The 57,671-nt window shown below is 55.0% G+C and carries 51 protein-coding genes and 1 pseudogene (2 of these 52 cut by a window edge); 13 read left to right on the forward strand and 39 right to left on the reverse strand.

Annotated features, from left to right (window positions below):
- A protein-coding gene (guaA, locus tag NH461_RS12925) for a glutamine-hydrolyzing GMP synthase (RefSeq protein WP_261600747.1) crosses the window boundary here: on the reverse strand, positions 1 to 459 show its 5' portion. 1,125 nt of this gene lie to the left of the window's left edge; 459 of the gene's 1,584 nt are visible here — the first part of the coding sequence; it begins with the start codon at positions 457 to 459; its stop codon lies beyond the left edge, outside the window.
- A 148-nt stretch (positions 460 to 607) separates the two neighbouring features.
- Entirely contained in the window at positions 608 to 2,074 is a 1,467-nt protein-coding gene (gene guaB / locus NH461_RS12930) for an IMP dehydrogenase (RefSeq protein WP_261600748.1), read from the reverse strand.
- A gap of 256 nt (positions 2,075 to 2,330) precedes the next feature.
- Between guaB and xseA the strand changes: the two genes are divergently transcribed.
- On the forward strand, positions 2,331 to 3,683 hold the full coding sequence (gene xseA, locus NH461_RS12935; RefSeq protein WP_410000080.1) for an exodeoxyribonuclease VII large subunit: 1,353 nt from the start codon (positions 2,331 to 2,333) through the stop codon (positions 3,681 to 3,683).
- A gap of 109 nt (positions 3,684 to 3,792) precedes the next feature.
- Here xseA and NH461_RS12940 read toward each other — a convergent pair whose 3' ends face one another.
- Both NH461_RS12940 and NH461_RS12945 read right to left on the reverse strand, forming a co-directional pair.
- Complete coding sequence (locus NH461_RS12940; RefSeq protein ID WP_261602908.1) at positions 3,793 to 5,406, reverse strand: ABC transporter ATP-binding protein; 1,614 nt, start codon at positions 5,404 to 5,406, stop codon at positions 3,793 to 3,795.
- A 116-nt stretch (positions 5,407 to 5,522) separates the two neighbouring features.
- A complete protein-coding gene (locus tag NH461_RS12945) occupies positions 5,523 to 5,747 on the reverse strand; it encodes a zinc ribbon domain-containing protein (RefSeq protein ID WP_261600749.1) in 225 nt (74 codons plus the stop codon).
- 230 nt (positions 5,748 to 5,977) lie between these two features.
- On the opposite strand from NH461_RS12945, the gene NH461_RS12950 reads away from it, so the two are divergent.
- On the forward strand, positions 5,978 to 6,982 hold the full coding sequence (locus tag NH461_RS12950) for a LacI family DNA-binding transcriptional regulator (RefSeq protein ID WP_261600750.1): 1,005 nt from the start codon (positions 5,978 to 5,980) through the stop codon (positions 6,980 to 6,982).
- A gap of 241 nt (positions 6,983 to 7,223) precedes the next feature.
- On the opposite strand, the gene NH461_RS12955 is transcribed toward NH461_RS12950, so the two are convergent.
- The 21 genes from NH461_RS12955 to trmJ all read right to left on the reverse strand — a co-directional run bounded on the left by NH461_RS12955 (position 7,224) and on the right by trmJ (position 27,552).
- Positions 7,224 to 8,111, reverse strand: coding sequence for an alanyl-tRNA editing protein (locus NH461_RS12955; protein WP_261600751.1), 888 nt, complete (start codon positions 8,109 to 8,111; stop codon positions 7,224 to 7,226).
- Positions 8,112 to 8,187: 76 nt separating this feature from the next.
- Positions 8,188 to 9,681 (reverse strand): ribosome biogenesis GTPase Der, encoded by a 1,494-nt coding sequence (gene der / locus NH461_RS12960; RefSeq protein WP_261600752.1) that lies wholly within the window; start codon positions 9,679 to 9,681, stop codon positions 8,188 to 8,190.
- A gap of 179 nt (positions 9,682 to 9,860) precedes the next feature.
- A complete protein-coding gene (bamB, locus tag NH461_RS12965; RefSeq protein ID WP_261600753.1) occupies positions 9,861 to 11,018 on the reverse strand; it encodes an outer membrane protein assembly factor BamB in 1,158 nt (385 codons plus the stop codon).
- 12 nt (positions 11,019 to 11,030) lie between these two features.
- On the reverse strand, positions 11,031 to 11,642 hold the full coding sequence (locus tag NH461_RS12970; protein ID WP_261600754.1) for a YfgM family protein: 612 nt from the start codon (positions 11,640 to 11,642) through the stop codon (positions 11,031 to 11,033).
- Positions 11,643 to 11,655: 13 nt separating this feature from the next.
- Positions 11,656 to 12,924, reverse strand: coding sequence for a histidine--tRNA ligase (hisS, locus tag NH461_RS12975; RefSeq protein WP_261600755.1), 1,269 nt, complete (start codon positions 12,922 to 12,924; stop codon positions 11,656 to 11,658).
- Between the two features lie 101 nt (positions 12,925 to 13,025).
- The gene (ispG, locus tag NH461_RS12980; protein ID WP_261600756.1) at positions 13,026 to 14,141 is read right to left on the reverse strand and encodes a flavodoxin-dependent (E)-4-hydroxy-3-methylbut-2-enyl-diphosphate synthase; all 1,116 of its coding nucleotides are present in this window, start codon (positions 14,139 to 14,141) and stop codon (positions 13,026 to 13,028) included.
- A 14-nt stretch (positions 14,142 to 14,155) separates the two neighbouring features.
- Complete coding sequence (gene rodZ / locus NH461_RS12985) at positions 14,156 to 15,130, reverse strand: cytoskeleton protein RodZ (RefSeq protein WP_261600757.1); 975 nt, start codon at positions 15,128 to 15,130, stop codon at positions 14,156 to 14,158.
- Entirely contained in the window at positions 15,120 to 15,875 is a 756-nt protein-coding gene (gene pilW, locus NH461_RS12990; RefSeq protein WP_261600758.1) for a type IV pilus biogenesis/stability protein PilW, read from the reverse strand. Before pilW ends, rodZ begins: the two co-directional genes overlap by 11 nt.
- A 105-nt stretch (positions 15,876 to 15,980) precedes the next feature.
- Positions 15,981 to 17,102, reverse strand: coding sequence for a bifunctional tRNA (adenosine(37)-C2)-methyltransferase TrmG/ribosomal RNA large subunit methyltransferase RlmN (locus NH461_RS12995; protein ID WP_261600759.1), 1,122 nt, complete (start codon positions 17,100 to 17,102; stop codon positions 15,981 to 15,983).
- A 394-nt stretch (positions 17,103 to 17,496) separates the two neighbouring features.
- A complete protein-coding gene (ndk, locus tag NH461_RS13000) occupies positions 17,497 to 17,925 on the reverse strand; it encodes a nucleoside-diphosphate kinase (protein WP_261600760.1) in 429 nt (142 codons plus the stop codon).
- A 71-nt stretch (positions 17,926 to 17,996) separates the two neighbouring features.
- Complete coding sequence (gene pepB, locus NH461_RS13005; protein ID WP_261600761.1) at positions 17,997 to 19,274, reverse strand: aminopeptidase PepB; 1,278 nt, start codon at positions 19,272 to 19,274, stop codon at positions 17,997 to 17,999.
- Between the two features lie 78 nt (positions 19,275 to 19,352).
- On the reverse strand, positions 19,353 to 20,636 hold the full coding sequence (gene pepB / locus NH461_RS13010) for an aminopeptidase PepB (protein ID WP_261600762.1): 1,284 nt from the start codon (positions 20,634 to 20,636) through the stop codon (positions 19,353 to 19,355).
- Between the two features lie 450 nt (positions 20,637 to 21,086).
- Positions 21,087 to 21,287 carry a Fe-S cluster assembly protein IscX gene (gene iscX / locus NH461_RS13015; RefSeq protein ID WP_261600763.1) on the reverse strand — a complete coding sequence of 67 codons (201 nt, stop codon included), beginning with the start codon at positions 21,285 to 21,287 and terminating at the stop codon, positions 21,087 to 21,089.
- A gap of 84 nt (positions 21,288 to 21,371) precedes the next feature.
- Positions 21,372 to 21,710, reverse strand: a complete 339-nt coding sequence (gene fdx / locus NH461_RS13020; RefSeq protein WP_261600764.1) for an ISC system 2Fe-2S type ferredoxin — start codon at positions 21,708 to 21,710, stop codon at positions 21,372 to 21,374.
- Between the two features lie 2 nt (positions 21,711 to 21,712).
- On the reverse strand, positions 21,713 to 23,566 hold the full coding sequence (hscA, locus tag NH461_RS13025; RefSeq protein ID WP_261600765.1) for a Fe-S protein assembly chaperone HscA: 1,854 nt from the start codon (positions 23,564 to 23,566) through the stop codon (positions 21,713 to 21,715).
- 35 nt (positions 23,567 to 23,601) lie between these two features.
- The gene (hscB, locus tag NH461_RS13030) at positions 23,602 to 24,117 is read right to left on the reverse strand and encodes a co-chaperone HscB (RefSeq protein WP_261600766.1); all 516 of its coding nucleotides are present in this window, start codon (positions 24,115 to 24,117) and stop codon (positions 23,602 to 23,604) included.
- Between the two features lie 77 nt (positions 24,118 to 24,194).
- Positions 24,195 to 24,518, reverse strand: a complete 324-nt coding sequence (gene iscA, locus NH461_RS13035; protein ID WP_261600767.1) for an iron-sulfur cluster assembly protein IscA — start codon at positions 24,516 to 24,518, stop codon at positions 24,195 to 24,197.
- 15 nt (positions 24,519 to 24,533) lie between these two features.
- Positions 24,534 to 24,920, reverse strand: a complete 387-nt coding sequence (gene iscU / locus NH461_RS13040; protein ID WP_261600768.1) for a Fe-S cluster assembly scaffold IscU — start codon at positions 24,918 to 24,920, stop codon at positions 24,534 to 24,536.
- A gap of 34 nt (positions 24,921 to 24,954) precedes the next feature.
- Positions 24,955 to 26,169, reverse strand: a complete 1,215-nt coding sequence (locus NH461_RS13045; RefSeq protein WP_261600769.1) for an IscS subfamily cysteine desulfurase — start codon at positions 26,167 to 26,169, stop codon at positions 24,955 to 24,957.
- Positions 26,170 to 26,200: 31 nt separating this feature from the next.
- Positions 26,201 to 26,707: a Fe-S cluster assembly transcriptional regulator IscR gene (gene iscR, locus NH461_RS13050; protein WP_261600770.1), complete on the reverse strand. Its 507-nt coding sequence runs from the start codon at positions 26,705 to 26,707 to the stop codon at positions 26,201 to 26,203.
- A gap of 113 nt (positions 26,708 to 26,820) precedes the next feature.
- Positions 26,821 to 27,552: a tRNA (cytosine(32)/uridine(32)-2'-O)-methyltransferase TrmJ gene (gene trmJ / locus NH461_RS13055; protein WP_261600771.1), complete on the reverse strand. Its 732-nt coding sequence runs from the start codon at positions 27,550 to 27,552 to the stop codon at positions 26,821 to 26,823.
- Between the two features lie 202 nt (positions 27,553 to 27,754).
- Here trmJ and suhB point away from each other — a divergent pair, with 202 nt between their 5' ends.
- Positions 27,755 to 28,555 carry an inositol-1-monophosphatase gene (gene suhB / locus NH461_RS13060; protein ID WP_261600772.1) on the forward strand — a complete coding sequence of 267 codons (801 nt, stop codon included), beginning with the start codon at positions 27,755 to 27,757 and terminating at the stop codon, positions 28,553 to 28,555.
- Between the two features lie 184 nt (positions 28,556 to 28,739).
- Positions 28,740 to 31,187: a DUF3772 domain-containing protein gene (locus tag NH461_RS13065; protein WP_261600773.1), complete on the forward strand. Its 2,448-nt coding sequence runs from the start codon at positions 28,740 to 28,742 to the stop codon at positions 31,185 to 31,187.
- A gap of 61 nt (positions 31,188 to 31,248) precedes the next feature.
- Here the strand turns inward: NH461_RS13065 and secF are convergent, their stop codons facing one another.
- The 6 genes from secF to NH461_RS13095 all read right to left on the reverse strand — a co-directional run bounded on the left by secF (position 31,249) and on the right by NH461_RS13095 (position 38,089).
- Entirely contained in the window at positions 31,249 to 32,196 is a 948-nt protein-coding gene (secF, locus tag NH461_RS13070) for a protein translocase subunit SecF (protein WP_261600774.1), read from the reverse strand.
- Positions 32,197 to 32,208: 12 nt separating this feature from the next.
- Complete coding sequence (gene secD, locus NH461_RS13075; protein WP_261600775.1) at positions 32,209 to 34,062, reverse strand: protein translocase subunit SecD; 1,854 nt, start codon at positions 34,060 to 34,062, stop codon at positions 32,209 to 32,211.
- 24 nt (positions 34,063 to 34,086) lie between these two features.
- Entirely contained in the window at positions 34,087 to 34,422 is a 336-nt protein-coding gene (yajC, locus tag NH461_RS13080) for a preprotein translocase subunit YajC (RefSeq protein ID WP_255388380.1), read from the reverse strand.
- 22 nt (positions 34,423 to 34,444) lie between these two features.
- Positions 34,445 to 35,572: a tRNA guanosine(34) transglycosylase Tgt gene (gene tgt, locus NH461_RS13085; protein ID WP_261600776.1), complete on the reverse strand. Its 1,128-nt coding sequence runs from the start codon at positions 35,570 to 35,572 to the stop codon at positions 34,445 to 34,447.
- Positions 35,573 to 35,770: 198 nt separating this feature from the next.
- Complete coding sequence (queA, locus tag NH461_RS13090; protein WP_261600777.1) at positions 35,771 to 36,823, reverse strand: tRNA preQ1(34) S-adenosylmethionine ribosyltransferase-isomerase QueA; 1,053 nt, start codon at positions 36,821 to 36,823, stop codon at positions 35,771 to 35,773.
- 177 nt (positions 36,824 to 37,000) lie between these two features.
- Complete coding sequence (locus NH461_RS13095; protein WP_261600778.1) at positions 37,001 to 38,089, reverse strand: S1 family peptidase; 1,089 nt, start codon at positions 38,087 to 38,089, stop codon at positions 37,001 to 37,003.
- A 214-nt stretch (positions 38,090 to 38,303) separates the two neighbouring features.
- Between NH461_RS13095 and NH461_RS13100 the strand changes: the two genes are divergently transcribed.
- Entirely contained in the window at positions 38,304 to 38,774 is a 471-nt protein-coding gene (locus NH461_RS13100; RefSeq protein ID WP_261600779.1) for a CBS domain-containing protein, read from the forward strand.
- 26 nt (positions 38,775 to 38,800) lie between these two features.
- Complete coding sequence (locus NH461_RS13105; protein WP_261600780.1) at positions 38,801 to 39,400, forward strand: ACP phosphodiesterase; 600 nt, start codon at positions 38,801 to 38,803, stop codon at positions 39,398 to 39,400.
- Positions 39,401 to 39,575: 175 nt separating this feature from the next.
- Here the strand turns inward: NH461_RS13105 and aceA are convergent, their stop codons facing one another.
- The 3 genes from aceA to NH461_RS13120 form a co-directional block, all read right to left on the reverse strand.
- Entirely contained in the window at positions 39,576 to 40,880 is a 1,305-nt protein-coding gene (gene aceA, locus NH461_RS13110; protein ID WP_261600781.1) for an isocitrate lyase, read from the reverse strand.
- Between the two features lie 132 nt (positions 40,881 to 41,012).
- Positions 41,013 to 42,626: a malate synthase A gene (gene aceB / locus NH461_RS13115; protein ID WP_261600782.1), complete on the reverse strand. Its 1,614-nt coding sequence runs from the start codon at positions 42,624 to 42,626 to the stop codon at positions 41,013 to 41,015.
- 603 nt (positions 42,627 to 43,229) lie between these two features.
- Positions 43,230 to 44,126 carry a hydrogen peroxide-inducible genes activator gene (locus NH461_RS13120; protein ID WP_261600783.1) on the reverse strand — a complete coding sequence of 299 codons (897 nt, stop codon included), beginning with the start codon at positions 44,124 to 44,126 and terminating at the stop codon, positions 43,230 to 43,232.
- Between the two features lie 132 nt (positions 44,127 to 44,258).
- On the opposite strand from NH461_RS13120, the gene NH461_RS13125 reads away from it, so the two are divergent.
- From NH461_RS13125 to NH461_RS13135, 3 genes and pseudogenes are all read left to right on the forward strand, one after another.
- A complete protein-coding gene (locus tag NH461_RS13125; RefSeq protein ID WP_261600784.1) occupies positions 44,259 to 44,867 on the forward strand; it encodes a peroxiredoxin in 609 nt (202 codons plus the stop codon).
- A gap of 251 nt (positions 44,868 to 45,118) precedes the next feature.
- Positions 45,119 to 45,220, forward strand: a pseudogene (locus NH461_RS13130) (copper homeostasis protein CutC); the annotation flags it as partial.
- A 20-nt stretch (positions 45,221 to 45,240) separates the two neighbouring features.
- On the forward strand, positions 45,241 to 45,363 hold the full coding sequence (locus tag NH461_RS13135) for a hypothetical protein (RefSeq protein WP_261602938.1): 123 nt from the start codon (positions 45,241 to 45,243) through the stop codon (positions 45,361 to 45,363).
- A 66-nt stretch (positions 45,364 to 45,429) separates the two neighbouring features.
- Here NH461_RS13135 and NH461_RS13140 read toward each other — a convergent pair whose 3' ends face one another.
- Positions 45,430 to 46,983, reverse strand: coding sequence for an alpha/beta hydrolase (locus tag NH461_RS13140; protein WP_261600785.1), 1,554 nt, complete (start codon positions 46,981 to 46,983; stop codon positions 45,430 to 45,432).
- 282 nt (positions 46,984 to 47,265) lie between these two features.
- Here NH461_RS13140 and ppk2 point away from each other — a divergent pair, with 282 nt between their 5' ends.
- Complete coding sequence (gene ppk2, locus NH461_RS13145; RefSeq protein WP_261600786.1) at positions 47,266 to 48,072, forward strand: polyphosphate kinase 2; 807 nt, start codon at positions 47,266 to 47,268, stop codon at positions 48,070 to 48,072.
- 105 nt (positions 48,073 to 48,177) lie between these two features.
- Here ppk2 and phoU read toward each other — a convergent pair whose 3' ends face one another.
- The 4 genes from phoU to NH461_RS13165 are packed head-to-tail and all read right to left on the reverse strand — an operon-like array spanning position 48,178 to position 53,669.
- Complete coding sequence (gene phoU / locus NH461_RS13150; protein WP_261600787.1) at positions 48,178 to 48,897, reverse strand: phosphate signaling complex protein PhoU; 720 nt, start codon at positions 48,895 to 48,897, stop codon at positions 48,178 to 48,180.
- A gap of 9 nt (positions 48,898 to 48,906) precedes the next feature.
- On the reverse strand, positions 48,907 to 49,725 hold the full coding sequence (gene pstB / locus NH461_RS13155) for a phosphate ABC transporter ATP-binding protein PstB (RefSeq protein WP_261600788.1): 819 nt from the start codon (positions 49,723 to 49,725) through the stop codon (positions 48,907 to 48,909).
- An 18-nt stretch (positions 49,726 to 49,743) separates the two neighbouring features.
- Entirely contained in the window at positions 49,744 to 51,357 is a 1,614-nt protein-coding gene (gene pstA, locus NH461_RS13160) for a phosphate ABC transporter permease PstA (protein ID WP_261600789.1), read from the reverse strand.
- Between the two features lie 41 nt (positions 51,358 to 51,398).
- Positions 51,399 to 53,669 carry an ABC transporter permease subunit gene (locus tag NH461_RS13165; RefSeq protein WP_261600790.1) on the reverse strand — a complete coding sequence of 757 codons (2,271 nt, stop codon included), beginning with the start codon at positions 53,667 to 53,669 and terminating at the stop codon, positions 51,399 to 51,401.
- Between the two features lie 261 nt (positions 53,670 to 53,930).
- Here NH461_RS13165 and NH461_RS13170 point away from each other — a divergent pair, with 261 nt between their 5' ends.
- The 3 genes in view from NH461_RS13170 to ppx are tightly spaced (at most 41 nt apart) and all read left to right on the forward strand, a layout consistent with a single transcriptional unit that may run on beyond the window.
- Positions 53,931 to 54,434 carry a glycine cleavage system protein R gene (locus NH461_RS13170; protein WP_261600791.1) on the forward strand — a complete coding sequence of 168 codons (504 nt, stop codon included), beginning with the start codon at positions 53,931 to 53,933 and terminating at the stop codon, positions 54,432 to 54,434.
- 41 nt (positions 54,435 to 54,475) lie between these two features.
- Positions 54,476 to 56,635 carry a polyphosphate kinase 1 gene (gene ppk1, locus NH461_RS13175; protein WP_261600792.1) on the forward strand — a complete coding sequence of 720 codons (2,160 nt, stop codon included), beginning with the start codon at positions 54,476 to 54,478 and terminating at the stop codon, positions 56,633 to 56,635.
- Positions 56,628 to 57,671, forward strand: the 5' portion of a protein-coding gene (gene ppx / locus NH461_RS13180; RefSeq protein ID WP_261600793.1) for an exopolyphosphatase. Its footprint extends 456 nt past the window's final position; only the first 1,044 of its 1,500 coding nucleotides appear in the window; the start codon lies at positions 56,628 to 56,630; the stop codon falls past the right edge of the window. The genes ppk1 and ppx overlap by 8 nt, the downstream gene beginning before the upstream one ends.

Here is a 57,671-nt window from a genome sequence, read left to right on the forward strand (position 1 = left end):
CGGGATCTCAACCACTTTGTCACCGTGGCTCATCCAGACATCCAGCAGACCTTTGCCGTCTTCAGACATCGCATCTTCGATGTTGTGGAAGAAGTCAGTCGGCTCAACCACTTTCACCTGTGCGTAGCCAAACTCACGCTCGGTTGAACCGGCCACCTTGCCACCCAGCTGCTCGGCCATGGTCTGCATGCCGTAACATACACCCAGCACCGGTACACCGGCTTCAAAAACATATTGCGGCGCGCGTGGGGAGCCCGCTTCCGTGACGCTCTCCGGACCACCAGAAAGAATAATGCCGTTCGGATTAAAATCGCGGATATCCGACTCAGCAACATCCCAGCTCCACAGCTCACAGTAAACACCGATTTCACGAATGCGACGGGCAATAAGTTGCGTGTACTGAGAACCGAAATCCAGGATCAGGATACGTTGGTCATGAATATTTGTGGTTGTGGTCATTATCGAGCTGTCTCAAATCAGTTTGAAAGGTGGGGGCGAAATAACGCCCCCGATCTTATACAAGTTTTGTCTTTAGGCAAACGTTTTCGCCGGGCGGTACGCCGGGTGGCGAAAATTACCCCAAACGCGGGTTAGCCGGACTGGGTGGTTAGCCACCCAGACGGTAATTCGGCGCTTCTTTGGTGATGGTCACATCATGAACATGGGACTCTTTCATCCCGGCACCGGAGATGCGGACAAATTCCGCTTTGGTGCGCAGAGCTTCGATGGTCGCAGATCCGGTCAGACCCATGCTCGAGCGCAGGCCGCCCAGTTGCTGGTGAACAATCTCTTTCAGATGGCCTTTGTAAGCGACGCGGCCTTCAATCCCTTCCGGCACCAGCTTGTCTGCTGCATTGTCGGTCTGGAAGTAACGGTCGGACGAGCCTTTCGACATCGCGCCCAGTGAGCCCATGCCGCGGTATGATTTATATGCACGGCCCTGGTACAGTTCAACTTCGCCCGGCGCTTCTTCGGTCCCGGCGAACATGGAGCCAACCATCACACATGAGGCACCGGCCGCAATGGCTTTACACATATCGCCCGAGAAGCGAATACCGCCGTCAGCAATAACCGGGATCCCGAATTCATTGGCAACCGCAGCCGCATCGGCAATGGCTGTGATTTGAGGAACACCCACACCGGTGACGATACGGGTGGTACAGATAGAGCCCGGGCCAATCCCGACTTTCACTGCGCTGACACCAGCTTCAATCAGGGCACGGGCCCCTTCAGCCGTGGCCACGTTACCGCCGACGATTGGCAGCTCAGGATAGGCTTCGCGGGTTTCACGGATACGCTGCAGTACCCCTTCAGAGTGGCCGTGTGAGGAATCAATCAGCAGCACGTCTACACCTGCTTCAACCAGGGCTTTCACACGCTCTTCGTTACCGGCACCAGCACCAACGGCAGCACCAACACGCAGGCGACCGCGGTCATCTTTACAGGCATTCGGCTTACGCTCGGCTTTCTGGAAATCTTTAGCAGTGATCATGCCACGCAGCTGGAAGTTGTCATTCACCAGCAGCACTTTTTCAACGCGGTGCTGTTGCATGATTTGCTCAACTTCTTCACGAGAGGCGCCTTCTTTGGCCGCAGCCAGCTTGCCTTTCGGCGTCATCACGTCTTCTACTTTCAAGGAAAGGTCAGTCACGAAACGGACGTCACGGCCGGTAATAATCCCCACCAGCTCGTTGCTGTCCGTGACCACCGGGTAACCGGCAAAACCGTTCTCTTCAGTCAGACGCTTCACATCTTCAATGGTGTTGTCCGGCTTGACCGTGACCGGCTCAGAGACCACACCGGCTTCGAATTTTTTCACCATGCGAACTTCGCGAGCCTGCTGCTCAATCGACATGTTCTTGTGAATGAAGCCAATCCCCCCTTCCTGAGCCAGGGCAATCGCCAGGCGGCCTTCAGTCACGGTATCCATTGACGCCGACACCATCGGGATGTTCAGCGTAATGTCTTTCGTCAGACGGGTGCGCAGATCGGCAGTGTTCGGCAGGACGGTTGAATGAGCTGGGACCAGCAGGACATCATCGAAAGTCAAAGCTTCTTGTTTGATTCGTAACATTGCAATATCTCACACCAAGTAGAAATGGAAAGAAGGATAAAATATTGCGAACGAATTATACGTAGGGTGCAATCGTTTGGCTAGAAATTTTTCATATTTTTTTCTTGCTTATTTTTCCTTGATCTGTAATATATTTCGGTTAAGTTTCCGGTGCTACGGTCTCTCAATAACGGTCAAGATCTGTCCAGTGATCTGCCTGTTGATTTTTCGACCTTTTTCCCGCGCCGTCATCCTCCGATTACAGGTGTCTTGCTTCGTGACGATGTTCGCCCCACAGACCCAATCCAATGATCGCATTTATACCGTTTCCAGCCTCAATGCCCAGGTTCGTCTGATCCTGGAAAATGAAATGGGCGTCGTCTGGCTGATCGGTGAATTATCCAACCTGTCGATGCCGGTTTCAGGCCATTGGTACTTTACCCTGAAAGATTCCCGTGCCCAGGTGAAATGCGCCATGTTCCGCGGCAACAACCGCCGCGTGACGTTTAAACCGGCAAACGGAACCCAGGTGCTGGTCAAAGCCCGCCTGTCGCTGTACGAGCCGCGTGGGGATTACCAGCTGATCATCGAGAGCATGCAGCCCGAAGGGGACGGCCGACTGCAACAGCAGTTTGAGCAACTGAAACTCTCGCTGGCCGCCGAAGGACTGCTTGCCCAGTCACTCAAACAGCCCCTGCCCGAGCAACCGCGCCGGGTCGGGATCGTGACCTCGAAAACCGGGGCGGCCCTGCATGATATTCTCAACGTGCTGAAACGACGCGATCCCAGCCTGCCGGTGGTGATCTACCCGACCCTGGTCCAGGGCGACGGGGCGGCCATTTCGATCGCCCAGGCGATCGGCCGGGCCAATGCCCGCCAGGAATGTGATGTGCTGATTGTCGGGCGTGGCGGCGGCTCGCTGGAGGATTTGTGGGCCTTTAACGAAGAAATCGTTGCCCGCACCATCGTCGCCAGCCAGATCCCGATTGTCAGTGCCGTTGGCCACGAAGTGGATGTCACCATCGCCGACTTTGTCGCCGATGTCCGTGCGCCGACCCCATCAGCCGCCGCTGAGCTGATCAGCCGCGATATGGCCCATCAGACGCAGCAGATCAGCCAACGGAAGCAACAGCTCCGTCACGCCCTGCGCCATTATCTGACCGCACATCAGGCCCGGCTGATTAATTTGCAGCACCGGCTCGATCGCCAGCACCCGCAGGTCCAGCTCAACCAGCAGCAACAGCTCCTTGACGAGCTGGCCAGCCGGATGGAGCGGGCAATGCGCCAGATGCTCAGCAACCACCAGCAGCACCTGCATCGCAACGAATACAAGTTGGCACTGCACTCTCCGGCACAAACCCTGGCCCAACAAGCCAGCCGTCTGGAACAAACCCAACGCCGGTTACATGATGCCATGGACCGTCGTTTGCTCAATGCCGGCCACCGCCTGAGCATGCTGGCAGAAAAACTGGAGACCGTCAGTCCGCTGGCGACCCTCGGACGCGGTTACTCGATCACTCGTAACGAGCAGGGGCAGGTGATCCGTTCAGCCAGCCAGGTTCAGGCCGGCGAGCGCCTCCACACCCGGGTCGCCGACGGCGAGATCCGCTCGGTGGTCAGTGAGTCTTAACCGCAGCGTTCCCGAACAAAAGGCTCCCGAGCAAAAAGTTCCCGATCAAAAAACGCCGCAATTGCGGCGTTTTTGTCTTTTCCTGAATGTTACAGACAAATCGCCTGATTCAGGCGGCTTCATCAATCAGCATACAGGCATCAATCAGGCGCTGAGTATACGGCTGTTGCGGTGCATCGAACACTTGCTGCGCCGTGCCCCGCTCAACCACCTCGCCGCGCTGCATCACAATCACTTCATCGGAGATCGCCCGGATCACCGACAAATCATGGCTGATAAATAAATACCCGATGTTATGACGCTGCTGGATATCTTTCAGCAGCTCGAGCACCGTGAGCTGTACTGAGCGATCCAGCGCTGAGGTCGGCTCGTCGAGCAGAATAAACTTCGGCTCCATAATCAGCGCCCGGGCAATCGCAATCCGCTGGCGCTGGCCGCCGGAAAATTCATGCGGATAACGGTTGATGCAGTGGGGATCCAACCGCACTTCTTCCAGCGCCTGACGGGCACGCTGCATCCGCTCCGACCTGGTTAGGCTGGTAAAGACCGTCAGCGGCTCGGTGATAATTTCTCCGATGGTCATCCGCGGCGACAGCGAGCCGTACGGATCCTGAAAGACCATCTGCATGTTCTGCTTCAGGGCATAGCGCTCCTGCTTGCTCATCGCCTGAATGTTTTTGCCTTCAAACGCAATCCGGCCGCTCGAGGGCAACAGCTGCATCAGCGCCCTTCCCAGCGTCGACTTGCCGGAGCCGGATTCGCCAACGATGCCGACTGTCTGGCCGGGGCGTACCGTCAGGCTGATCCCTTTCACCGCATCAAGGTACTCTGTTTCCTGCCCGAGCCAGTTGGTTTTCAGCACATAACGCACCCGGACATCTTCGGCCGTCAGCACAGCTTCGGCCGGGGCTGCATTGGCCGGACCATGGGCTTTCGGCTCGGCATCAAGCAGCATCTTGGTATAGCTGTGGCGGGGCTGTTCAAAAATCTGCTGGACGCTGCCGGTTTCAACCACTTCGCCTTTGCACATCACGACGACATCGTCAGCAAAGTGCTTCACCACGCCCAGATCATGGGTGATAAACAAAATCGCCATCCCCATTTCTGCCTGAATGTCTTTCAGCAGCTTGAGCACTTCAGCCTGGACGGTCACATCCAGCGCCGTGGTCGGTTCATCGGCAATCAGAATGTCCGGCTTGTTGGCGAGCGCCATGGCAATCATGATCCGCTGCAACTGGCCGCCGGAGAACTCATGTGGGTAATGACCGAGTCGCTTAGCCGGATCCGGAAGCTGCACTTTCTCAAACAGCGCAATTGTTTCAGCCATTGCGCGCTTCCGGTTGACTTTACGGTGGCACATAATAGCTTCCGCAACCTGCTCGCCGACGGACATGTACGGATTGAGCGAAGTCATCGGCTCCTGGAAAATCATCGCGATCCGATCACCCCGTACCCGTCGCAACTGCTTTTCGCTCAGCGTGAGCAATTCTTGTTGCTGAAAACGAACCGAACTCCCGGGTGCAATCGTCGCATTGGCCGGCAACAGGCCCATGATGCTGCTGGAAGAAACGGACTTACCGGAGCCGGACTCCCCGACCAAAGCCAACGTCTGGCCCTTCTCAAGCTGAAATGAAATATCTTTCACCGCAGCAACGGTTTCATCTTCCATGGTAAATGACACAGACAAATGACTGACCTGCAATAGCGGCGCCGCTGAAACCATAACCATCATCCTTTCCTTGATAATTTAATGATAATCATTATCAACAAAAATCAAGAACATTCAACCCACCAACAGTCGGGAAATACACAGAACAGCTCAATTCAGAGCACTTCAATTCAGGTCAGCTCAAAACAAATCCGTACCCGGGATTTCGATTTGAGTTCATGACACTGTGGACAGAAATAGCTGGCCGCCCCGCAGGCATTCAACTTCTCCAGCTCCTGCTCACAGTCCGGGCAAAATGCCCGCTTCCGCACCGGGTGGCGACAGTGATCACAGTAATATCCGTTCTCTTTCCAGCTTAGCGGGAGCTGGCAGCTTGGGCAGGTATTCTCATGCATAAACTTCTCTCCTTTCATCATGCAGCGCGTCTCAGGCCAGCCATGCAGTTCGCATCACAAGCACAGGCCTTGGCCCCTGACGACAATTTTGCGGTCGCTAACGTTGAAGCGCAATGACTGATTCTCAGGCGGATCCGGGTTGATCTGCCCAATGATCTTCGCGGACAATAGGCACACAGGTTCTTCCGTCAGCCTTTACCTCCGTCTTTTCAGCAGGAAACGATCCATTCATGGCAACTATTAACGACGTCTGTAAACTGGCCGGTGTCTCCAAAGCCACCGTCTCCCGGGTGATCAATCATACCGGGCAGGTCAAACCCGCGACGGCGGAAGCGGTCTATCAGGCGATGCAGACACTGAGCTACAAGCCCAATAGCCTAGCCCGGGCCTTGGCCAGCAAGCGGACCCATACGCTGGGACTGGTGGTGTCTGCCTTCGAAGGGGCCTATTTCAGCAGCCTGCTGCAACAGGCCTCCGCGACCGCGAACCAGGCCGGCAAGCAACTGATGATTATGGATGGCGGTCACAGCCAGGCATCTGAGCTGCAGGCCATTACCAGCCTGGTAGAGCGTCAGGTCGATGCGGTCATTCTCTACACCCGGCAAATGCCGATGGATCAATTAAAGCAGCTCATCACCACCCTGTCGGTGCCTTTGGTGGTGATGAACCAAATGGTCGAAGGCTTTGAGGCCCAATGCGTCTGTTTCGGGCAATACGAGGCCGCCAGTGAAGCAGCCGAGTTGTTGATTGCTCAGGGGCACCGGCACATCGCCTGCATCAGCGGGCCGCCGGATTCCTCGAACTCCCGGCTGCGGCTGCAGGGATTTCAGGACACCCTCGCCCGCCACCAGCTCAGTCCAGTAGCCGTCGAACACGGCAATTACTTCACTGCCAGTGGTTATCAGGCCTGCCAGCGTTTACTGGCCAGCGGCTGTGAATTCAGCGCGCTGTTTGCCGCCAATGACAACATGGCCATGGGGGCGATCCGCGCACTGCATGAAGCCGGTTTCCGAGTACCTGAGCAGATTTCCGTGCTGGGGTTTGATAACGATCCGGCCGGTGCCTATCTCATCCCTAGCCTGACGACCATCATGCTGCCGATCGAAGCCATGGCGCAGGCTGCCGTCGAGCAGGCATTGCGCTTGGTTCAGGGCGAACCGATCAGCCCTGTCCGCTTATTTTCGGGTAAGCTGATCCTTCGCGAATCGGTTGATCAACTTCAAAAGCCATTGTGATCAGCGATCTGCATCCAAAAGAACATTTATCAATACACACCCCGAAAGCATAAGTTACATATTCTGTTTTTGGATTTCAGACAGAATAATAACCTTGCACTTCCGGTCAAATGCTCAAGATCAAGCAGGACCTAAAATCAGATCAACCCTAAAAACCAGTGGTTCTGAACCGGAAAACCCCAACATTTCCGGACTGCTCGCCTCGATAAAATTCGGGTTTCTCTCGGTCCGCAGAAGGGAGTCAGGCTTCATCAGCGGCTGCCGTTCTGGTGATCATCACCAACTCCTGCTCTTCCTTGAGCTCAAAACTGACCGTGATACGGGCATAATCCGCCAACGAACGCACATGCGTGCCGCCGCAAGGGATAGTGATCAGGCTCCCCGGGATCAGCTCACATTGCCAGTAGCGCGAATCCGTCAGAGCCGGACCTTCGCAACGCATCGTGACCGCCGCGCCGCCTTGCCGCCAGGTTTCCAGCAACACATTGACCCGCTCAGCGACGGCATCCAGTTGCTGGATCAGATCGGCGCTATTGAGACCGCGCTTACGCAGGGTCTTGCCGAGGCGGTAGGTATCGGTACTGCAATCTTCAGTGACCCGGCTTTGCGTCTGCGCATAGCCGTGAAAGTCATAATGGCCGAGCTCGTCTTTGCGCGAGGCATCTTTACGCCAGAAGTCTTGGTGGAGCACCTGATTCAGGGCCAGAGATGACAAATGGCCGGCGCTGTGACCCCGGCTCAGGGCCTGCTGGTAGGTCACATCCACCTGCAGCAACGCCGACTCACCCGGCTGGGCTGTTACGGTTTCAGCGATCTGGTGCACCACCACAAACACCCAACCCGGCTCATTGCGCTTGACCGGGATCGCCTGATCGACAAACAGCTGACCGGAGGCCAGCTCAACGGCGCCGGTATAACAGCCGATCACCGGATAAGCCACCCCGGCGATGTCACACGTGCCCCGATCTGCCGGATGATCCGGCCAGATATGGCTTACCGGATGAAACGGGGTCTGATCAGTGACCAGCCAGGTACCGCCAGAAGTGGCGGCAACACAAACTTGCAGGATCGCCGGAGCCTGTGTTTGATGATCGGCAAACAGGACGTGGGTTGCGGTCACGGGAAACATGCATTCTCCTCTAAATAGTCTCGAATTTTGGGTATAAAAAACCCAGCCGAAGCTGGGTTTTCATACCGGGATACAATTATTTGTCTCGGTTCTTCAGGGCCGTGGTCAAACGCTTGCGTTGACGTTCCTGAGAAATGGTCAGTTTTTGCTTCTTGCCTTCGAACGGGTTCTCGCTGCTCTGGAACTGAATCCGGATTGGTGTCCCCATCATTTCCAGCGACTTACGGTAATAGTTCATCAGATACCGCTTGTACGAGCCCGGCAGCTCATGCACCAGGTTACCGTGGACCACGATGATCGGCGGGTTATAGCCCCCGGCGTGAGCGTACTTCAGTTTCACCCGGCGACCACGCACCATCGGCGGCTGGTGATCGTCCTGCGCCATCTGCATGATACGCGTCAGCATGGATGTGCTGATCCGCTTGGTTGCAGACTGGTAAGCTTCCTTCACCGACTCATACAGGTGGCCGACACCAGTGCCGTGCAGCGCCGAAATAAAGTGGATCCGGGCAAAATCAACAAAGCCCAGACGGCGGTCAAGTTCTGATTTCACCCGCTCTTTGACTTCGTTATCCAGACCGTCCCACTTGTTGACCGCAATCACCAGTGAACGACCGGCATTCAGCGCAAAGCCCAGCAGGCTCAGGTCCTGATCCGAGATATTCTCCCGTGCATCAATCACCATCAGCACCACGTTGGCATCTTCAATCGCTTTCAGGGTCTGGATCACCGAGAACTTCTCAACCGCCTGGTGCATATTCTTACGGCGGCGGATCCCGGCGGTATCGATCAGGACATACTCCTGCCCTTCACGCTCCATCGGAATGTAAATCGAGTCACGGGTGGTTCCCGGCATATCGTATACGACCACGCGCTCTTCACCCAGGATGCGGTTGGTCAGGGTCGATTTACCGACATTCGGACGGCCGATAATCGCCATCTTGATCGGTTGCTCCTGCAGACGCTTGTAAGCCGCTTCCGCATCCGCTTCCGACAGGTTGGCTTTCTCGATATCTTCAACCGAAGTCAGATCTTCGATTGCAATTTCATCCCCGTCACCGGCCTGTGCCTTCAGCGTTTCGGCAAACGGCGCCAGTGCGCGCTCCATTAGCGCCGTCACGCCACGGTTCTGGGCTGCGGCGATCTGGTACATGGCATCCATCCCCAGTTGCCAGAACTCGGCACTGGCACTGTCGGCATCAATCCCGTCGATCTTGTTCACCACCAGGAACGTCGGCTTGTCACGGCTGCGCAGGTGCTTGGCAATCGCTTCATCCGCGGCCGTCAGACCGGCGCGACCATCGACCAGAAACAGCACCACGTCTGCTTCTTCAATCGCAGCCAGCGATTGCTCTGCCATTTTAGTTTCCACACCATCTTCGGTGCCGTCGATACCGCCGGTATCGATCACAATAAATTCGTGCTCTTCGAGCTCAGCTTTACCGTACTTACGATCCCTTGTTAGGCCAGGAAAATCTGCAACCAGCGCATCCCTAGTCCGGGTAAGACGGTTAAATAGCGTCGATTTACCCACATTCGGGCGCCCGACAAGGGCAACAACAGGAATCATAACTACCTCTTACTTTTCATAGTCTTAATGACATATTCTTCCATTCATTCTTGCCTCCAGCGGCCTTTTGGCCCCCTTCATCCGACAATAATATAGGGAATGGATATAACGATAACGGCTCCTGACTGTAGACCACAGCAGGAGCCGGCATTTATTCTGGCGCGTATTATAGCGGCAATTTAAGGCATTTGCATTTTGTTCATTCGGCCGTCACGGGTGATCACCAGATAGCCATCTTCCAGAACAACCGGCGGGACGGCAATACCACTGCCATCGGTCTGCTGCTGGGCAACAAACTCACCGCTCATCGGATCCAGCCAGTGCAGATAGCCTTCACTGTCGCCCAACACCACATAGCCGTTGATCAACGCCGGCGCACTGAGCAGTCGGTATTCCAGATCCGGATTCTGCCACAGTTCCGTGCCGCTGCGGATATCCACCGCCACCACATGATCCTGCTCGGTCACCAGATACAGCTGGCTGCCGTCAATCACAAAATCTTTGGCCGAAGAATAGCTGCGTTTCCAGGCGGCCTGCCCGGTCCGCAGTTCAATCGACACCAGGTTGCCGTTATAGCCCACGGCGTACAGACGATCGCCGGCAATCACCGGCGAAGCATCAACATCCACCAGGCGATCGATCTCGGTTCCGCCTTTCGGCGAGCCGATCGGCTGTTGCCACAGCATCTGACCGGTGTTCATCAGCGCACCTGCCAGACGGCCATTGGCCTGCCCCCAGAAAATCCCGCCGGAGATCGAGACCGGGGCGCTATCACCACGCAGGGTCAGGTTCGGGACTTCGCTACTCAGTTGCCAGGCCGGTTTGCCGGTATCCGCATCCAGGGCCTGCAACACGCCGCGCCCCGTATTGACGACCACCAACCCTTCATCGACCAGCGGTTTCGCCAGCACTTCACCTTCAACTGGTGTGCGCCAGGCGATCTCGCCCGTCTCTTCATCCAGGGCAATGACTTCCCCGTTTTCAGAGCCGATAAACAGCTTGCCGTAAGAGAGGGAAATCCCGCCAGCCAGTTTGGCGGTCACATCCGCTTCCAGATCCTGCTCCCAGAGCACACTGCCGTCTGCCGGGTCCAGCGCTTTCACGACACCGTCGCGGTCTGCAGCGAACACCTTGCCGTAACCCACGGCAGGTTTCAGGACGGAGAAATAGTGTCCCACCCCTTCTCCGACAGACTGTGACCAGAGTGACTGCGGTGTGAAAGCACTCTCAACCTTCGGCAACGGGGCCATCTGAATAGTATCTTCCTCACCGGCACAACCCGCCAGTAATGCGGTCGCCAGGACAACTGAGACGGCTTGCTTCCATACCTTCTGCATACGTCTCAACCTTTACTGTGCCAGATCGTCAAGTTTGATCTGCAGTGCCGGTGATGCGCCCAGCTGCTGTGACTGAACGTAAGCTTCGCGAGCAGCGGTAGTATCCCCTTTCTCCAGCAGGATATCGCCACGTAGCTCAGCCACTTTCGCCAGCCAGCCTTGCGCCGTCACTTTATCCAGCTCGGCCAGCGCCGCATCATGTTGCCCCATTTGGGCGTGCACGCGGGCCAGACGCGTCTGGGCAATCGGCAGAATGGCTTCATCCTGAGTATGGGCAATCACCCAGCTCAGTTGCTCGGCCGCTGCATCCAGTTTCTCCAGGTCAACCAGAGATTTGGCCAGCTGAAGGGCCGCCAGCACGGAATATTGGCTGCCTTCATGTTCAGTGATAAACGCCTGAACCAGGGCAACGCTGGTTTCAGGGTTGCTTTCCAGGCTGGTGATTGCCTGCGTGTAGGCTTCCGAAGCCTGCTCTTTCGCGGCCTGAATTTCACCTTGATAGTAGCGCCAGCCCCACAGGCCACCCAGACCAATAACGGCACCGAGGATCACGGCTTTACCGTTCTCTTTCCACCATGCTTTGATCTGTTCGACCTGCTGTTCTTCTGTGATGTTGACGTCCACTTCCTGTCCTCTCTTAAATCAATTCTGCCAGCTTCGCTGCCACTTCGTCCTGTGACATGGTGATTTGCTCGCCACCCCGCAGATCTTTCACCACCACGCTGTGAGCGGCAATTTCATTCTCGCCCAGTACCAGCGCCACTGCCGCACCGACATTGTCTGCACGCTTGAACTGCTTCTTGAAGTTCCCGCCGCCAAAGTGCGTCATCACGCGCAGGCCCGGAACCAGTTCACGCAGCGTCTCAGCCAGTTTCATACCGGCCATCATGGTGCCTTCACCCGCGGTGACCATGTACACATCCACCGGACGACGTACATCGGTCAGCTCCAGGGTCTCCATCATCAGTACCAGACGCTCCAGGCCCATGGCAAACCCGACGGCCGGAGTCGCTTTACCGCCCAGTTGCTCGACCAGACCATCGTAGCGGCCACCACCACAAACCGTGCCCTGGGAACCCAGGCTCTCGGTGATCCACTCAAATACGGTGCGGTTATAATAATCCAAACCACGCACAAGACGTTCATTTACTTGGTATTCGATACCCGCAGCGTCTAATAGTTCACACAATCCGGCAAAATGTTGCTTAGATTCTTCGTCCAGGTAATCAGACAGCTTCGGTGCATCGCGCAGAATTTCCTGAATCGCCATGTTCTTGGTATCCAGCACGCGCAGCGGGTTGGTGTGCATACGACGTTTACAGTCGTCATCCAGCACCTCGACATATTGCTCAAGGAAGGTCACCAGGGCCTGACGGTAGTTGGCACGCGCTTCCAGTGAACCAATCGAGTTCAGCTCCAGGCGAACATGTTTATCGATCCCCAGCTCACGCCACATGCGCGCCGTCATCATGATCAGCTCCGCATCGACATCCGGACCGTTCAGACCGAACACTTCCACCCCAAACTGGTGGAACTGGCGGTAGCGGCCTTTCTGCGGACGCTCATGGCGGAACATCGGGCCGGTGTACCACAGACGCTGCTCCTGGTTGTACAGCAGACCGTTCTGGATCCCTGAACGAACACAACCGGCTGTGCCTTCCGGACGCAGGGTCAGACTGTCACCATTGCGGTCGTCAAAGGTGTACATTTCCTTTTCAACTACATCCGTCACTTCACCGATGGCCCGACTAAACAAATGGGTCGACTCAACGATCGGCATCCGGACTTCGCTGTAGCCGTATGCGCTCACAACTTGTTTGATGGTAGTTTCCACTTTTTGCCAAAGCGGAGATTGCGATGGGAGGCAGTCGTTCATGCCTCGAATAGCTTGAATTTGTTTCGCCACGTTGATTCTCGTTAACCGATGGGGAATGGAGTTGAATATATAGGTTCTTGCGGAAATAAGAAACCACACCCCGGGTTCAGGGTGTGATTTCGGGTATTTCTCTATTTTTCCGTAATCTGGATGCGATTGTTCAGATCGAGCATCGCAGCCTTAGCACGGATTTTTGTTTCGAGCTGATCAATCACATTGTCGTTGTCGAACCGCTCTTTCTGACGAACGCCATCTTCATAGAAGGCACTCTTGCGGTTACCGCCGGCGATGCCCATATGCGACACTTCCGCTTCGCCCGGGCCGTTGACGACACAACCAATCACCGATACATCCATCGGGACCGTGATATCTTCCAGCCGTTCTTCCAGCTCGTTGACCGTCCCGATCACATCAAACTCCTGACGGGAGCAAGTCGGGCAGGCAATGAAATTGATCCCGCGCGAGCGAATGCGCAGCGATTTCAGAATATCAAACCCGACTTTGATCTCTTCGACCGGATCAGCGGCCAGGGATACACGCAACGTATCACCAATGCCTTCTGCCAGCAGCATGCCCAGGCCGACCGCAGACTTCACCGCTCCGGCGCGGGCACCACCGGCCTCGGTGATCCCGAGGTGCAGCGGTTGCTGAATCTGCTGTGCCAGCTTGCGGTAGGATTCCACCGCCAGGAACACATCCGACGCTTTCACACTCACCTTGAACTGGTCAAAGTTGAGACGGTCTAAAATTTCGACATGACGCAGCGCCGATTCAACCAGTGCATCCGGCGTCGGCTCACCGTATTTCTGCTGGAGATCTTTTTCCAGCGAGCCGCCGTTGACCCCAATCCGGATTGGGATGTTGGTGTCACGCGCGCAGTCAACCACGGCACGGATCCGATCTTCACGGCCGATGTTGCCCGGGTTGATCCGTAGGCAATCGACGCCGTATTCCGCCACTTTCAGCGCAATTCGGTAGTCAAAATGAATATCCGCCACCAGCGGGACATTGACCTGTTGCTTGATCAGCTTGAACGCTTCGGCCGCGTCCATGGTCGGCACGGAGACACGAACAATATCGGCCCCCACCGTTTCCAGCGCTTTGATCTGCGCAACCGTCGCGTCGACATCCGTTGTACGCGTATTGGTCATCGACTGAACAGCAATAGGGGCACCATCGCCAATCGGAACATTCCCGACATAGATCCGGGTAGACTGGCGACGTTTAATTGGAGACTCGTTATGCATTACATTCACTCTGTTTACTGCGGCAGCTTGAATCGCGCGACTTTTCCGGCCGGGTACTGACTCAGATCAACCGGCTCACCTTTATAGCTAATTTTAACAACACTTGGCGCACCTAGCACCAGCTTATAGGGTTCTGCGCCTTCTAAATTCAGCACATCGCCGGATTTCTTAATCCCGGTTTCCAGTCGCTTGCCATTGGCATCCCGGATATCGATCCAGCAATCACCACTGAAGGTGAGCTGCAGATCGGCAGTGATCGCTTCAATCACCCGTGCCGGCTCGGCTTCTTGCGCGGCGGTTACCGCCTGAGCATCAGCCAGGTCCCCGGCATCGCCGTCGGCGATCACCGGCATCGACGGCGCATCAAAACTGGTGACCGGCGCCGGCTCTTCAACCTGAGTGACGGCTTCAGAAGCCATCAGATCCGAGGCGCTTCCCGTCTCCGTCAACACCGGCTCTTCGTAGTCGATCCCGGCCATTTCAGCATCAAGGCTGCCCTCGCCATTGGCACCGGCCAGGCTCTCATCCAGCGGCTGGGTCTGCTGCTCAGCATATTCCAGGGCATCCGGTTCCATTTGCAGGCTCTGCCACCACCAAACCCCCGTCATGCCGATAAACACAATCGCCAGGGCCCAGGTCAGGCGCATAATGCGATTGTCATGGGCTTCGCGCTTTGTCCGGCGGGAAAAGCTCTGCATTTCATGGTTTTCAGGCTGGGCATGCCCTTCCTGATCCAGACGCGCTAAGACTTCTCGCTCATCCAGGCCAACAAATTTGGCATAAGAACGCACATAGCCACGTGTAAACGTGGCCAGTTGCGATTGTTCAAACTTATTGTCTTCAATGTCATTGATCACCGAGAGGCGCAGCCTCAACCGGCTGGCAATATCCTTCTGTGAATAACCAAGCTGCTCACGCGCCTGACGTAGCATATCCCCCGGGCGAATGACTTCCTCTGTTGAGATCTCTTCGTTCTGTTCAGTATTCATTGGCTAGATATTTTTGATATTGCTGTGAGTTTGGATACTTCTGCCCAAGCAGTTCAACATACTGCGCCGCCGTGTCCGGGCGACCCGCTTGAAGTTCAAGCTGGTACAGCAGCCACAAACTGTCTGCCTGGTAACCGTATCGCTGATTAAACTTTAACAGTCTGGCACGCGCTTCTTTCACATTCTGCGCATCCATCTCCAGCCGTGCCAGCTGCAAAATAGACTTCGGACGATATGGATCGTACGCCAGAGCTTTGTGAAAGTAATCCCTGGCCTGTTGCCCGGCGCCGTTTTTCAGGCTGCAAAACGCGGCATTTTCATAACTGGCCGAAGTCTGGTGATAATCGGGTTGTTTCAGCGCTTTTTCAAATGCCGCAATCGCCTCATCATAGCGTTGCTGGCTGCACAAAAACACACCGTAGTTATTCTGCATGTCACCGTTTTTCGGCGACTGACGCAATGCCCGCCGATACATCGCCTCTGCGGCCTCCGGCTCATCAACCTGCTGATAATAATAGGCCATGGCGCCCAAAGCCCGATCATAGTTCGGTGCAAAGTCGAGGGCTTTTTCAAGATTATCACGGGCACGCTGCCATTGCCCAGCTTTTAAATAATTCAGGCCAAGGGTGACCCTGGCCTCAGAAGCTTCAATGTTATCAACACGTTGCAGGCTTCCAGTTTCATCAATCGTGACGCAGCTCGCCAGCACACCGCACAATAACGGGTACACAATCCATCGTACCATAACATCCCCATCTGATATCCACGCGCTTCACTGCCCGGTCCAAGCGACCGGGTCTCTAGGACTTGGTCTCAACTACCGGATCTCTACCTGCGAAGCGCACGGCTATTAGACTGCTTTAACAGGGATTTGTTCACCTTTGGCCTGTTTGGCCAGCGTCCGTTTCGTGCGGTCAATCACATCTCCCACCAATTGTCCGCATGCCGCATCGATATCATCACCACGGGTCTTGCGCACGGTCACGGTGAAGTCGTACTCCATCAGAGTTTTCATGAAGCGGTCAATCCGCGAGTTGCTCGGCTTCTTGTACGGCGAGCCCGGATACGGGTTGAACGGGATCAGGTTAATCTTGGCCGGGGTATCACGCAGTGTGTGCGCCAGCTGACGGGCGTGTTCCATGTCGTCGTTGACATGATCCAGCAGAATATACTCCACCGTCACCCGGCCGCGGTTGGCATTGGAAGAAGCAATGTAGTTGCGCACCGATGCCAGGAAGTCATCAATATTCCAGCGATCATTGATCGGCATGATTTCGGAGCGAAGCTCATCCGTCGGTGCGTGCAAAGAGATCGCCAGCGCCACGTCAATTTTGCCGGTCATCTGATCCAGACCGGAAACAACCCCGGAGGTCGAGACCGTCACGCGACGCTTCGACAGGCCAAAGCCCAGATCGTCGAGCATCAGTTCCAGCGCCGGGATCAGGTTTTTCATATTCAGCAGCGGCTCACCCATGCCCATCATCACCACGTTGGTGATCGGACGGCGACCGGTTTCTTTCTCAACCCCGATCTCTTTGGCAGCACGCCATACCTGGCCGATGATTTCCGACACCCGCAGGTTACGGTTAAAGCCCTGCTGCGCGGTTGAACAGAATTTACAGTCCAGCGCACAGCCAACCTGGGAAGAGATACACAGGGTGGCGCGATCATCTTCCGGGATATACACGGTTTCAACATCCTGATCACCGACACGCATCGCCCACTTGATGGTGCCATCTTGTGAGTGCTGCGCTTCCGAGACATACGGCGCACGAATTTCGGCCACCCGCTTGAGTTTCTCACGCAGCTTCTTGTTGATGTTGGTCATCTGGTCGAAGTCGTCACAACCGAAATGATAAATCCACTTCATTACCTGATCAGCACGGAACGCTTTTTCGCCCAGTTCGTCGGCGAAATACTGACGCAAACCCTTGCGATCGAAATCCAGCAGATTTGTTTTGACTGTTGTCATCGGTTGTTGCCTCACTAAAAAATGACTGTTGATGCGCCTTGGCAACCAAGTGTAGGGGGTTGCATGGAACAGGACGATTCAAGGCGCGAAATTGTACAGCCTTTGCATCCCGGTTTCCACTTGTTAACCTGAATACCAACCTGAATCAATATCTGATCATTTTTCATGGCTAACATAACCCACAGCTGCGTTGGGAATTTTGTAATTAGGGCCACTAGTTACGGCAATTCCCGTCTTGCATTTGGCCATTTTCTCTCATGAAAAAACAGCCCATCTAGTGAATCAGGTTGGTATAGGATTATTGTAGCGAAGCGGCGGTTTTCGGCAGGAAAATAAAACGGGAAGCCAAGGCTTCCCGTTAATCACTTGTTGCGACTAAATTTCAGCCACCCGCTTAGCCGCGCGGGCAAATTTCATCATCGGCAAAGAAATACGCAATTTCGCGTGCCGCTGACGTCGGGCTGTCAGAGCCATGAACGGAGTTGAAGCGCATGCTCTCGGCATAATCGGCGCGGATAGTCCCGCACGCGGCTTCTTCTGGATTGGTTTTCCCCATCAGTTCACGGTAACGGGCAATCGCATTATCCCCTTCCAGGACCTGCACCATCACCGGCCCTGAGGTCATGAACTCAACCAGTCCGTCGTAGAACGGCTTGCCTTCATGCTCGGCATAGAATCCCTGGGCTTTGGCCGCATCCAGATGCAGCATTTTCGCTGCCACAATCTTCAGACCAGCCGTTTCAATGCGCTGGTAAATCGCACCAATCAAATCACGTTGTACAGCGTCAGGCTTAATAATCGAGAGTGTTCTTTCAGTTGTCATTATTGTTGTTCCTTTGAATCAGTTCATCACTGTCAGGTGAGTCAGCAGGCCGTCAGGACCTGCTTTCCCCATTACAACAGCATTGCCGCAATGTTGGCAATACCCAGACCGGTCGCCCCGGCCGCCCAGCGGCTGTCCGGTGCATCCCGGAAACAAGAGGCCAGGTCGAAGTGGATCCAGCGGCTTTGCTCTGTATCGACAAAACGGGACAGGAACGCGGCTGCGTTCGACGCACCGCCCATGCCGCCGCCTTTCTGCGCCCGGCTGTTCGCGGTATCCGCGTAGTATGACGGACAGTTGCCTTGGTGCCATTTCTCCAGCGGCAGCGGCCAGGCCGGCTCATTGACCAGCTCAGACAACTGTTGCGCCTTAAACAGCAGCTCACGATCCATCGAGAACAGCGCATTATAGTCGGTGCCGACGGCCATCATAGCCGCCCCGGTCAGGGTCGCTGCGTCGATGATCAACGGCGCGTGAGTTTCACTGGCCGCAATCAGGCCGTCTGCCAGCACCAGGCGTCCTTCCGCATCCGTGTTGACGACTTCGACGGTCAACCCGTTCTTGTACGTTAACACATCTCCCAGCTTGTAAGCGTTACCGGCGACCATGTTTTCGGCACAACATAAGATCAACTTCACACGTTGACGCAAACCTTGCTCAATCGCATAGCCCAGCGCCGCCGTAACCGTTGCTGCGCCGCCCATGTCACACTTCATGGTGACCATACCGGCACTGGGTTTGAGGCTGTAGCCGCCCGAGTCAAAGGTAATTCCCTTACCGACCAGGCAAGCCGAGACCGGGGCATCGGCGTCGCCGGTCGGGTTGAAGTCCAGGGTCAGCATCACCGGCGGACGGCTACTGGCGCGGCCCACACTGTGGGTCCCGATCCAACCGTGTGCCAGCAATTGCTCGCCGATCAGCAGCTCGTGACTGACCTTGTCACCGGCAATCGAAGCCAGATATTCAATCGCTTCCGCGGCCAGTTTTTCCGGATACATCTCTTCCGGGGTGGCGTTCACCACTTTACGGACCCAGTCGTTGCTGCGGCGACGGGCATTGAGCAATTCCAGTTCATCTTCGTCAATTGATGCCCACTTCAGTGTCACCGGCACTGAAGTGGCGGCAAAACCACAGTAAAAGCTCCACTGGCGCTCGTAGCTCCACCCCTCGCCTTCCAGGCTCGCCTGGGTCGCGCCCTGAGCCTGTAGCTGACGCGCTGCCTGCTGGATACGACGCAGCGGGAAATCACCGCTGAAATGAATGGTCGCGCGCTCGCCCTGATAAGAAATCAGCGCATTGCTGCCCCATACGCCATTGCTCGGCTCCGCCGAAAGTTGCACTGTTAACATTGGTTACCCTTGTTTGTTTCGATGCAGGGCACCGCCTGCGAACGGTGCCCTGCGATTGATTCCATGTCGATTCGACGCTTACTGGCAAATGATATTGGCCAGGGTCCGTACCCCCATCCCGGTTGCTCCGGTGCCCCACATGTCGTTGCCGCTCTTGCGGTAGGTGCCGCTGGCATCAATGTGCATCCAGCCTTGCTGGTAATGGTCGACAAAGTACGACAAGAATGCAGCGGCGGTACTGGCTCCCGGCATGAAGTCACCCATGGAGACATTCGACAGATCGGCAAAGCTCGATGGCATCATCTCGCGGTGGTTTTCTGCCAGCGGCAGCGGCCACAGGCCTTCATTTTCGGCCGCCGCAGCCTTCAGGGCTTTTTGCGACAGCGCCTGATCAAAGCTCAGCAGCGCATGATAGTCGTTGCCCAGGGCATTTTTCGCCGCGCCGGTCAGGGTGGCGCAGTCAATGATCAGCTTCGGTTTCTGCGCGCTGGCGTAGATCAGGCCGTCTGCCAGCACCAGGCGTCCTTCGGCGTCGGTATTGAGAATTTCAACCGTCGTCCCGTTTTTATAGGTAATGATATCGCCCAGTTTGAACGCGTTGCCCGAAACCATGTTCTCGGCACAGCACAGGATCAGCTTAATGCGCTTGTTGGTCCCACGGGCAATGGCCAGTGCCAGGCCACCGGTTGCCAGCGCTGAGCCGCCCATGTCCGCTTTCATCGCCGACATCCCGGCCGACGGCTTCATGCTGTAACCGCCCGAGTCAAAGGTGATCCCTTTACCGACCAGGCACGTGTGGACCGGTGCGTTAGCATCACCGGTCGGGTTATAGTCCAGGCGCAGCATCGCCGGCGAACGCTCAGAGCCACGGCCGACCGTATGGGTGCCGTTCCAGCCTTCGTCGAGCAGATCATTACCTTTGATAATTTTGTACGTGACATGGTCCGGCGCCAGCGACTTGATGAATTCACCGGCACGAGCGGCCAGTTGTGACGGACGGACAATTTCAGCCGGCTGGTTGATGATCTCACGGACCCACTCGGTTGCGGTCAGACGCGCTTGCAGCTCTGCTTCATCGGCTTCGCTCAATCCGCTCCAGCTCACTTCGTTGCCTGGCTTGGCATTGCGATGACCCTGGATGAATGCCCAAATCGCTCCCAAATCCCAGCCTTCACCTGCCAATGTCACCTGCTTAATCCCCTGGCCGTCCAGCTTGCGGCCGGCGCGTTGGATAGCGATCAGCGGTTGGTTTCCGTTCAGGTGCACGACCGCGCCTTCGGTGTTAAACGTCAGCAGGGCATTGTTGCCCCACTTCTCTTCGGCAGCTTCCCGGGAAAGAAAAACAAACATATTGGCAGACATGAATTACTCCTTGAGTTCTGTGCTTCACCACCCGTCCATTGCGGTGTGGCAAAACCCTATTGTCGGACGCACCAGCAGATACGCTGACTTCACCCGCGCCAAGCAGACGCAGTAACAAAACGATGACATCACTGTTACCGTATATAGCTGAGATTATGGGGGCGTTGTCAGGTATTACAAGGGAATGGCGAGCCCAATCACAACAAAGCAGACCAATCGATCTGCCTCTTTTGCCCAAACAACTTCAAAATGCGATGTTCTGCGAAGTTTGCCTGGAACCTGGTTAATCATTTCAAAAAAAAACAAAAATTCAGAATGATGGGTACTCTGCCTAGGTATTGTCAAAGAAACAAGCTGTTTACATCAGGACTAAGAGCAAGATCGTATTGTCTGGAGGGGTTGGGGCAGGATGGGTAAAAGATGGGGCAAGATCGAAGCAAGACGTCACGACTAGTCCGCCTCTTCAATCCAGCATTGCTGCACGGCTTCCAGCACCCGCTCGCCGCAGTGATGCGGGTCGTCGTCGAATTGCTCGAGGGCGAGGATCCACTCCCGCAGATCGGTAAAACGAAGGGTTCGGGGGTCGATGTCCGGATACTGCTCGGCCAGCTCGATGGCCAGCGCGTGTGAGTCACTCCATTTCAGTCCCATGTTGATACCTGTTTGTCGTCACCGTTCTTCTATTGTAGCTCGCCTGTCTGCCCTAAGCAGGGCAGACAGGCAATCATAGACGTTTTAGTGATTTTCAGATGCCAGGTTGATGGTGTAACGCGGGATCTCCACCACCAAGTCTTCATCAGCAACTTTCGCCTGACAACCCAGACGTGATTCAGGCTCCAGCCCCCAGGCTTTGTCCAGCATATCATCTTCCAGCTCGTCACTTTCTTCCAGCGAATCAAACCCTTCACGGATGATGACGTGACACGTGGTACAAGCGCATGACTTTTCACACGCATGCTCAATACCAATGCCGTTTTTCAGCGCAACATCCAGGACGGTTTCACCACGATTGGCTTCAAGTACCGCGCCTTCCGGGCAAAGTTCTTCGTGGGGTAGTACAACAATTTTAGGCATGCCTAAACCTCATCAATCGAATGGCCGGCCAGGGCCTGACGAATAGACTGATCCATTCGGCGGGACGCAAATTCCTGACTTGCCTTATCTGTTTTCTTTATACCTTCTTCAATCGCGCGCGGATCATCACCCTGACGCAACTGAACCAATTCCATCATGACCGCTTCCAGCGCGTCACGCTCTTCCTTCGAGAGCAGTGTCTCGCCATCTGCGGCCAGGGCAGAAATTAACCCTTCCAGCACCCGATCCGCTTCAACCCGCTGCTCAGCCAGCGCACGCGCATCTTTGTCTTCCTGCGCATGGGTCATGGAATCGCGGATCATGGTGGTGATTTCATCATCGGTCAAGCCGTAAGACGGTTTCACCTGAATCGATTGCTGAACTTCGCTGCTCTTTTCCATCGCCGTGACGGACAACAGACCGTCGGCATCAACCTGGTAGGTCACGCGGATATGCGCCGCGCCAGCGGCCATTGCCGGAATGCCACGCAGGGTAAAGCGTGCCAGTGAACGACAATCATCCACCATTTCCCGCTCGCCTTGCACCACATGAACCGACATCGCAGTCTGACCATCTTTGAAGGTGGTAAATTCCTGCGCACGGGCCACCGGAATCGTGGTATTGCGCGGAATGATTTTCTCCACCATGCCACCCATGGTTTCAATCCCCAGGGACAGCGGGATCACATCCAGCAGCAGCATTTCGGTATCCGGCTTGTTACCAGCCAGAATATCGGCCTGGATTGCCGCCCCGATCGCGACGACTTTGTCCGGATCGATCGAAGTCAGCGGCGTTTTACCGAAATAGTTGCCCACCAGCTCGCGGACCAGCGGCACGCGGGTAGAACCACCGACCATCACGGTTTCGATCACTTCATCCAGCGCGACATCGGCATCTTTAATCGCCCGGCGACAGGCCATCAGCGTCTTCTTCACCAGCGGCTGGATCAGGTCATTGAACTGCGCGCGGGTCAGATCCCCTTGCCAGCCCAGCACATCCAACGTCGTGGTACCGCTATCGGTCAGGGCAATTTTGGCTTCGGTCGCGGCATTGTGCAGCGCGCGGGAGTCCTGCGCCGACAGTTTGCCGGACCAGCCTGCCTGCTCGGTAATCCAGTCGGCCAGCAGATGGTCGAAGTCGTCCCCGCCGAGGGCCGAATCACCGCCGGTCGCCAGCACTTCAAATACCCCTTTGGACAGGCGCAGGATCGAAATATCAAAGGTCCCGCCCCCTAGATCATAGACGGCAATCACCCCTTCCTGACCCGAATCCAGGCCATAGGCAATCGCCGCAGCCGTCGGCTCATTGAGCAGACGCAGGACATTCAGGTTCGCCAGCTTGGCCGCATCTTTGGTTCCGGCGCGCTGGGCGTCGTCAAAGTATGCCGGGACGGTGATCACCACCCCTTCCAGATCGCCACCCAAGGTTTCCTTGGCACGCTCACTCAGTGATTTCAGGATCTCGGCTGACACCTGAACCGGATTCACCAGCCCCTGACGGGTCACCAGTTGCGGCAGGCCGTTGTCGGTCGCTTCGAATTGATACGGCAGCTGCGGATAACGCTGCTGGATATCCGCCAGCGAGCGACCCATCATGCGCTTCACCGAGTAAATGGTGTTTTCCGGATCCTGTTGGGCCAGCTCCCGGGCAGGTTGCCCGACCCGAAGCGCCGCTTCGCCGTAGTGAACCACTGACGGCAAAATGGACTCACCGTGTTCGTCGTTCAGCGTTTCCGCCACGCCGCTGCGTACCGCAGCCACGAGGGAGTTTGTAGTCCCCAGATCGATGCCGACCGCCAGCTTGTGCTGGTGCGGCGCTGCACTTTGACCTGGTTCAGCAATCTGTAACAGTGCCATTATCGTTCCTGTGAAATTGGTGCTGGGAGCGGGATTCAGTCAAACAAGCTGTCTTCAAGCAGCTCGACTTCGTGGCGCAGCTTATCAATAAACTTCAGCTTACGCACGGCATCCGCAGCCGACTCCCATTGTTCATCATTCAGTAGCTGCTCAAGTTCCGCCAGTTGGGCTAGGTATAGCCCGGTCGCCTGCTGTTCAAAATCAGCCAGGGCGCTTTCCGGATCCGCAGCGTCCGGGATCTCTTCCAAAGCTTCACGCAGCTCCATCTGCTGCATCAGGAACACCGGATCCTGCAAGGTTTGCTGCTCACCGCGAATATCAACCCCACGCTCAGACAACATGTATTCTGCACGTGTCGTCGGTGTTTTCAGCGTTTGGAAGGCATCGTTGATCTGCGCCGCTTTCTGAACCGCCATCAGGCGATCCCGCTCAGAGGCCGTCGCAAAATTGTCAGGATGGAAACGACGTTGCAGTTCCCGGAACCGAGTTGAAAGAAGGCTACCGTCCAACTGAAATTGGAAAGGTAGCCCAAATAATTCGAAATGATTCATATCGCGTCAGGTATCTATAAAGACCGAACCTGACAACCACGCGTATCGGCAGCTGCCAGGCTCAATTGAAACAGCGATTAGACGTTGAAGCTCTCACCGCAACCACATTCGCTCGAAACGTTCGGGTTGTTAAACTTAAAGCCTTCATTCAGCCCTTCTTTGGCGAAATCCAGCTCGGTGCCGTCGAGGTAAACCAGGCTCTTCGGGTCAATGATGATTTTGACGCCGCTTTGTTCAAACACCTGATCTTCTTCGTTCAGTTCATCAACGAATTCAAGGACATAAGCCATTCCCGAGCAGCCTGAAGTCCGCACACCCAAGCGCAGGCCGATGCCTTTACCTCGGTTTTCCAGGAAAGTAGCTACGCGACTTGCCGCCGCTTCAGTGATCGTAATGGCCATACAGCAACCTCGAAATTAGTTTTGTTCGTGTTTCTTCTTGTAATCGTTCACAGCAGCTTTGATCGCATCTTCTGCCAAAATCGAGCAGTGAACCTTCACAGGAGGCAGTTCCAGCTCTTCAGCAATCGCAGAGTTTTTGATTGCCGCAGCTTCGTCCAGGCTCTTGCCTTTCACCCACTCGGTGATCAGGGAGCTGGATGCGATTGCGGAACCACAACCGTAGGTTTTGAACTTCGCATCTTCGATGATGCCTTCGTCAGATACTTTGATCTGCAGCTTCATCACGTCGCCACAGGCTGGTGCGCCGACCATACCGCTACCGACGTTCTTGTCGTTTTTGTCAAATGAGCCCACGTTACGCGGATTCTCATAATGATCAATGACCTTTTCACTATATGCCATGATGATTTCCTCAAATATGTGATGACCGCGAGACTTAGTGGTGCGCCCACTCAACCGTGTTCAGGTCAATGCCTTCTTTATACATATCCCACAGTGGAGACATTTCACGCAGTTTCTCTACTGCCCCGCGGATTTGCGAGACGGCGTAATCAACTTCTTCTTCCGTCGTGAAACGACCGAAAGAGAAACGAATCGAGCTGTGCGCCAGTTCGTCATCCAGACCCAGGGCACGCAACACGTACGATGGCTCCAGGCTTGCAGACGTACAGGCAGAACCGGAAGAGACCGCCAGATCTTTCAGGGCCATCAGCAGCGACTCACCTTCAACGAAGGCGAAGCTGATGTTCAGGTTGTTTGGCAGACGTTGTTCCAGATCACCGTTCACGGTCATCGCTTCAATATCTTTCACGCCTTCCAGCAGACGATTTCGCAGTGCCAGCGCGTGCTGGTAGTCTTGATCCATTTCTTCTTTGGCAATGCGGCATGCTTCGCCCATACCAACGATCTGGTGCGTCGCCAGCGTACCCGAGCGGAATCCACGCTCGTGACCACCACCGTGCATTTGCGCTTCCAGACGGATACGCGGCTTACGGCGGACATACAGGGCACCGATCCCTTTCGGGCCGTACATCTTGTGACCAGACAGGGAAATCAGATCCACTTTCATGGCTTGCACGTCGATTGGCAGCTTACCGGCAGATTGGGCAGCATCAACGTGGAAAATGACTTTTTTCTCGCGGCACAGCTCGCCAATGGCAGCAATGTCCTGGATGACACCGATTTCGTTGTTCACGTGCATGATTGAAACCAGCACGGTATCTTCACGCATTGCATCACGCAATTTGGCCAGATCGATTAAGCCGTTGGATTCCGGCTCCAGGTACGTGACTTCGTAGCCTTCGCGCTCCAGCTGACGGCATGGGTCCAGTACCGCCTTATGTTCTGTTTTACAGGTGATGACGTGCTTGCCTTGCTTGCCGTAGAAATGGGCAGCACCTTTGATCGCCAGGTTGTCCGACTCTGTCGCCCCTGAAGTGAATACGATCTCACGCGGATCCGCATTCAGCAGGTCGGCCACTTGCTCACGTGCCGTATCAACTGCTTCCTCTGCCTGCCAGCCGAAGCGGTGAGAACGAGAAGCCGGGTTACCGAAGTTACCGTCCATTGTCAGGCATTGCATCATCTTCTCGGCAACACGGGTGTCGACTGGGCAAGTAGCGGAATAATCAAAATATATTGGCAGTTTCATCTTCATCTCCGAAAATACGGACGTCTAGTCTCTAGGAGCGGACATCGACACCGATTGTGACGCTGTCGTGTGTATTGTTCTTAGCAAATGATGTTTTGTGCAGGATTTGATCCTGACGATCAGAGATCTCCTGAACATCATTGTCTTTCATCAGCTCACCAAGCGTGATGTTATTTAAAAAGCCGCTGATACGGGCGCTCAGATCGTGCCACAGCGTATGGGTCAGGCAGCGAACACCGCCTTGACAGTCCCCTTTCCCCTGACACTTCGTGGCATCGACCGATTCATCCACGGCCGCAATGACCATGCCGACGGCGATGTCATTGGCGTCTTCGCCCAGGCGGTAACCGCCACCGGGACCACGAACACTGGCCACCAGGCCAGCTTTACGCAAGCGAGAAAAAAGCTGTTCCAGATAAGACAGCGAAATTCCCTGACGCTCTGAAATGTCAGCCAGAGGAACCGGGCCATCTTGAGAATGCAGGGCAACGTCCAGCATGGCCGTTACCGCATATCTTCCTTTTGATGTCAATCTCATAACACACCGCTACCCACTTTCTATGTATGGGTGAAGTGTCGCATACCTGACTAAAACGGTCAAGTATTTACCCGAGCGTTTCAGTCAAGCTTTTAACCATATGGTTTATATGTCTATTTACCTTGATTCTCGAGCGATTTTTCTACCGAGGATAAGATCCCCCGCAGAATATTCAACTCCTGCTGCTCGGGCCGAGCGCGGGTAAACAGGCGGCGCAGCTTGGCCATCACCATCCCCGGGTGGTTTTTATTGATGAACCGGGTCTGGCGGGTCACTTTTTCCAGATGCTGGTAGAACATCTCCAGTTCATCGACTCGTGGGTAGTCTTCCACGACCGTGGTGTGACCTCGCTTTTGCTGCTCCAGAAAAGCCATCCGGACTTCATAGCTGACCGTTTGGACCGCCATGGCCAGATTCAGCGAGCTGTATTCCGGGTTGGCCGGGATATAGACGTGACAGTGGCAGCGTTGCAATTCTTCATTGGTCAGGCCGGTTCGCTCGCGACCGAACAGGATCGCGACCTGATGGTTGGCGGCCTCTGCAATCGACTTGACCCCGCACTCACGCGGATCCAACTGCGGCCATTCCAGCGTCCGCGAGCGGGCACTTGAGCCGACCACCAAGCCACAATCGGCAATGGCTTCATCCAGTGTTGAGACAATTCGGGCATTGTCGACGACATCCGAAGCCCCTGCCGCCAGGGCATAGGTCTTACTGTCGATTTCACACGCCGGATCCACCAGGACCAGGTTGGTTAATCCCATGACTTTCATCGCCCGGGCAGCCGAACCGATATTTCCCGGATGCGAGGTCCCGACTAAAACAACACTGATTTTCTCTAACATGGTGTCGCACATACCCACTAATTCTTAAAGCGGACGGATTTTACCACAGCCATCCAAAAAATGGAGAAAACATGCAAAAACATTATATCAATTGAAAGCCACCCACCCCGGAGCGGGCAAAAAATAAGCACTTCCTTTTTGTTCCAGCTCTGCTATACTCGCCGCCGCTTTTTAGTTCTTTAACATCCGTTGGGAAGATCCTATGCATCCGATGCTAAACATCGCCATTCGCGCCGTGCGAAAGGCTGGTGACCATGTCATTAAATCTCTAGAAAAACCTCAGTCGATCGAAGTCGCGAACAAGGGAAGTGATATCGTTACCAACATCGATAAAGAAGCTGAAGCTTTTATTATCGACACTATCCTGAAGTCATACCCTGATCACTGCATCATTGGTGCAGAAAGCGGGACTCGGGAAGGCAGAGATAAAGAATGCCAGTGGATCATTGACCCAGTGGATGGCACCAAAAACTTCGTGCGCGGTTACCCGCACTATGCCATTTCAGTTGCACTGCGTATGCGCGGCCGTACTGAGATTGCTGCCGTGTACGATCCTTCACGCAACGAACTCTTCACTGCGACCCGTGGCTCCGGCGCTCAGCTGAACAGCCAGCGTATCCGTGCTTCTCAGCCACGTGATCTGACCGGTACCACGCTGGCAACCGGCCTGCCGTATGCTGCCAAGCAACACACCGAAAGCTTCATGAAGATCCAAAACGCCCTGTTCATCGAGTGTGATGACATGCGTCAGAGCGGTTCAACTGCACTGGATCTGTGTTACCTGGCTGCCGGTCGTGTCGACGGCGTCTTCAAGCTGGGTCAGAAGCCTTGGGAACTGGCCGCAGGTGAACTCATTGCACGTGAAGCTGGTGCTATCTGTACTGACTTTACCGGCAACACCAACTACCTGACGTCGGGCAACATCGTCGCCGGTAATGCCCGTGTTGTGAAGCCAATGCTGGCGAAAATCCGCGAGCACGGCAGCGAAGCGCTGACAAAATAAGTTTCAGGTTTCTGAGTCCACCAAACGCCCCGGTCACGACCGGGGCGTTTTTTTTGCGTGCTTTTTGTCCCTGTCATCGCCTGCAACATCGCCAAGCCTGGCATATCCTTTCTACATTGTGTTTTCTCTCTGTCCGGGCACATCAAAACCGCGTAAGCAGCCCGAATTCCGCAGGAGTGCCGCTATGCACCACAATGTGATCCCATCAGGCTTTCCTGCCAAACGGTCTGCGACATCCCACGTCTTGCCGCTGACGATCATGTTCCTTTTGATGTGTTGTCAGGTTGCATGGGCGCAGCCCGTGCCACGCCAGAGCTGGGAAAACACAGCCAAGCAGGCCGAGCAGTTGATCAGTCAGCACAGCCATGACACCAGCCGACTGGAAGAAGTCCGCAGTCAGCTGGCCGAGCAACGGGATCAGGCCTACAAGCTGGCCACTTACAAAGATGTTGAAGTCCGGGCGCTGGAAGCCCAGCTGAAAGCGCTGGGCGCTCCCCCGGCCGACGGAGAGAGTGAGCCGGAAGTGATTGCCACTCGCCGGGCCAGTCTTGATCAGGCGCTGGCCGTGGCCAGTGGTCCCATCTATTATGCTGAAGGTGCCTATGAGCGGGCTAACTTACTGATCGGCGAAATTGACACCCTGCTTCGGGAGAGCATTGTCAAGCAACTGATTTCGCAAAGCCCGACGCCGCTGTTGCCCAGCCGCTGGCTGCTCGCAGCACGTGAATTCCTCGATTACAACCGTCAGACCGCCACACAATTTGCGAGCTTTCTCAGCGATCGCGACACCAGACGGCCCTGGCTGGCATCCCTGCCGCTGTTCTCCGCCCTGATCCTGGCGACGGCAGCCTTTCTGGCCAAGCTCCAGCCCCTGGTCTATCAACGGATGGAAAAAATGGTCGAAAAGGCCCAGTCCAAAATCCAGGCGCTGCTCCTCAGCCTCATGAGCTCCCTCCTGAAAATTCTCTTTCCGGCTTTGGGGACGTTCGGTTTCATCACGGGGTTTCAGGCCATCTCCCCGGAGCTGGCGTCTATCCAAGCCTTCAACACCGCTCTGCCGGCCATTCTGTTGTATATCGTCATCAGCGACTGGTTGGGGCTGTTGCTGTTTCGCCCGCTCACCCGGGCTCAGCGGATCATTGCCGTGCCGGATGCCATTGCCAGAAAAGGCAAGCGGACTTGCCTGATGCTCGGGGGCTTTCTTTGCCTGATCTCGCTGGTCGGGGCGCTGAAGAAAGACTATCCGTTCAGTACTGAATCCATTGCTGTGTTTACCCTGCTGGCCATCACCTGCGGTAGCCTGGTGCTCTGGCGCCTGGCCACGCTCCTGAGCCAGACCGCTCCCGAGGAAATCGATCGCGAAGCCACCAGTACCGCCAGCCAGGGCGTCGTCACCACCTTGATCCTGTTGATGAAAATCTCCAGTATTCTGAGCGTCCTCTTTGTTGCCGTCGGCTATGACAGCCTGGCCCGCCTGGCTATTATTCCGATGGTGATGTCGATGGGGCTTCTAGCTTTCGCCATCCTGGTCTATTACGGCCTGATTAACCTGCTGTCCCATATTTTCGCCGACCGGGAAGAAGCCAAACAGGGGCTGCTCTCGGTGTTCCTGGTGATCATCATCGTACTGGCGCTCGCGCCCCTGCTCGCCCTGACCTGGGGTGCCCGCCCCACGGATATCGCTGAAGTCTGGCGCCTGCTCTCGGACGGCATTGCGATTGGGGATACCCGGTTGTCACTCAATGTAGTGATCACCCTGTTCACCGTCCTGTTTGTCGGGATCCTGCTGACCCGCTGGCTGCAATATGTGCTGCGCCATTCGGTGTTGCCCAAAACCAAAACCGATATCGGCGCCCAGACCGCACTGGTCACCGGGTTTGGCTACGTCGGCTATACCCTCTCGGCGATTATTGCCGTCTCCGCCGCCGGGCTGAACCTCGCCAGCCTGGCCGTGGTGGCCGGGGCACTGTCGGTCGGGATCGGTTTTGGTCTGCAAACCATCGTGTCGAATTTTGTCTCCGGGATCATTTTGCTGATTGAGCGCCCCATCAAGGAAGGGGACTGGATTGAGGTCTCGGGCTACTCGGGCTTTGTCAAAAAGATTGCCGTCCGCTCGACGCGGATTGAGACGTTCGATCTACACGATGTCGTGATTCCGAACTCGGATTTGATTGCCGGGACGGTGAAAAACATGACACTGCGCAGCTTCCACGGCCGCTTAATTGTCAGTATCGGCGTCGCCTACGGCAGCGATCTGAACCTGGTCAAAACGATTATGCAACAGGCAGCAGAAGAACATCCGATGGTCCTCTCCTACCCGGAGCCCAACGTCTTGTTTGTCGAGATGGGTGACAGTGCCCTGCTGTTTGAGCTGCGTTGCTATATCCGCGATGTCCGTCAGATGTTTGTGGTCCGCTCCGATCTGCTCTTTACCCTGTACGGCACCCTGACCGACCGGGGCGTGTCGATTCCGTTTCCGCAGCGCGATGTTCATATCATCTCCCACCCAGCTTCTCCGCCCCAGACATCGCCGCATGAGCCACTTCAGCAGGACCCACCGAAACAGGATCCACCTCCGCGACAACCACCTGAGCAGGATCAGCCGCCAAGCGACCAAGCCGACCCGGAGTGAGCATAAAAAAATCCGGGCTGATGCCCGGATTTCCTCAATATTGCCAGCACGCGCCTGCGGCTTAAGGCATGGCGTCGAATTCTTCGCCTTCCTTCTCAACCTGCGGTGGCATCAGGTGCTCCCGGGTGATCCCCAGTTTCAGCGCCAGCGCCGAAGCCACATAGATTGACGAGTAAGTCCCGACGGTAATACCAATCAGCAGCGCTGCGGCAAAACCGTGGATCATGCTGCCGCCTTTCAGGAACAGCGCAATCACCACGAACAGGGTCGTCGCCGAGGTGATCAGGGTCCGGCTCAGGGTCTGGGTCACCGAGCTGTTCATGACTTCTGCCGGCCCACCCTTGCGCATTTTGCGGAAGTTTTCCCGGATCCGGTCGAACACCACGATGGTATCGTTGAGCGAGTAACCGACCACGGTCAGCAGCGCCGCCACAATCGTCAAATCGATCTCAATCTGCGTGAACGAGAAGATCCCGACGGTGATGATGACATCGTGCGCCAGCGCCAATACCGCGCCCGCGGCCAGACGCCATTCAAAGCGCATTGAGACGTACAGCAGGATACAGATCAGCGACACCAGGATCGCCAGACCACCCGCTTCCGCCAGCTCATCGCCCACATTCGGGCCGACAAACTCAATCCGGCGCATCTCGACATTCAGCCCGGTCCCGGCACGCAGCGCATCAATGATCTGGTTCCCCAGTTTTTCGCCCTGCGCATCTTCACGCGGTTGCAGGCGAACCATGACATCCCGCGCTGTGCCGAAGTTCTGCACAATGGCATCCCCAAAGCCGGCATTTTCCAGCGACTCCCGGATCAGGCCCAGATCAGCCGGTTGCTCAAAACCGACTTCAATCAGAGTCCCGCCGGTAAAGTCCAGGCCCCAGTTCAGCTTCTGCGTCGTCACGGTCCCGATGGCCGCCACGATCATGAAGATCGACAGCAGGAACGCCCCTTTCGACCAGCGCATAAAGTCGATCACTTTATCCGCTTTCATTATTTGAAACATGTCAGCGTCTCCTTAGATCGACAGCTTTTCGATGCGCTTACCACCGTACACCAGGTTCACCAGAACACGGGTACCGATGATGGCCGTAAACATCGACGTCAAAATACCAATCGACAGGGTCACGGCAAAGCCTTTGACCGCGCCGGTACCGACCGCAAACAGAATGATCGCGGTGATCAGCGTGGTAATATTGGCATCGGCAATGGTGCTGAACGCATTGGCATAACCTTGGTGGATTGCCTGCTGCGGGCTGCGGCCGTCACGAAGCTCTTCCCGGATCCGCTCGAAAATCAGGACGTTGGCATCCACCGCCATCCCGACGGTCAGAACGATCCCGGCAATCCCCGGCAACGTCATGGTCGCGCCCGGGATCATCGACATCACCCCGATAATCATCACCAGGTTCATCAGCAGTGCCAGGTTGGCAAACAGGCCGAAGCGACGGTAGTAAACCAGCGTAAACAGCATGACCGCAATCATGCCCCAGATCATCGCCTGGATACCCATGTCGATGTTCTGCTGACCCATTGACGGGCCAATGGTGCGCTCTTCTACAATCGAGATTGGCGCAATCAATGCACCGGCACGCAACAGCAGCGCCAGGTTATGGGCTTCAGACTGGGTATCAATCCCGGTAATGCGGAAGTTACGGCCCAGTGCGGTCTGAATCGTGGCCTGGTTGATCACTTCTTCGTGTTTTTCCAGGATCACTTTGCCGTTTGGATCACGCTCACCGCTGTCTTTGTACTCGGTAAAGACGGTGGCCATCAACTTGCCGACATTGTTGCGCGAGAATGCGGTCATCTTGCTGCCGCCTTCGCTGTCAAGCGAGATATTCACCTGCGGACGGCCGTATTCATCGGCACTGGAGCTGGCGTCCGTAATATGGGAGCCTTCCAGGATCACACGTTTTTTCAGCACCACCGGACGTTGGTCACGGGTAAGCTTCACTTCACTGCCCGGCGGCACCCGGCCAGACGCAGCCGCAGCCAGATCGGCCGTGCTGTCCACTTCGCGAAACTCCAGTGTTGCCGTCGCGCCCAGGATCTCTTTGGCCCGCGCGGTGTCCTGTACGCCCGGCAGCTCAACCACGATGCGGTTGGCACCCTGACGCTGAACCAGCGGCTCAGCCACACCCAGCTCATTGACCCGGTTACGCAGGATCGTAATGTTCTGCTCAACCGCATAGTTGCGGATTTCTTTCAGGCGCGCTTCGGTAAACTGCGCCGACAGCACAAAGCGACCATTGCGGTCACTGTCGGTAAACAGCATGTCCTGATGCAGCTTCACCAGCGCTGCTTTCGCATCCGCCAGTTGCGCGGCGTCACGCAGCCGGACTTCAACCGCATCGGCGGTCTTGCTGATGGCGCGATAACGAATTTTGGCTTCACGCAGCTCGGTACGGAAGGTTTCTTCCTGCTGACCCAGTAGTTTTTCCATCGCTGCGTCCATATCCACTTCCATCAGGAAGTGCACACCGCCGCGCAGGTCAAGGCCCAGTTTCATTGGGGTTGCGCCGATGGATTCAAGCCAGTCCGGCGTAGAAGGGGCAAGGTTGAGCGCAACAACAAAGTTATCGCCGAGCTGTTGATTCAGGATGTCGCGCGCACTAATTTGGGTATCAGTATCATTAAAGCGGACCAGTACAGTACCGTTTTCGAAGGCGACAGATTTATAGGAGATTTGATGTTGTTTTAAATCTTCGGTGACAGCATCCAGCGTGGCCATATCTGCCGAGGCGCCACGCGCCCCGGAGATTTGAATCGCTGGATCTTCACCGTAAACATTGGGAAGTGCATAAAGCAAACCGATGATCAGTGTAAACACCACCATCAGGTTCTTCCACAAGGGATAACGGTTTAACACTGCTAAGATCCTTCAAAGCGAATTTTACAGAGATTTCATTGTACCCTTAGGCAGTACAGCAGAAACGAAATCTTTCTTGATGGTAACTTCAGTGGTGTCGTTCAGGGCAATCACGATGTAGTCATTCTCTTCAGAAACTTTCGTGATTTTACCGACCAGACCGCCGTTGGTCAGCACTTCATCCCCTTTGCCCATGGAGGACATCAGGTTCTTGTGCTCTTTCACACGCTTCGCCTGCGGACGGTAAATCATGAAATAGAAAATAACTGCGAACAGACCCAGCATGATGAAAAGTTGCATGCCGCCACCCTGTGGTGCACCTTCAGCTGCGGCGTGTGCCTGAGAAATGAAAAGACTCATTTAATAACGTCCTCGTTTATTGTTAAGCGTTTTTTAACGGTGGAACTTCACGGTCCCGACGCGCATAGAATTCTTCTACAAAGGCATCGAAACGATCTTCTTCAATCGCCTTGCGGATACTTTCCATCAGTCGCTGGTAGTAACGCAAGTTATGGATTGTGTTTAGGCGCGCACCCAGGATTTCATTACATTTATCCAGGTGATACAGATACGCCTTCGAATAGTTGCGACAAGTGTAACAGTCACAGTGCGGATCGAGAGGGCTTGTATCGGTTTTATGTTTCGCATTGCGGATCTTGATCACACCGCCAGTCACAAACAGATGACCGTTCCGGGCATTTCGGGTCGGCATCACGCAGTCGAACATATCGATCCCACGACGAACACCTTCCACCAGATCTTCCGGCTTACCCACACCCATCAGGTAACGCGGCTTGTCTTCCGGCAGTTTCGGACAAGTATGCTCCAGTACCCGGTGCATCTCTTCCTTCGGCTCACCCACGGCCAGGCCACCTACAGCATAGCCGTCAAAGCCGATGTCTGTCAGACCTTTCACGGAAACATCGCGCAAGTCTTCATATACACTACCCTGAACGATACCGAACAGTGCATTTTTGTTACCAAGTTTGTCAAAATGGTTCCGGCTGCGCTGGGCCCAACGCAGAGACATCTCCATCGATTGTTTGGCTTCTTCGTGCGTTGCCGGGTATGGCGTACACTCATCGAAAATCATGACGACGTCAGAACCCAGGTCGTACTGGATTTCCATCGACTTCTCAGCGTCCATGAAAATCTTGTCGCCGTTGACCGGGTTGCGGAAATGAACACCTTCTTCGGTGATCTTGCGGATATCCCCCAGGCTGAACACCTGAAAACCGCCGGAATCGGTCAGGATCGGGCCCTGCCATTGCATAAAGTCATGCAGATCGCCGTGCAGCTTCATCACTTCCTGCCCCGGGCGCAGCCATAAGTGGAAAGTGTTGCCCAGCAGAATTTGCGCACCGGTTTCTTGTACTTCTTCCGGTGTCATGCCTTTTACGGTGCCGTACGTACCCACAGGCATAAATGCCGGTGTTTCGACTGTGCCACGCTCAAACTTCAGGCGTCCGCGACGGGCGCGTCCCTGAGTTTTATCCAATTCAAATTTCACAAAACCTCCAAAAGCCAGAGAAACAATCTGACATTCATTCCCTTACGGGATAAAAACACCCCAAGCCATCTGCCTGAGATGAGGTAACCATCCGCCGAGCCTGAAGCCGGCGGATTTCATATTCAGGGCGACAAAGTCGACAAAGGCTGCAATCTTAACAAATGCAGCCTTAAGTGACACTGACTTCCCAGCTTAAGTTCAATCTGTCTGACGGGTGATAAACATGGAATCGCCGTAGCTGAAGAAGCGATATTGATTCGCGACCGCCTGATGATAGGCATTCATGGTGTGTTCATAGCCGGCAAAGGCACTGACCAGCATGATCAGGGTCGACTCCGGCAGGTGGAAGTTGGTGATCAGCACATCCACCAGCTGGAACTGATAGCCCGGATAGATGAAAATGTCGGTATCGCCGAAAAATGCTTTCAGCTCGGTGCCCTGCTTGACCGCATCCTGGGCTGCACTTTCCAGCGAACGCACCGAGGTGGTACCGACGGCAATCACCCGGCCACCGTTGGCTTTGGTTGCCTGGATCGTCGCCACCACGTCTTCCGGTACTTCAACGTATTCCGCATGCATGTGGTGATCGTTAATGTTATCCACCCGCACCGGCTGGAAGGTTCCCGCACCGACATGCAGGGTGACGAATGCAAAGTTCACCCCTTTGGCTTTCAGATCAGCCATCAGCTGATCATCAAAGTGCAAGCCGGCGGTCGGCGCCGCAACAGCGCCGGGCTTGGCGTTATAGACCGTCTGGTAACGCTCTTTGTCCGCGTCTTCATCCGGACGGTCAATGTAAGGCGGCAGCGGCATGTGGCCGACTTCTTCCAGGATCTCCAGCACCGTCTTTTCGCTGTTGAAACGAATTTCAAACAGTGCATCATGACGGGCCACCATTTCTGCCCGGTAGTCATCGTTTTCACCCAACAGTAATTCAGTGCCCGGTTTCGGCGATTTCGAGGCGCGCACATGGGCCAGAATACTTTTGTCATCCAGCATGCGCTCCACCAGCACTTCCAGCTTACCGCCGGAGGCTTTGCGACCAAATAAACGCGCCGGGATCACCCGGGTATTATTAAAGATCAGCAAATCACCCGGCTGCACCAGATCCAGCACATCTTTAAAGCCTTTATGCTGCAGCTCACCGGTATTACCGTTCAGTTGCAGCAGGCGGCTGGCCGTGCGCTCAGGTTGCGGATAACGAGCGATCAGCTCATCAGGAAGGTCAAAGTGAAAATCTGAAACTTGCATCTATCGGGCCCTAAATTACAGCAGGCCGGTAGTATATACCCAAACAACTTCAAGATGCGATGTTCAGCGAGAATTGCTTGGCTTTAGGCAAAGACGACATCTTGAAGTCGTTTGGGTATCGCTGCCCCACGGCAAGAGCAAGCAATAATGCGCAGATGCCGGTGGTGAACACACCGGCTACGGATCACGACGCCAAAGTGCCATCAGCAGCAACCATCCCAGCAGACCGGCCCCTAGGCCGCCGGCGCTCTCGTCACTGTCCGGCGTGGTGACCGTAATCCCGCTGCCGGCATTGCCGATATCGCCGCTCAGCAGGTTAACCGTAAATTCCGGTGTCGGCTGACTACTCAGGGTTCTGCCTGCCTGGGCATCAATCCAGCTTTGAAACTCAGCCACTTCGGTATAGACACCAGGCACGGTCACCGCACAGCCGTTACCAAAGCTCACCAACCCGACCAGACGAAGGCCGAAGTCCGGATCCGCCGCAGCTTGCGGATCCTGCCACACCAGCGGCCCACCGGAGTCACCGAAGCAGCTATCCCGGGCCAGATCCGGCGCCACCGATCCGGCACAAAGAAAAATCGAATAATCACCGGTATTTACATTCGCCCCCCACTGGGCATCGCAGGTCCGATCCGGTACCCCGGACAACAAGGTATAGCGGAGGGTCGAGGCGCCGGAATTCATGTCTTGCGGATCGGTACTCCCCCAGCCGGAGACCAGCAGGTTCGCCGGTCGGGCACCATTGGCAACCCAGCCGTTGGCAAACGCAGTATTCGCACGTCCCTGCGTTGCGCGATCGGCCATGCGGATTGGGATAGCCCCATCCGGTAAGGGAGTGGCCAGCTTCAGCAGCGCAATATCATTGGCAAACCGGGCCGAATTATAAGACGGGTGGATCACCAGCTCAGTCACTGCGACGGCATTACGGTTATTGGCCGAAAATACGCTGGTGATCCCGCCCCACACCTTAATATTATTCGCCGTGACGGTCGTCGCCCCATGCTGTAAACAATGGGCTGCCGTCAGCACCAGATCCTGACTGATCGCCACCCCACCACAAACGAATGTGCTCTGACCGCCGTTGCTATCGGGAAAGGTCAGGTTGAGATAAATTTGCCAGGGAATATCCTGATTTCCGGATTCCACACCGCCTACAATTTTGGCCGTGACACCATCCGTACGGGCTGCTTCTTCAGTGGCAAAAGCCACAGAAACGGAGACGAAAAACCAATATAACAATAAGCCAAACAACAACTTATACATCAAGTTATACCTACTTGGCGGGTCGTTTATTGATTATAAGACAGCCTCAGATTTAACCTTTCAGAAAAAAGTATTAAACATGAGAATAACAACCGATTTGTTTGACAGGTGTCATAGGTAAATGCCGCGCGATTCGCTACATTCAAAGGAGGAAAAACAGTTCTATCAGAGCGTTAGCTGTAGAAAGTGAACCTAAGTTGCTACGGAGGCCCATATGTTTACTGTCGCCGATATGATGACGCCGCACCCACATACTCTCACCCCGTCCGATACGCTGGCCGATGCCAAGCGACTGATGACGGAAAAAGGGATCCATCACGTGCCCGTCACGGATCAAGACAACCACCTGGTCGGCCTGGTCAGCCAGCGGGATATTCTCTCTGCTCAGGAATCCAGCCTGGAGCAAATCCAGAAAACCAGCTTTATCTCCGCCCTCGATATACCGCTCAAACAGTGCATGCATACCCAGTTGTTCAGCGTCGAGCCCCAAGCCGGGTTGAAGGCGGCCGCGCTCTATATGCAAAAGCACAATATTGGTTGTTTGCCGGTCTTGGACCACAATAAACTGGTCGGCATCATTACCGACAACGACTTTGTGGCCATTGCGATCAACTTGCTGGAGATCCAGGAAGAGAATGATCCCCCGGAAGAAGAGATGCCAGAGGCCGACAATGCTCGCTATTAAGCCTGAAGGAGGCACCTCCCGCGTCTATGAATTTTCTTGCCCACCTGCATCTGGCCGATCACTGCCGCAGCCACCTGGCCGGAAACCTGCTGGCTGACTTTGTCCGCGGGGATCCGGACCGGATGTACAGCCGGGAGGTTGCCAACGGCATCCGGCTACACCGCTTCGTCGACAGCTATATTGATGCCATGCCGGAAGTGCTGCATTGCCGGGAACTCTTCAGCCCGCAAACCCGCAGAGTCAGCGGCATCGCGCTGGACATCGCCTGGGATCACTTTCTGGCTAGGCACTGGCAGCACTACCACCCCCTGCCGCTAACGACATTCGTCAACGATGCCCGCGCCGAAGTGACGGCCTATCAGGGAACGGCTCCTGAGGCCTACCACCTGACCATGGCCCGAATGTGGCAGCAGCAGTGGCTGTTGCAATACCAGGATGTCAGCACCATTCAAACGGCGCTGGAGCGTATGGCCGGCCGACGCCCCAGGCTTTACCAACTCGCCCACTGCCCGGCGGATATCAACCGGCACTATGACCAGCTTGAGCAGCAGTTTTTCAGCATTTACCCCCAGATCATTGCTGCCGCCGACCAATTCTGCGCCCGGCAAACGGACGGGCTCACTTGAAACGTCTCCCCGAACCGTCCTCACTTTTTTGCTATCGCACAAACAAAAAAAGGGAGCGTCAGACGCTCCCAAGAAGACAACAGTAAATGTCACGAATTAACTTCATTTTCAACGGTGTCGCATCTGCTCCACCAATCAAGATAACAACATCTTGCTAGGATTTTAAGGGTCCGACTCAGAACTGATCTTCTTCCGTCGAGCCGGTCAGGGCCGTGACGGAAGAGTTACCGCCCTGAATGACATTGGTCATCTTGTCAAAGTAACCGGTGCCCACTTCCTGCTGGTGCGCAACGAAGGTATAACCCTTCTCTGCGGCCTGGAACTCAGGACGCTGAACTTTCTCAACATAGTGGCGCATACCTTCGCCCTGCGCATACGCGTGCGCCAGCTCGAACATGTTGAACCACATGTTGTGAATTCCCGCCAGGGTGATGAACTGATACTTGTAGCCCATGTCCGACAGCTCCTGCTGGAACTTGGCGATGGTTTCCGCATCCAGGTTCTTCTCCCAGTTGAACGATGGCGAGCAGTTATACGCCAGCAGCTGATCCGGGTATTGCGCATGAATCGCTTCGGCAAACTTACGCGCTTCTTCCAGGCAAGGTGTCGCGGTTTCACACCAGATCAAATCAGCATACGGTGCATAAGCCAGACCACGGGCAATCGCCTGATCAATGCCGGCACGCACGCGGTAGAAACCTTCTGCAGTGCGCTCGCCCTGGATAAAGTCTTTGTCATACGGGTCGCAGTCTGAGGTCAGCAGATCCGCTGCGTTGGCATCGGTGCGCGCAATCACCAGCGTGGTCGTGCCGGCAACGTCGGCCGCCAGACGGGCTGCCACCAGCTTCTGAACCGCTTCCTGAGTCGGAACCAGTACTTTCCCGCCCATGTGACCACATTTTTTCACCGAGGCCAGCTGATCTTCGAAGTGAACACCTGCAGCACCGGCATCAATCATGTTACGCATCAGCTCGTAGGCATTCAGCACCCCACCAAATCCGGCCTCGGCATCGGCGACAATCGGCAGGAAGTAATCAATCCCCTCTTCCGGAGTCACGCCGTTGGCCCACTGGATCTGATCGGCGCGACGGAACGAATTATTGATACGTGTCACCACCGCCGGGACAGAGTCTACCGGATACAATGACTGGTCCGGATACATGGTCGAAGCCGTGTTGTTATCGGCAGCAACCTGCCAGCCGGACAGATAAATAGCTTCAATCCCCGCCTTGGCCTGTTGTACGGCCTGACCACCGGTCAGCGCACCCAAACAGTTGACGTAGCCTTTCTTGGCCGAGCCGTTCACCAGCTCCCAGAGTTTGTCGGCGCCGCGCTGGGCAATGGTATTGGCCGGTGCAAAAGAGCCACGCAGGTTAATCACGTCTTCCGCTGTATAGGTCCGTTTTACATGCTTCCAACGTGGATTCTCTGCCCAGTCTTTTTCAATAGCTTCAATTTGTTGTTGGCGAGTCAATGTCATCTTGCTTTCCCTCGTTTCTATTTAGCGATAATCCGTTTAACGTCATCGTTATCGGCTGACTTTCTTTTCTCAGGCTTCTTCGGACATGGCCGACCACGCAGCCGGCACTGCCCCTTATTATTCTGTTAGGCACTATTTCAGGTAGTCATACCCCGGCAGGGTCAGGAAATTCACCAAGTCGTCACTGGTGGTCAGTTGTGCCATTAACGTCGCAGCTTCCTGGTAACGTCCCTGATCAAAGCGCGCCGGCCCGACTTCCTCTTGCAGCACCGCCATTTCTTCGGCCAGCATCTGCTCGAACAGTGCTTTCGTCACCACCTGACCATTGCTGAGCGTCTTGCCGTGCTTGATCCACTGCCAGATGGAGGCCCGGGATATTTCGGCGGTTGCAGCATCTTCCATCAGGCCGTAAATCGGCACACAACCATTGCCGGAGATCCAGGCTTCGATATATTGCACCGCAACACGGATGTTATGACGCATCCCATCTTCCGTGCGCTCTCCGTCACACGGCGCCAGCAGTTCACTGGCCGTGATCGGCGCATCCTCTTCGCGGCTGACATCCAGCTGGTTGGGGCGATCCCCCAAGGCTTCATCAAAAATCGCCCGCGCCGTATCGGCCAACCCCGGGTGTGCCACCCAGGTGCCGTCGTGGCCGTTCTGCGCTTCCAGGGATTTATCGTTACGGATTTTATCCAGCACCCAGGCATTGCGCGCCGGATCCTTCGATGGGATGAAGGCCGCCATCCCGCCCATCGCAAAAGCGCCGCGACGGTGACAGGTCCGAACCAGCAGACGGGAGTAAGCATTGAGGAACGGCTTTTCCATCGTCACCACCTGGCGATCCGGCAAAATCCGATCCGGGTGGTTACGCAGCGTTTTGATGTAGCTGAAAATGTAGTCCCAGCGACCGCAGTTGAGCCCGACAATATGGTCTTTCAGGCTATAGAGGATCTCATCCATCTCGAACACCGCCGGCAGGGTTTCGATCAGTACCGTGGCTTTGATGGTGCCACGCGGTAAACCGAATTCATCCTCGGTAAACGAGAACACATCACTCCACCAAGCCGCTTCCTGATAGGCTTGCAGCTTCGGCAGGTAAAAGTAAGGACCGCTGCCCTTGGCTAACAGCTGTTGGTGGTTATGGTAGAAATACAGGGCAAAGTCGAACAGCGAACCGGGAATCGGCTCCCCCTGCCACAGCAGGTGTTTTTCCGGCAAATGCAGTCCGCGCACCCGGCAGATCAGTACTGCGGGATCTTCCTTGAGCTGATAAGACTTTCCGGTTTCCGGGTGGGTATAAGAAATCGTGCCATTGACGGCATCTCGTAAGTTGCGCTGTCCCTCCAGCACTTCATCCCAGGCCGGGGCAAAGGAGTCTTCAAAGTCTGCCATGAACACCTTGACGTTGGCATTCAGGGCATTGATCACCATTTTGCGTTCAACCGGGCCGGTAATTTCGACCCGGCGATCCTGCAAGTCCGCCGGAATGTTGCGGATCGTCCAGTTGTCCTCTCTGATATGGGCGGTTTCCGGCAGAAAGTCCGGCAACGCGCCTGCATCGATGGCTTGCTGACGTTGTTCACGGGCCGCTAACAATTCCGGAACGCGTGAAGCAAAGCGTTGTACCAGCCGCTCAACAAACAGAAAGGCGTCATCCGTTAACATCTCTTTCTGTGCATCGGTGAGTAGTGGTTGTAGCGATAGCTTCACTTCGTGATTCATCGAGGTTGTTATATCCGTCATTCTTACGCTCCCTTGCAGCATGTAACTTAATCACCACTTCCATCAGTAGTCGCTACTCTGAGCCACCCGTTACCTGAGTAGCAACCCTGAAAATACGTTGCCGCAATCAGTCATCAAATGCAAGCATCACCACGCAGAAACGCCGTAGAAAATACCAACCAAAAACCAATAAAAACAACAAATTACAAAAAATAGAGTAATAACTCAAAACACTAAATTAAAACAATATTCAGCGAAATCCTCGGTATTGACGGGTTCCTAGAAATCGGACAAAAAATGTAACCAGTTACGAAATTAAATTACAGAATGAGCAGGTTCAAACCCTTGTTCAAAAATACGTTTTAAACAGTTGGATTATGAGTGAATCACTTCATTCTGATGAAATAACAGCCAGTTAAGTATAGAGAACAAACCAGATTTATACGCAACCAGCATCACTTGCTAGTCAATTGGTTTCATTTATTCGTGGAGCGAAACAGAATAAATCTACAAAACCAGAACCGGCATCCTCGGACACCGGTCTCTAAAAATATCGAAGTGGGTATAAAAGACAGCATAACCTGCTGAGAATCGCAAAAAGTCGGAGTGGCGAGCAAAAAAGGGCTAGAGCAGCCCTTTGACGATCTCCGCCAGACGGGCAAATGTTTGTGTACGGCTAGAGGTCGGACGCCAGACCAGGCCGATTTCACGGTAGGCTTCTTTGCCCGGCGGCTCGACGACCACCAAATTCTGGTTATCCAAAATCCCGTGATTGATCGCCATCTGAGGAATGAAGGTGGTTCCCAACCCGTTCGCAACCATTTGAACCAACGTATGTAAACTGGTTGCGGTAAACGGGTTGATCTTCTCTTTACTGGTCAGCTGGCAGGCAGAAACTGCGTGGTCGGTCAGGCAGTGTTCTTTTTCCAGCAAGAAGACGGATTCATCAGGCAAGTCGGCGTAGCGCAAAGGGTTCGAGACCTGCGCCGCTTGTTTCTGGCTAATCACCATTTTAAAAGCATCCCGCCCCACAACCTCACTGTACATCCCGTTGATTTCCACCGGCAGCGCCAGGATCAGGACGTCCATTTCACCGTTGCGCAGCGCGGTCAGCAGATTCGCGGTGGTATCTTCACGCAGCAGTAAATGCAGGTTGGGATGAAGCTGGTTGACCGCCTGTACTAGGTCACAGAGCAGAAACGGCGCGATCGTCGGAATACAGCCAATCCGCAACTGGCCATCCATACCATCGCCCTGATGATTCGACAGCTCCATCAAATCCTGGGTCCGGGCCAACAGCTCCCGGCTGCGCTCTACGACGTCTTCGCCCGTGGAGGTAAACACCAGGGATTTATTGTCACGCTCAATCAGCTGGCACCCCAGCAACTCTTCGAGGTTCTGGACCCCGGAGCTCAAGGTTGACTGGCTGACAAAGCAGCGCTTGGCGGCCTCGCCAAAATGCCGGGTTTCAAACAAGGTCACCAGATAGTGAAGCTGCTTGAGGGAAGGAAACTTATTCATCGTAATTTCCGATTACATCAATCTATTTATTCCGCTTTTTTCAATGTATCAGTTCCGCTATAGTTTGTCCCGTTCAAACAGGAGCCTACCGCAAAGGTCGGCGACAAACCCAATCTATAGGAGCACCAATTTATGGTACTAGTAGGTCGTCAAGCACCAGATTTTACTGCTGCAGCTGTTCTAGGTAACGGCGAAATCGTTGATAGCTTCAACTTTGCAGAATTCACAAAAGGTAAAAAAGCGGTAGTTTTCTTCTACCCACTAGACTTCACTTTCGTATGTCCTTCTGAGCTGATCGCTTTTGACAAGCGTTTCGAAGACTTCAAAGAGAAAGGCGTAGAAGTAATCGGTGTTTCTATCGACTCTCAGTTCTCTCACAACGCATGGCGTAACACTGCTGTTGAAGACGGCGGTATCGGTCAGGTTCGTTACCCACTGATTGCAGACGTGAAGCACGAAATCTGCAAAGCATACGACGTTGAGCACCCAGAAGCTGGTGTTGCGTTCCGTGGTTCTTTCCTGATCGACGAAGAAGGTGTTGTTCGTCACCAAGTTGTGAACGACCTGCCACTGGGCCGTAACATCGACGAAATGCTGCGTATGGTTGATGCTCTGAACTTCCACCAGAAGAACGGTGAAGTTTGCCCAGCACAGTGGGAAGAAGGCAAGAAAGGTATGGACGCTTCTCCACAAGGCGTTGCTGCTTACCTGTCTGAGTTCACTGCAGACCTTGACAAGTAAGACCCATCAGGTCTTACCTCACACCCACTCAACGGTGTGAGCGCTAAACGCGAAAGCGTAAAGCCGAAAAAGTCAGCCTTGATGGCAAAAAATGATGAGGCCCGGACACACCGGGCCCTTTTTGTATCTGCCTTCTTTCAGAAATTCCCCCACAGCGATTCCCCTCCAAACACACGACACCACGTGTTGTCATCTCATCCCCATCAGATTTAAACTGCCTGTCCTCGCCCCCTGAACCTGATCGGATTGCGATGTCATACCAACGCGAAGTCTGTATCGATAACATCGAATCCCTGTCGCTCGCCCAGCAAGGCGGTGCCACCCGCATTGAACTTTGTGCCGCGCTGGCTTTGGTGACCTGATCCCCAGCGGGATGTTCCATTATGCCGGGCAGGCCCATATGGGCAGCAGCGCCGAGGATGACTTTGCGATTCCGGTCACCGGAGCCGAGAACATTGTCGCGGTAGCGCAGATCCTCAAAAACTGTTGCGTCTGAATCCACGAAGCCCCAAACGAACAGAGCCTGCAAATGCAGGCTCTTGGGGTCGCTCAAAGATGTAGATTACCAACCAATGATATTATCGGTTGGGTGTGGGACTTTCTTCGCTTCATAGAACGACTTGGTCGAATACCAAGAGTTTGGATCACATACCGCTTCCGTAACCGGCATATCCGGGCTAATCAAATAATCAGTCGTTGGCTGATCAATACAGTAAAAGCCGCTGTAACTGAAGCCGTGATCAACATAATTGTTCATCGTCAGCCGAGACCCGGACGAACCAAGCGCAGCCATCATTTGATCACTCCAAATGTATGGCGTCGCCGGATCATACTGGCCGCCAATCACCAGGATCTGCTTGCCGCCGGGCTTAGAATCCATATTTTGGACCGGCTCAATCGGATCACGTTGTGCCGACCAGCCCTGACACATATCCGCAGTTTGCCAATAGGTCATTGGACCATACAAGGTTGATTCATTGTAATAGTCATAGGCAGACTGAGTGATTTCAGCGTCCGTCAATGGCACCCGCTCATCCGTACAAACCACCGCTTTAAAGTGGGCGTTTCCGCGCAGGTCATCTTCCAGGCTGGAGTAGATGGTTTTCGACTGGGCCGACTTGGTATACCCGGTTGGGAATGCCTGAGCCAATGTCGCACCGTTGTCTTGATCCAACAGCTCTTTCAATCCTGCTGAAACTTTCTGCCAAGGCTGCTGATCATCCGATTCACGCGCTATCGTCATACTCATCAGTCCAGAAAACGCATCGAAATTCAGTGTATAACCATCCGTTGTTCTGTAAGAGAAAGCGCTATTTTTGGATTGCCCGTAGACATCGTAAAACAAATCACTGGCTAAAGTTTCATAGCTGGTTTTACGATCCGGTGTTGGACGCCCCTCACTATTGGCGTAGTCCAGGCGATAGGCTGCGATTTTTTCATACCCGGCGGTATTGCCAATCCGGATGGCCACATTATTGGCATCGGTCGGGGACATCGGTGAGTCCAGCACAATGGCCCGGACCCGCTCCGGGAACATATTGGCATATAATGAACCCAAGCGAGTGCCGTAGGAGTAACCCAGGAAAGTCAGTTGCTCATCTCCCAATCGCGCACGCAAGCTATCGAGATCTTTGACAATGGTGTTACTCCCCATGTAAGGCGCAACCTGCTGGAAAGTGGCATCACAACTTCCCCGCCCGTTATACTCAGCCACTGCACAGGTGGTCAGCTCATCGGCAAAGGCGCTCCAACCCGCACCACGCGGATCCATCCCGACAATATCAAACCGGTCAAGAATATCTGATGGGAAAGCATACATCGCCATCCCCGCAGCACCACCGACCGCGGGTGCGCTCGGGCCACCAAAGTTCAGGATCAAAGAACCAATCCGATTGGCCGGATCCCGGGCTTTGTGCACCCCATAGAACACCTCGACCATCTCGCCGCTTGGCGCATGATAATCCTTCGGCACCTGCATAAAATCACAGGTCATATTGGCCGGACAGCTTTGGATGGCGAGTGCCCGGCGATCAGCAAAGGGGTTACCGCCGCCATCACCGCCGCCACAACCCGCCAAGATCAGACAGGTCAGCGCCCCTGACATCAACTTATACATTTGTCACCTTTCTTTATTGTTGTTTTCATGTTGTTCGTTGTGAGTTGCAACTGGGCACTATTTGCATGAGCACCCATAAACTCGGAAGCATATGAGCATAAAATGAAACGACGTGCAATTATCACCCTTGTAAACACCGACTCAGTTAACCAAATGCTCTTCCTGCCCGACCGGAGTCAGACAAAGATAACACTCCCACGCTCTCGTACTCGCGCTCAGGGTGCAGGCACATTATCATCAACATCATGACGAATCAGGTCACACAGGGACAGGGAGAACGGAATGACCCATGGTAAACCGGGCAAAAAGCTCAAAAAGAAAGATTACCAGAAAGAGCTGGAACGCCTCCAGATCGAGCTGGTCAAGCTGCAAGAGTGGATCAAACACAGCGGTATGAAAGTGGTTGTGATCTTCGAAGGCCGGGACGCCGCCGGCAAAGGCGGGACAATTAAACGGATCACCGAAAAGCTCAATCCGCGGGTTTGTCGGGTCGTGGCCTTGCCGGCCCCCACCGAGAAAGAGAAAACCCAGTGGTATTTCCAGCGCTATGTTGCGCACCTGCCTGCCGCCGGCGAGATGGTACTGTTCGATCGCAGCTGGTACAACCGGGCCGGGGTCGAAAAAGTGATGGGGTTCTGTACCGATGAAGAATACGAAGAGTTTCTCCGCGCCTGCCCGGAATTTGAGCGGATGCTGCAACGCTCCGGCATTATTTTGCTGAAATATTGGTTCTCCGTTTCCGACGAAGAGCAAGAAGCGCGCTTTCTTGAGCGCATCCATACCCCGATTAAGCGCTGGAAATTCAGTCCGATGGATCTGGAGTCCCGTGCCCGCTGGGCAGCTTATTCGGAAGCCAAAGACAAAATGTTTGCCTACACCGACACCAAGCAATGCCCGTGGTGGGTCATTGAAGGGGATAACAAGAAAAAAGCCCGGATCAACTGTATCTCCCATTTGCTCTATCATATCCACTATGAAGAGATCCAGTATCCGCACATCGAGCTGCCGTCGATCGACAAAACAGGCTATATACGGGCACCGGTCGACAGCCAGACCTTCGTCCCGGATCGGTTCGAAAGCGACGATTAACCCTGCCCCTTATCGCGGCGGGAGGATGATGGGAAAAAATCCCGGCCTCAGGGCCGGGACAGAATGCTGATAACACAGCAAGATCGCTTGAGCTGGCCAGCCGGGCTACCCCGCCTGCTCCAGAATACTCTTCAGATCTTCCTGGCTGGTATGGCGAATGTCTTTGCCTTTGACGAAGTAAATAATGTACTCGCAAATATTCTGGCACCGATCCCCCACCCGCTCAATCGAGCGCGCGGACCACATCACCTGCAGCACATTCGGGATCGAGCGCGGGTCTTCCATCATATAGGTCATCAACTGACGGATAATCGCTTCATATTCCCGATCAATCCGATCATCTTCCTGATACACCTTCACCGCAGCTTTCACATCCATCCGGGCAAAGGCATCAAGCACTTCATGTAACATCCGCACCGCATGCTGCCCCAGCGCCTCCAGAGACACCAGCAGGTTGTACTGCTTGTTGGTGAAGTTTTCCAGCGCCACCTTAGCAATACTTTCGGCCACATCCCCGATCCGCTCCAGATCGGTGATGGTTTTTATAATCGCAATCACCAGGCGTAAATCGCTGGCGGTAGGCTGGCGCTTGGCGATGATCCGGGTACAGGCTTCATCAATCGCCACTTCCATCGCATTCACTTTGTGATCGTCTTTAATCACCCGCTTGGCCAATTCGGCGTCCTGCTTATGCATGGCCTTGAGCGAGTCGGCCAGTTGCTGCTCCACCAGACCGCCCATCGCCAGCACATGGGTGCGGATGCTTTCCAGCTCCGCATTGAACTGACCTGAAATATGCCGGCCAAGACTGAAGTTATCTACCATATCGACTCCTTAGCCGTAGCGGCCCGTAATATAATCTTCTGTTCGCTTCTCTTTCGGGGTGGTGAATATATCATTGGTATTGGCATATTCCACCAGTTCCCCCATGTGCATAAACGCGGTATTGTCCGATACCCGGGCCGCCTGCTGCATGTTATGGGTGACGATAATCACCGTGTATTTGGTTTTCAGCTCATTGATCAGCTCTTCAATGGTCAGGGTCGAGATCGGATCCAACGCCGAAGTCGGCTCATCGAGCAGCAGCACTTCCGGCTCAATGGCAATCGCCCGGGCGATCACCAGACGTTGCTGCTGACCGCCGGACAGGCCGAAGGCACTCTCATGGAGGCGGTCTTTCACCTCATCCCATAACGCTGCCCCGCGCAGCGAATTTTCAACGGCGTCATCCAACACCCGGCTGTTTTTGATCCCCTGCAACCGCAAACCGTAAACCACGTTCTCATAGATGGATTTCGGAAACGGATTCGGACGCTGGAACACCATACCGACCCGGCGCCGCAACGCGGCCACATCCACTTGATCGTCGTAGATATTCTGACCGTGCAGCATGATCCGGCCATCCACCCGACAGCCTTCCACCAGCTCATTCATCCGGTTAATACAACGTAGCAGGGTCGACTTACCGCATCCCGACGGACCGATAAATGAGGTCACTTTTCCCTTGGCAATCCGCATGTTGATGTCAAACAGCGCCTGGTGCTGACCGTAATGCAGATCCAGGCCCTCGATCGACATCGCCGTTTTTGCTTCGGATAACGAGGCTAAATCTTCCGGCTGAAATAAGCCGATGGTCGAATTAATAGAAAACATTTACTGTCCTGAGTCCCGTTACTGTTCCAGAGCGCGGAATTTTTCGCGTAAGTGATTGCGGATCCCGATCGCCGTCAGGTTCAACCCGACGATCACCGTCACCAATAGAAATGATGTGGCGTACACCAGGGGTCGGGCGGCTTCAACATTCGGACTTTGAAAGCCGACATCATAAATATGATAGCCAAGGTGCATGAACTTGCGCTCCAGGTGCAGGTACGGGAAGTGTTCATCCACCGGCAGCGCTGGTGCCATTTTCACCACCCCGACCAGCATCAGCGGCGCGACCTCCCCGGCTGCGCGGGCGACCGCCAGGATCAATCCGGTCATGATTGCCGGGCTCGCCATCGGCAGTACAATCCGCCACAGTGTTTCAGCCTGGGTCGCGCCCAGCGCCAGCGAGCCGTGGCGCACCGAATTCGGGATCCGGGCCAGACCCTCTTCCGTCGAGACAATCACCACCGGCAACGTCAGAATCGCTAGCGTCAGTGCCGACCACAGAATTCCGGGAGTGCCGAAAGTTGGGGTCGGCAGCTTCTCGGAAAAGAGAAGCGCATCAATGCTGCCCCCGACCATATAGACGAAAAAGCCCAGGCCAAACACCCCGTAGACAATCGACGGCACCCCGGCCAGGTTGATCACCGCGATGCGGATCAGCTTGGTAAAGCTGTTCTTGCCGGCATATTCGTGCAGGTAAATCGCAGCCATGACGCCCAGCGGCGTCACAATCACACTCATCAGCAGTACCATCAGCACGGTACCGAATATCGCCGGAAACACGCCCCCTTCGGTATTGGCTTCACGCGGCGCTTCGCTGACAAACTGCGCGACCTGATACCCCCAGTGCGCAACCTTATCCATCAGCGACATATTGTTGGGATACCAGATATTGAGCACCTGATCCAACGGCAGACGAACCGTCTCCCCGGTCATCTCCCGCACCAGCAGGGCCCGGTCATCAAGTTGCTGGCGCAGGGCGATTAACTCCATCTCCAGCTGGCGGAATTGCCGCTCCAGGCGCTCGCGCTGCTGAGTGAAGGCTGCCGGTGTGCCCTGGCGACGTTCCTGCCGATGCAACTGATCCAGCTGCTGGCTGACCTGCACGATCGCCGTGTCCTGCAGCATCTTGATTTGCGCGCGGATCTGATCGGCGCGGGCCAGGGCAAACGGAAACTCACTGAGCGGCAGGCGTTTTCCATCTTCCACAAACGCAATCGGATAGCCGTAGAACTTGCCGTTCTTCAGCCGATCGATCACCGCCACATCCATCGCCAACGTGCGGCTGTTGATGTCCGGCTCCAGCAGGGTAATAAAGTCCAGCGACACCCGCTCGCGGTTGCCAATCTTCACCAGGTAACGGTTGACCCGATCGCCCGTGATCGCGGATACATCACGCCCGGCTTCAGCCAACTGGCGCACCGGCACCGAGCGGACCTCGTAAATTTCGCCAATCAGCACCTGCGGGTGCGTCGGGCCGTCCACTTCAAACTGATACACCGATGCCGGCCAGAAATAACTCAGTCCTTTCCAGCCGATCAACAGCAATAAGCCCAGGACCGCGACCAGGCTCAGGCTGACCGTGCCGGCCGTCATCCAAATCCATGGTGCGCCGGATTGAAACCAGCGTCTCATGTGCTCAAACAATTCATTATCGTCACCTGTGAATGCTCGTCCTACAACGAGCTGTATCGCTCACGCAGCCGCTGGCGGACCAGCTCTGCGATGGTGTTAAACAGGAATGTAAATACAAACAAAACAAACGCCGCCAGAAACAGCACCCGGTAGTGCGAGCTGCCGACTTCAGACTCCGGCATTTCAATCGCAATCGTTGCCGACAGCGTGCGTAACCCTTCGAGGATATTCCAGTCCATCAAGGGGGTATTGCCGGTCGCCATCAGCACAATCATGGTTTCGCCGACGGCTCGCCCCAGCCCCATCATAATGGCAGAAAAGATCCCCGGGCTGGCCGTCAGCAGCACCACCCGGGTTAGGGTCTGCCAATGGGTCGCCCCCAATGCCAGCGAGCCGCTGGTCAGATGGCCCGGCACCGAGAAAATCGCATCTTCAGCAATCGTAAAGACCGTCGGGATCACCGCGAACCCCATTGCAATGCCCACCACCAGGGTGTTGCGCTGGTCATACCCAATGCCCCACTCACTGGCCAGGTAGACTCGCAAATCACCGTCGAACAGGGCCTGCTCCAGCCACGGTCCTAAGCTCAGGCAGCCATAGGCGAGCAGGATAATCACCGGGACCAGCACCATCAGGTGCAATCCACCCGGCAAGCGGACCCGCCAGGCCGCCGGCAGCAACAACGACCAGATCAGGCCGACCACCAGCATCGCCAGCGGAAACGCCAGAATCATCAACAGCACCCCGGGCAGATGTGTTTCAATCACCGGTGCCAGCCAGATCCCGGCAAGAAAGCCCAGGATCACCGTCGGCAGCGCTTCCATGATCTCCACCGTCGGCTTGATCACCTGACGCATCGCGGAAGACATAAAGTAAGCGGTATAAATCGCCCCGGCCAAAGCAAGCGGGATCGCAAAGACCATGGCATACAACGCGGCTTTCAGGGTCCCGAAGACCACGGGTACCAAGCTGAGCTTGGGTTCAAATTCATCGCTGGCCGAGGTCGACTGCCAGACATACGCCGGCTCGGGATAGCCTTCATACCAGATCTTCTGCCACAGCGAGGCAATACCGATTTCCGGGTGACGATTATTGACCCGGTAAACCTGCCACTGATCACCATTGACCGTCAGCAAGCGATCGGCCCGGGGCGAAATCGCCATCCACGCCGGGACCTGCTCAAATCGAGTTTCCTGATAAATCGGCCCTTTGACCGTGGTGTAGAAGGCCGACAACGTGCCATCCTGCTGCACCGCGAAAAAGCCTTTGCGCGAATACTCCGGGACCAGATGTGCCGCCGGGCTGCCCGGCGCCAGCTTAAATTCACGCGCCTTTACCATCTGCCGCTGCCCATCGCGCAGCACTTCAAACCACTGGGCAATCTCCTGCGCTCCGGTGCGGATCAACAACGAGTTGGCCCCGGAGAGTAAAGTCAGCTGCGACGCGCTGCCCGGCTCAGTCCCGAGATCCACCACTTCGCGCACATATGACTGCTCACCGCGTAATGCAACCACATAAAGCCACTGGCCCCCCAACGCATACAGGGTGCGGGCATCCGGCGTCACCGCCAGTGCTTCAATCTGCCCCGGCACGCCATCTACCGCAAAGAAACGCGACTGCCACGTACCCTGTTGGTTTTGCAGCCGGACTGATTGTTCGAAGGTCGCCACCCGCAGCCGCTGATCAGCCGTGACCCCGGCAATCACACCGCGATCGTCACGCAACGATGCCGCCAAGCGGATCACCGGCTGTTGCTGCGGATCCAACTGGATGGGATCACGCCCCAAGGGGTAGGTAATCTCAGGGTGACTTTGCCGCATCGTCTGCGGTTTAAACAGCGCTTGCGCCGGGTGCGAAGCCGGCTCAGAAAACGTGACACCGGCAACCGGCTTGAACAGCACCACCTGACCCGCGCCGTTGCCGTAGGCAAAAATCTCTTCCCGCGGCAGCGTCTGCGCCACACTGGTGGGCTGCGCCATCACTTTGAATTGGCGGATCACCTGGCCGGCCTGCGCACCGTCAATCGACACAACACTCAGGGTTCCCTGCGTCGATAACCGGTAGGCCAGATCGTTTTGTTCACTGACTCGGATCGCCGCCGGCTGATCAGAAAAAGACGCCGTGAACGCCTGCTGGGACGTCACTCTGACCGAGGCAAAAATCGGCATCATGACATAGAGCAAGTAGAAGAAAATCAGAACTAAAGTAACAAGGACGAAAATGCCGCCGGCCGTCACCCCATAGCGCGCCAGTTTGTCTTTTACCCGGCGTCCAGGGCTGTCTCCTCTTAAAAAATCACCGGCGTCCGCCATTATTACCTCAAAAAATTTATACGTTTACGAATAATATGTCTTTTAGATGACAATTATATGACAGCTTTCGGAGCGCTGACCACTTCCCTTTTCCAACCCGGCGCGGGCCCATTAGATTGACATAAATTTGCAATAAAATGTCATTAGTCTTAATGATTTATGACCCCAGACTGATTTCAATGGCCGCCTGATGAATGCATCTAGACAGATCATGTACATGCTCACATAATGAACTAGCCTATTACGAAAAAGGACGTCGTTATGAAGCATCTCGTGATTACAGTGATCGGTAAAGATCGCCCGGGTCTGGTGGAGACCCTGTCTGAAACGGTTTACCAAAACCATGGCAATTGGCTCGCCAGCAGCCTGAGCAAACTCGCCGGACAGTTTGCCGGAATTGTCCAGGTTGAAGTCGCCACTCAGTACGTGCCACTCCTCAGCCGGGCTCTGGCTGACATTGCCGACCTGCAGATCCACATTGTCGAAGACGACAGCAAAGTCGTCCCGATCACCACCCTGCACCACCTCACAGTCACCGGGAACGATCGCCTCGGCATTGTCAAAGAAGTCACCGGCAAGCTAAAAGAGCTGGGGATCAACATCAACAAACTCAAAACCGACACCCAGAGTGCGCCGAACTGGGGCTACCCGATTTTTATCGCTGACTTTCAGCTTGAGCTGCCGGCTGAACTTCAGTTAGACACTGTCCAGGATGAGCTGGAAAAACTGGCAGATGATCTCAATATCGATATTGATGACAACTGATCGCCTTTCATTTCGCCCTCAAGCTTATTAGCAGGAACACAATGAGCACGGAACCTCTCTATCTAGAAAAAGAATTAAGTTGGCTTTCCTTTAACGAACGCGTCCTTCAGGAAGCGGCAGACAAGTCGGTGCCGCTGATTGAACGGGTGCGTTTTCTGGGGATCTTTTCCAGCAACACCGATGAGTTTTACCAGGTTCGCTTTGCTGACGTGAAACGCCGGATCCTGATCAACGAAGAGCAAGGCGGCGATCAGGGCGCCAAGCAATTACTCAGTAAGATTCAGAGCCGGGTCCTGAAGCTCAACCAGGACTTCGACAGCCTCTACAACGAAATCCTGCTGGAAATGGCCCGGCGCCATATTTTTCTGGTCAATGAACAACAGCTGGATGACAACCAGCAGGTTTGGCTGCGCAAGTACTTCCGCAATGCCATCTTGCCCCACGTCACCCCGATCCTGCTGACGGCCGACATTGATCTGCTGGAATTCCTCAAGGATGAATACTCCTATCTGGCTGTCGAGATGCAGCAGGATCAGAAGAAACGTTATGCGCTGATCGAAATCCCGACCGACCAGCTGCCGCGTTTCATTCAGTTGCCGGAGGCCAAAGGCAAACGACGCAAGACTTTAATTTTGCTCGATAACATACTGCGTTTCTGCCTGGATGACATCTTCAGCGGCTTTTTTGACTATGACAACCTGGCCGCTTACTCGATGAAGATGACCCGGGATGCCGAGTACGACCTCAGCCTGGAAGTCGAACACAGCCTGATGGAGCAGATGTCGGAAGGCCTGAACCAGCGCCTGACGGCGATGCCGGTACGGTTTGTCTATCAGCGGGACATGCCGGCCGATATGGTTGATGTGCTGTGCCGGATGCTGAAAGTCTCCAGTTACGACAGTATCATTCCGGGTGGCCGCTACCACAACTTCAAAGACTTTATCGGCTTCCCGAATGTCGGCCGCAACTACCTGGAAAACAAGCCGCTGCCACCGCTGGACAGCTTCCATTTCACCAACGCCCGCAATGCGTTTGAAGCCATCAAAGCCCAGGATATCCTGCTGTACTATCCGTACCACACCTTCAACCATATGACCGAGCTGGTGCGCCAGGCGGCCTATGACCCGAAGGTGCTGGGGATCAAAATCAACATCTACCGGGTCGCCAAAAACTCCCGCATCATCGAGTCGATGATCGATGCCGCCAACAACGGCAAGCGCGTCACTGTGGTGGTTGAGTTGCAGGCTCGATTCGATGAGGAGGCCAACATTCTCTGGGCCCGCCGCCTGACCGAAGCCGGTGTGCATGTGGTGTTCGGGGTGCCCGGGTTGAAAATTCACTCCAAGCTGTGCCTGATCACCCGACGCGAAGACGACCGGCTGGTGCGCTATGCCCACATCGGGACCGGGAACTTCCACGAAAAAACGGCGCGGATCTATACCGACTTCTCCCTGATGACCTGTAATGATGAAATCACCGCAGAAGTGCGTCAGGTATTCGGCTATATCGAAAATCCGTACCGGCCGGTGAAATTCAAGCACCTGATTGTCTCACCGCGCAATTCCCGCAGTCGTCTCTATGATCTGATTGATCGCGAAATTGCCCATGCCAAGCAAGGTTTGAAGGCCGGGATTATACTGAAAGTCAACAATCTGGTAGACAAGGGCCTGATCAACATGCTGTACCAGGCCAGTGGCGCCGGGGTGGAGATCAAACTGATCGTCCGTGGCATGTGTACGCTGATCCCGGGACTGAAAGGGATCAGCGAGAATATCTCGGCCATCAGTATCGTCGATCGCTTCTTAGAGCACCCGCGGGTGATGGTGTTTGAAAACAGCGGGGATCCGGAAGTGATTATCTCTTCTGCCGACTGGATGACCCGCAACATCGACAACCGGATTGAAGTCGGCAGCCCAATCCGGGACCCGGCCCTCAAGCAGCGAATTATTGATATCCTCAATATTCAGCTCAGTGATACCGTGAAGGCCCGGATTGTCGACAAAGAGATGAGCAATCAGTACGTGCCGCGCGGGAACCGCCGCAAGATCCGCTCGCAAATTGAGATCTATGATTATCTGAAGCAAACTGAGAAACAGCTGCGCAAGAAGGCAAAAGACGCCGAGAAGGCGGAGAAATCAGAGAAAGCGGAGCAGTCTGCACCAACCGAAAAAGTAGAAAAAGCGATGATGAACAATGATTGATAATGAACGCCCCCGTGAAATAGCTGCGATCGATATTGGCTCCAATAGCTTTCATATGGTCGTGGCCAGGGTCGTCGGTCAAAGCCTGCAGATCATCAGCCGGCACAAGCAGCGTGTCCATATGGCCAGCGGCCTGGATGACTATCAAAACCTGGATCAGGCTGCCATTCAGCGCGGCCTAGACTGCCTGGCGATGTTTGCCGAGCGTCTGCAGGGATTTGACCCGGACAATGTGCGGATCGCCGCCACCTACACGCTGCGCCAGGCCCGCAATGCCCACGTGTTTATCAAGCGGGCTGAGCGGGTGATCCCGTATCCCATTGAGATTATCCCCGGTACCGAAGAAGCCCGCCTGATATATCTCGGCGTGGCCCACACCCAACCGGAGAAGAACCGCAAACTGGTGGTGGATATCGGCGGCGGCAGCACCGAGCTGGTGATCGGCGAGGATTTCCATGCCCATCTGCTGACCAGCAAGCATATGGGTTGTGTCAGTTACCACAAGAACCACTTCGGCAAAGGCAAGATCAACGCCAAACACATGGCTGCCGCCACGCTAGCGGCGGAGCAGAAACTGGAAAGTATTGCCGGGAAATACCGCCGCAGCGGATGGGACAGTGCCCTCGGCTCATCCGGCACCATTAAAGCGATCCGCGAAGTGCTGGTCGAATCCGGCCATAGTGACGGCATCATCACCCCGGCGCGGCTCCACGAGCTGACGGAGAAGATCCTTCAGTTCAAGCATACCGATGATTTGACACTGCCGGGCCTGACCGATGATCGTAAATCGGTCTTTCCGGCCGGGGTTGCGATCCTCAATGCCGTCTTCAAGGCCCTGAAAATCGAAGAAATGGTGTTTTCAGACGGTGCGCTGCGCGAAGGCTTGCTGTATGAAATGGAGGACCGGTTCCGCCACAGTGATATCCGGACCCGCACGGCCAGCGCCATGGCTGAACAATACAATGTCGATCTCGAGCAGGCCAACCGGGTCAAGGCCACAGCGGAAATGCTCTATGATCAGGTGGAATCCCAACCC

This window comes from Photobacterium sp. TY1-4 (genome assembly GCF_025398175.1).
Classification (GTDB): Bacteria; Pseudomonadota; Gammaproteobacteria; order Enterobacterales; family Vibrionaceae; genus Photobacterium.

Bases quoted from the DNA above. Each gene is read 5' to 3' on its own strand.
- NH461_RS12995 (WP_261600759.1), bottom strand. From the start codon at position 17,102: ATGACAACAGTCAAAACAAATCTGCTGGATTTCGATCGCAAGGGTTTG.
- fdx (WP_261600764.1), bottom strand. From the start codon at position 21,710: ATGCCTAAAATTGTTGTACTACCCCACGAAGAACTTTGCCCGGAAGGC.
- bamB (WP_261600753.1), bottom strand. From the start codon at position 11,018: ATGCAGAAGGTATGGAAGCAAGCCGTCTCAGTTGTCCTGGCGACCGCA.
- NH461_RS13065 (WP_261600773.1), top strand. From the start codon at position 28,740: ATGCACCACAATGTGATCCCATCAGGCTTTCCTGCCAAACGGTCTGCG.
- pstB (WP_261600788.1), bottom strand. From the start codon at position 49,725: ATGTTTTCTATTAATTCGACCATCGGCTTATTTCAGCCGGAAGATTTA.
- iscR (WP_261600770.1), bottom strand. From the start codon at position 26,707: ATGAGATTGACATCAAAAGGAAGATATGCGGTAACGGCCATGCTGGAC.
- ppk1 (WP_261600792.1), top strand. From the start codon at position 54,476: ATGAGCACGGAACCTCTCTATCTAGAAAAAGAATTAAGTTGGCTTTCC.
- secF (WP_261600774.1), bottom strand. From the start codon at position 32,196: ATGTTTCAAATAATGAAAGCGGATAAAGTGATCGACTTTATGCGCTGG.
- aceB (WP_261600782.1), bottom strand. From the start codon at position 42,626: ATGACGGATATAACAACCTCGATGAATCACGAAGTGAAGCTATCGCTA.
- rodZ (WP_261600757.1), bottom strand. From the start codon at position 15,130: ATGAATACTGAACAGAACGAAGAGATCTCAACAGAGGAAGTCATTCGC.
- NH461_RS13170 (WP_261600791.1), top strand. From the start codon at position 53,931: ATGAAGCATCTCGTGATTACAGTGATCGGTAAAGATCGCCCGGGTCTG.
- ndk (WP_261600760.1), bottom strand. From the start codon at position 17,925: ATGACAACTGAAAGAACACTCTCGATTATTAAGCCTGACGCTGTACAA.
- NH461_RS13095 (WP_261600778.1), bottom strand. From the start codon at position 38,089: ATGTATAAGTTGTTGTTTGGCTTATTGTTATATTGGTTTTTCGTCTCC.
- NH461_RS13165 (WP_261600790.1), bottom strand. From the start codon at position 53,669: ATGGCGGACGCCGGTGATTTTTTAAGAGGAGACAGCCCTGGACGCCGG.
- iscA (WP_261600767.1), bottom strand. From the start codon at position 24,518: ATGGCCATTACGATCACTGAAGCGGCGGCAAGTCGCGTAGCTACTTTC.
- hscA (WP_261600765.1), bottom strand. From the start codon at position 23,566: ATGGCACTGTTACAGATTGCTGAACCAGGTCAAAGTGCAGCGCCGCAC.
- guaB (WP_261600748.1), bottom strand. From the start codon at position 2,074: ATGTTACGAATCAAACAAGAAGCTTTGACTTTCGATGATGTCCTGCTG.
- suhB (WP_261600772.1), top strand. From the start codon at position 27,755: ATGCATCCGATGCTAAACATCGCCATTCGCGCCGTGCGAAAGGCTGGT.
- queA (WP_261600777.1), bottom strand. From the start codon at position 36,823: ATGCAAGTTTCAGATTTTCACTTTGACCTTCCTGATGAGCTGATCGCT.
- NH461_RS13135 (WP_261602938.1), top strand. From the start codon at position 45,241: ATGTTCCATTATGCCGGGCAGGCCCATATGGGCAGCAGCGCCGAGGAT.
- hscB (WP_261600766.1), bottom strand. From the start codon at position 24,117: ATGAATCATTTCGAATTATTTGGGCTACCTTTCCAATTTCAGTTGGAC.
- NH461_RS13100 (WP_261600779.1), top strand. From the start codon at position 38,304: ATGTTTACTGTCGCCGATATGATGACGCCGCACCCACATACTCTCACC.
- NH461_RS13105 (WP_261600780.1), top strand. From the start codon at position 38,801: ATGAATTTTCTTGCCCACCTGCATCTGGCCGATCACTGCCGCAGCCAC.
- NH461_RS12950 (WP_261600750.1), top strand. From the start codon at position 5,978: ATGGCAACTATTAACGACGTCTGTAAACTGGCCGGTGTCTCCAAAGCC.
- yajC (WP_255388380.1), bottom strand. From the start codon at position 34,422: ATGAGTCTTTTCATTTCTCAGGCACACGCCGCAGCTGAAGGTGCACCA.
- aceA (WP_261600781.1), bottom strand. From the start codon at position 40,880: ATGACATTGACTCGCCAACAACAAATTGAAGCTATTGAAAAAGACTGG.
- ispG (WP_261600756.1), bottom strand. From the start codon at position 14,141: ATGCATAACGAGTCTCCAATTAAACGTCGCCAGTCTACCCGGATCTAT.
- iscU (WP_261600768.1), bottom strand. From the start codon at position 24,920: ATGGCATATAGTGAAAAGGTCATTGATCATTATGAGAATCCGCGTAAC.
- trmJ (WP_261600771.1), bottom strand. From the start codon at position 27,552: ATGTTAGAGAAAATCAGTGTTGTTTTAGTCGGGACCTCGCATCCGGGA.
- ppk2 (WP_261600786.1), top strand. From the start codon at position 47,266: ATGACCCATGGTAAACCGGGCAAAAAGCTCAAAAAGAAAGATTACCAG.
- NH461_RS13125 (WP_261600784.1), top strand. From the start codon at position 44,259: ATGGTACTAGTAGGTCGTCAAGCACCAGATTTTACTGCTGCAGCTGTT.
- iscX (WP_261600763.1), bottom strand. From the start codon at position 21,287: ATGGGACTGAAATGGAGTGACTCACACGCGCTGGCCATCGAGCTGGCC.
- NH461_RS13140 (WP_261600785.1), bottom strand. From the start codon at position 46,983: ATGTATAAGTTGATGTCAGGGGCGCTGACCTGTCTGATCTTGGCGGGT.
- pepB (WP_261600762.1), bottom strand. From the start codon at position 20,636: ATGTCTGCCAATATGTTTGTTTTTCTTTCCCGGGAAGCTGCCGAAGAG.
- NH461_RS13045 (WP_261600769.1), bottom strand. From the start codon at position 26,169: ATGAAACTGCCAATATATTTTGATTATTCCGCTACTTGCCCAGTCGAC.
- NH461_RS12945 (WP_261600749.1), bottom strand. From the start codon at position 5,747: ATGCATGAGAATACCTGCCCAAGCTGCCAGCTCCCGCTAAGCTGGAAA.
- pstA (WP_261600789.1), bottom strand. From the start codon at position 51,357: ATGAGACGCTGGTTTCAATCCGGCGCACCATGGATTTGGATGACGGCC.
- phoU (WP_261600787.1), bottom strand. From the start codon at position 48,897: ATGGTAGATAACTTCAGTCTTGGCCGGCATATTTCAGGTCAGTTCAAT.
- NH461_RS12940 (WP_261602908.1), bottom strand. From the start codon at position 5,406: ATGGTTTCAGCGGCGCCGCTATTGCAGGTCAGTCATTTGTCTGTGTCA.
- NH461_RS13120 (WP_261600783.1), bottom strand. From the start codon at position 44,126: ATGAATAAGTTTCCTTCCCTCAAGCAGCTTCACTATCTGGTGACCTTG.
- der (WP_261600752.1), bottom strand. From the start codon at position 9,681: ATGATTCCTGTTGTTGCCCTTGTCGGGCGCCCGAATGTGGGTAAATCG.
- pilW (WP_261600758.1), bottom strand. From the start codon at position 15,875: ATGGTACGATGGATTGTGTACCCGTTATTGTGCGGTGTGCTGGCGAGC.
- NH461_RS12955 (WP_261600751.1), bottom strand. From the start codon at position 8,111: ATGTTTCCCGTGACCGCAACCCACGTCCTGTTTGCCGATCATCAAACA.
- pepB (WP_261600761.1), bottom strand. From the start codon at position 19,274: ATGTTAACAGTGCAACTTTCGGCGGAGCCGAGCAATGGCGTATGGGGC.